We start from the raw sequence: 56476 nt of genomic DNA on the forward strand, positions 1-56476 counted from the left end.
CTCGCGGCCGCGGCCGGCTCCCGGGCGCTGGCGGCCGGCGTGACGCGGATCTCGCGGCCGGGAAGGACGGCCCAGCGCAGCCGGTCTGCCTCTGTGTCCCACCAGGGGATACGCAGTTCCGGTACCTCGTAGCGCCCCGGTGCTACCGGCACCAGGGCAGCGCTGTCTGTGCGCACGCCAATCACCCCGCCGCTGCCTTCTGCGTCTTCGATCTGCGGCTGGTCCGGGTAATACTTCAGGCCCCGGGTGGCCGGGAAGGTCACCGGCGGCAGCTGCGCGCCCTGCAGTCCCCGGCCCGTGAGAGTCACTGTGCGGGTTACCGATTCCCCGGTAGCCAGCTGATCCGGTGGCCGCGACCAGCTCTCCTCAAGGGAGAGCCCGGCTGCCGGAAGCCAGCTCTGTCCCGGAAAGCGATCCGGCCTGGGGCGCACGGTCACCGTCAGCGGCTCTGACTGCCGGGAGAGGCGCGGGCCGCTGCGCAGGTCAAACAGGCTGCGTGAGCCCTGGCGGACCCGTGCCGTGAAGGTCTGCGCCGGAATTTCCAGGGTGCCGCTCTGCTCCGGGAAGATCGCGTAGCGGATCTCGTGTACCAGCCAGCGACGCTGGCCGTCGTCGCGCTGGAAGGAGTTCTGCCCCAGCGCCTTGACGAAGGCCCCGTCGAGCTTCAGCTCTGTGACGCTGCGGTCGTCAAGGGCTATCGCCTGCTGGATGCGCAGCGTCAACAGCAGTTGCTGCTGCACGTAGCCACTGTCCTGGTCGAGCTCGGCAGTGAACAGGACCGTGGCGTCCGGATTGCCGGCGGCCGGCGCTGGCTCCACCTCGATCACCAGCGGCGCGGTCTGCTCGCCACCGGCGGCCAGCGGCGGTATGGACAGCGTACCCTCGCGGCGGGGCGTGATTTCCAGCTCCAGCGCGACCTCGCGACTGCTGCGGCCATTGATGATGCGCGTACTGGAGCTGCTCGAGCGCTGCAGGATTTCGAAGTCGCGGTTGAGGGGCGCAAGATCAGCGTCAGCCGGGTCCACGGTGCCGTCGGACCGGAGGGTCAGCCGCAGGCTGTCGCCGAGGTTCACCCGGTAGCGGTCGACGGTCGCCTCCAGCGCCGCAGCGAGGCCCGGGAGCAGTGCCGTGCTGAGGAGCAGGGCCTGCAGCCAGGCTCTACCAGATTTTGCCATTGTCTCTCTCCTCTCCCTGCCGCTGGCGCTGCCGGCTCTCGTAGCGGAACTTTTCCCGGAGCAGCCCCGAGGGATCATCAGGGACGCGCCGCAGCCACTGCTGCATCGCCTGCCGGGCCTCGATGTCGTCGGCCATGGTCTCGCCGGCGTCGAGCGCCGGGGAGGGCTGCTCGAGGGACTCCGCGGCGTTCCCGGCGTCGCCGTCGTCGTCGGCATCAGCATCGGCATCGGCACCGTCTTCGGCCTCGCCGGGGGTGTCTGCCGCGTCTCCCGGCTGCGGCGGCGCTTCGTTCTGTTGCTCGCCGCTATCGTTGCGCTGGCCCGGACCTGGGTCCTGGTTCGGGTCGGTCGTTTCCTGCTGCCCCGGGGGCTTGCCCTGCTGTTCCTGGTCGTTACCCGCCTGCGGCTGTGCCTGTTCACCGTTCTCCCCGCTCTGCTGGCGTTCCTCTTCCTGCTGCTGGTCGCGCAGGGCCTCCACCAGGGCGAGGTTCTCTGCGGCGTCCTGCCGCCCGGGAGCGAGGGCCAGCGAGCGCTCGTAGGCGTCGATGGCTTCGTCGAGGCGGCCCGCCCGGGCGAGGGCGTTGCCGCGGTTGTAGGCGGCGTCGGCATCCTCGCGCTGGCTGAAGCTGTCGATGGCTGCTGCATAGTCGCCGGCGCGATAGGCCGCGGTGCCCCGCCACGCCGGGTCCTCGAAGGCTTGCGCGGCACGCTCCGGCTCTCCCTCGGCGAGGGCCCGTGCGCCCTGCTGGTCCGCGGTGAACCACAGATCGCTCCAGAGGTCGGCGCGAGCTGTGGGTGCGGGCAGGAGGAGGGTGAGGAGCAGGGGCGCCAGGCCCACAACCACGCCTCGGCGGAAGGCAAGGGCGGCCAGGGGTACGAGCGGCAGCAGAAACCAGTGTGCCATGTCTACCCAGCCCTCCGCCCGGCGGTCTGTTTCCGCGCTGTCGCCTGCACCGGGCTCTGCGGCCGCGAGGGCGGTGAGATCGCTGTCGTCGATGGCGATGCGTTGATAACGACCGCCGCCGCGACGGGCAAGCGCCTCCAGCCGCTCTTCAGGAAGGCCTGGAATGACGATGCTGCCGTCGTTGTTTTTGAAGAAGCCGCCGTTCGGCAGCGGGATCGGCGCACCCTCCGGGGTGCCGACGCCGAGCACCGACAGGGTGACCGCGCGGCCCTCCAGCATACCGACAACAGTGGCCACCTCCTGCTCTTCGATACTGTCGGTGACCAGCAGCAGCCGTCCCTGGCCTACGGCAGCGGCATCCAGAAGCGCCAGGGCCGCCGCCACGGCGGCCGGCGCATCGGCTCCGGGGACCGGCATCATACCGGGGTCCAGGGCAGGCAGCAGATTGGCAGTGGTGGGGGTGTCATCCGTCAACGGCGTCACCACGTGGGCGTCACCGGCGTAGGCCACCAGTGCCGTCTGTCCTTCCGTCCGGCGCTCGAGTAGATCGAGGAGCTTGCGCCGGGTCCGGTCTATGCGCGAAGGCGCCAGGTCTTCGGCCCAGAGGGAGTAGCTGAGATCGAGGATGACCACCAGCGCGTCTTGCTTCTGCAGCACCGGGAGCGGTTGTCGCACCCAGCTGGGGCCGGCCGCTGCTACTGCCGCGAGAAGCCAGGCCGTAAGCAGCAGCGGGACCAGCGGGCTCCGGCGCCGGGGCCCGGCGCCGTCCTCCAGAAGATAGGGCAGCAGCGCCGGCGAGATCACGGTCTGCCAGCTTCCGCTCTGGCGTCGGGCCCGTGCGATAAAAGCGGCGAGTCCCAGCGCAGGGAGCAAAAGCAGCAACCAGGCCGGCCGCAGGAAATGAAAATCCGCCAGCAGACTCACGCGCGTGCCTCCCGGGCCATTGACCTGCCGCCTCGGGCCTCGCGAAGTGCGAGGAGGAAGCTCGCCAGGACCGCCAGGGCCAGTGGCCAGTGCTGTAAGGAACGCCGGGGTCGGAAGGTCGCCGTGTCGGTCTCCACCGGCTCCAGGCGGTCAATCTCCCGGTAGATCGTGGCGAGCTCCTGCGGATCCCTGGCACGGAAGTAGCGTCCCCCGGTGCGGCGGGCAATGGCCTCGAGCGTGGCTTCGTCGAGATCCGCCGAAGGATTTACCCGGCGGCTGCCGAAGCGTGAGCCGAGCATCCCGGGCACCGTGAGGCTGTCCGCGCCGATACCGATCGTGTGCACGCGGATCTCGAGCGATGCCGCCAGTGCCGCGGCTTCAAGCGGGTCGACGCTGCTTGCGGTGTCCTGCCCGTCGGTCAGCAGCACCAGCACCCGGCTTTCGGTCGGGCGATCCCGGAGGCGCTTTACGGCCAGCCCCAGGGCATCGCCGATCGCCGTCTCCTGGCCGGCGAAGCCGATCTGTGCCTCCTGCAGGAAGCGGTCCACGGTGCGGGTGTCATGAGACAGCGGTGATTGCACATAGGCGCGACTGCCGAAAAGGATGAGACCCACGCGGTCGCCGCGGCGGCGCTCGACGAACTGGCCACCTACGGCTTTTACTGCATCGATGCGCCGGACCAACTGCTTGTCAACGCGCATGTCTTCGACACGCATGCTTCCGGAAATGTCGACGGCGAGCATCAGGTCCCGGCCCTCGTTGGGAAGAACCACGGGCTCGCCGATCCAGGTGGGCCGCGCGAGGCCGCTGAGGAGGCCGAGCCAGACGATGGCGAGCAGGAGCAGGGGGCCGCGCCGGCCGTCGCTTCCCCCGGTAGCCCCCTCGAGGCCGCGCCAGGGCAGGCTGAAGGGAACGCGCAGGGCCGCATGCCGCTGCGCCCGGGGCGGCAGCAGGGCGCGGAGCAGCAGCGGCAGGGGGGCAAGGGCGAGGGCCCAGGGCCAGAGCAATTCGATCACGGCGCCGGCCTCCCCGGGCGCTGTGCCCGCAGCCAGTGCTCAGCGGCCTCGCAGAAGGCCATGGCATCGCCTGCGGCGGGTGAGGGCTCGTAGGGCAGCGTGTCGCGGACCGCAGCGAAGGGCTGCGCCGGTGCGGTGGCGTCGAGGAAAGCGAGCCAGCGGCGGCCGCTCAGGGCCGCGCTGTCGCGCCGGGGGTAGCACGCAAGGGCTACGCGCTTCAGCAGTGTATTGACCGCCGCGGTGAGACCGGCCGGGTCCCCGCCCAGGCGCGCACGGAGCTCCGCAAGCTCGCGCCGCGCCGCGCGCAGAAAGGCACGGCGGCGCCAGGCACGCAGGGCAAGCAGGGCAAGGATCAGGACGGCGATCAGGCCGAGCGCGGCCAACACCCACCAGCCCGGCGCTGGCGGCCAGGCCTCTACCGGCGGTGGCGTCCGCAGGGGCTTGAGCGCGGCGAGCGGGTCCTGCGGGTTCATAGTCCCCGGCCCCCGTAGAGTTCGCGCAGGAGTCCGAGGGGCGGGCGGGTGGTGCTTGCCTCAATGCAGGGGATGCCGAGTTGTCCCAGCAGGGTCTCCCGCTCCGCCCTGGCTTCCGCGAGCCTCTTGCCCAGGCGCTCGCGGAGGGTGCGGTCACCGAGGGCGAGCGTTTGGCGACGGTCACCGTCGCTGATGGTGTAGCTTCCCGGTGGCGGCAGGTCTTCCTCGAGGGGATCCGTGCAGTGCAGAAGGGTGAGTTCCGTATGACGGCGGAGTTGGAACAGATGCTCGCGGCCATTGTCGTCGAGGAGCCCGGTAAGGTCGCTGATAAGAAAGACACTGCTCCCGGGCCGCGCGATGCGTCGGAGTTTTGCCAGCAGGTCGGCGACCCCGGGGGCCGGGGCCGCCGGATCGCGCAGCGCGGCGTTGTAGTCGCAGAGCGTCGACAGCAACCCCAGCACGGAGCGCCGGCTGCGTCGCGGCCGCAGGTCGCGATGACCGTCGGCGCCGAAAACCAGGCCGCCGACGCGCTCCCCCGCATCGAGGGCGCTCCAGGCGACGAGGGCCGCCAGGTGGGCCGCGAGCACGGATTTGAAGCAGGCCACAGAGCCGAAGAACATGCCCGGGCGCTGATCCACCGCGACCAGTACCGGGCGTTCCCGGTCCTCGTGGAAGAGCTTGGTGTGGGCCTTGCCCGTGCGCGCCGTGACGCGCCAGTCGATCGCGCGGACGTCATCCCCCGGCTGGTAGCTGCGCACTTCGTCGAAGTCGATGCCGCGACCGCGGAAGTTCGCGCGGTTGCTGCCGGCGAGGTGCGAGAGGGCGCGGCGTCGGCTGGTGATAGCGATCTGCCGTGCGGCAAAGCGCAGTGCGAGCAGATCGGCGAGCTCGCAGTAGGCGCCTTCCGGTGCGCGCTCGAAGTCCACGGGCCTCAGGCCGCAGGCACCAGGGCGAGCAGTTCCTCGGTAACCCGATCCGGCGTCACGCCGTTCGCCTCTGCCTCGAAGGTGAGCAGGAGCCGGTGGCGGAGGACATCGCCGAGCACCGCCTGGACGTTGTCAGGACCGACGAAGTCAGCGCCATGGAGCCAGGCGTGGGCCCGCGCGCAGCGATCCAGGGCGATGGTGGCCCGGGGGCTGGCGCCGTAGGCTATCCAGCCGGCGAGCTCGCCGCTGTAGGCCGCCGGCTCACGGGTCGCGATCACCAGCTGCACGATGTACTGCTCCACGGCCTCGGCCATGTGGAGGTCGAGCAGCGCCTGGCGCGCCTCGAAGACCCGCTCCTGGCTCACCACCGGCGGCGCCACAGCGCCCCTCTGGCCGGCCTCGGCCCGGGTCAGGCGCAGGATTGCTGTTTCGGCGGCAGCGTCCGGGTAGTCCACGCGGACGTGAAGCAGGAAACGGTCGAGCTGTGCTTCCGGCAGCGGGTAAGTGCCCTCCTGCTCGATGGGATTCTGCGTCGCCATCACCAGGAAGAGGCGCGGCAGCGGCCAGGATTCGGCGCCGACACTTACCTGCCGTTCAGCCATGGCTTCGAGCAGGGCCGACTGTACCTTGGCCGGCGCCCGGTTGATTTCGTCGGCGAGGACGAGGTTGTTGAACACGGGGCCCTGCTGAAAATGGAAGCCACCCTCCTGGGGCCGGAATATCTCCGTACCCGTGACGTCCCCCGGAAGCAGATCCGGTGTGAACTGGATGCGGTGGAAGGAACCCTCGATACCGTCGCCAAGGCTTTTGATGGCACGGGTCTTGGCAAGGCCCGGGGCGCCCTCCACGAGCAGGTGCCCATCGGCGAGGAGGGCGATGAGCAGGCGCTCCACCAGGTGTTCCTGCCCGATAACCTGAGTCGTGAGCCACTCTTTGATGGCCAGAATGTCCGCCTTCGCCACGGTTGCTCCTTGCTTGTGATTAACGGGGGTTGCGGTCCGGCCCGGGTGCCTTTGCTGCCCCGGCGGGGCGCGCTAGTCTAGCGCAGCTTAGGCAGCGCACGCGAGGCATCGCGGACGGTGCAACGGGCGTTGGGACTGGTGTCGTCGACAAAAGTTCCCATCGACGCAATCGGCAAGGCCGGGGAGAATTCGGTAGACTGCAGGCCGGTTTTTATCGCCGCGGCGGCCCGCGCCGCGACGCCGCTGGCACGGAAGGATCTATGAACTGGGAGAACCTGAAGGCGACCCTTCTCGAGGAGCTTGCCGACCGCATCGATCATCGGGCCGAGGCGGACAAGCGCGACTCCCTGCACAACCTTGCCTCGGCTTTTTATCGACGCTTCCCGGCGGAAGATCTCCGGGGCCGCTCCCCCGAGAACCTCTACGGCTGTGTCTATGGCCTGCTGCGCTTCATGCGCCACTTCGCCGCCGGCGAGGGGCCGCGGGTGCGTATCTTCAACCCGCAGCTCGATCGCCACGGCTGGGAAAGCAGCGCGACGGTGGTGGCCATTCTGTGCCGGGACATGCCCTTCTGCACAGCGTCTGTGCGTGGCGAAATCAACCAGCGACAGATTCCCATCCATACGCTTGCCAGCTGTAACCTGGTGAGTCTTCGCGCGAAGGACGGCGCCCTCGAAACAGTCCTGCCACCGGGCGCCGTGGCGCCGGCGGACGCCTCCGCCGAGAGTCTCCTCTACTTCGAGATCGGTCGCCACTCCGATATCGGGGAGCTCGAAACGCTGCGGCTGGCCATCGAGGAAATCCTCGGCGAGGTGGCGCAGGTGGTCGATGATTTCACCCCCATGCGGGAGCGGCTCGATGTGGCCGCCGCCGACCTGAGCGCTGCCGCCTGCGTCGACGCGGAGCAGCGTGCCGAGGCGCGGGCCTTCCTCGACTGGCTCAAGCACGACCACGTGACGTTCCTCGGCTACGAGTATCTCGCCGTGTCCCGCGCCGGCGCAGGCTACGAGGTCGATAGCTGCCCGGAAACTCACCTGGGCATTCTCCGGGAGCGCGAGACCCTTGGTCCCCGGGACCTCGGCGAGGACCTTGCCAGCACGGCACCGGCGACGCTGCACGAGAGCGAGCTCACCTTCGGTAAGTCCCGCCGGCGCTCGCGGGTGCACCGCCAGGCCTACCCGGACTACGTCGAGGTCAAGGTGTTCGACGCCGCGGGCGAGTTGGTCGGCCAGCACCGTTTCCTCGGTCTCTACACGGCGGCGGTGTACACCATGGCCCCGTCGCTTATTCCGGTGCTCCGTCGCAAGGTCGAGGCCGTGCTCGCGCTTTCGGGCCTCGATACCAGTGAGCACGATGGCCGCGAGCTCATCCGCGTGCTCGAGCTTTTCCCCCGGGACGAGCTGTTCCAGTCCAGCGTCCCCAAGCTCTACGAGATAGCCAGCGCGGTCAATCGCATTCAGGAGCGTCGCCAGACGCGCCTTTTCGTGCGTCGGGACCCGCACGACAAGTTCGTGAGCTGCATGGTCTATATGCCCCGGGATCGCTATACCACAGAACGGCGCCAGCGGGTGCAGCGGATCCTCACCGGCGCCTTCGCTGCCGAAGAGTCCGAGTTCACCACGCTGTTTACCGAGTCGATCCTGGTCCGGGTGCACTTCGTGCTCCGGATCGACTCCCGGCGGCTGGACGCCTACAACGTTAATGAGATCGAGGAACAGATCGTGCAGGCGACACTGGCATGGGAAGACCGTTTGCGGCACCGGCTTGTCGAGGAATTCGGCGAGGAGCAGGGCGAGCGACATTTCCGTGCTATCGGCGTGGGTTTCCCGCCGGGCTATCAGGACGACTTTGACCCGCGGGTTGCGGTCGTCGATATGCACAAGATGCTGGCCCTGGATGCCGGCGAGCGCCTCGGCATGAGCCTCTACCGGCTTCTGGAGGAGGGCGATGATCATCTGCGCCTGCGTCTTTACAACCGCGCCGCGCCGCTGCCCCTGTCCGACGTACTGCCGATCCTGGAGAACCTCGGACTCCGCGTGGTGACGGAGCGCGCCTACCCGGTGCGTCCCGGTCAGGGCGAGGACTACTGGATCCAGGAATTCTCGCTTATCTACACGCTGGCGCAGAATATCGACCTCGATGAGGTGAAGGATGAATTCGAGGACGCGTTCCGGCGCATCTGGTTCGGCGAGGCCGAGAGCGATTCCTTCAATCGGCTGCTTCTGGGTACGCGCCTGTCCTGGCGCGAAATCGCCCTGCTGCGCGCCTACGCCTGCTATCTGCGCCAGATCAATTTCCCCTACAGCCTGGTCTATATTGCCGAGACCATGGCGGACCACCTGCACCTGTCCGCCTGCATTGTCGAGCTGTTCCTGACCCGCTTCTCCCCGGTCTTCGATGGCGACGAGGAATGGCGCGCGCAGCGCGAGGCAGCGGTGGAGGAACGCGTGCTCACCGGCCTCGATGCGGTGCAGAACCTCGGCCAGGACCGCATTATCCGCCAGTACGTGGCCGTCATTCGCGCCACGCTGCGCACGAATTTCTTCCAGCCCGACGAGCGCGGCGAGCTGAAGCCCTACTTCTCCTTCAAGCTGCAGCCCGGCGCTATTCCCGACGTGCCGCGGCCAGTGCCGCTCTACGAGGTCTTTGTCTACTCACCGCGTCTCGAGGGTGTGCATCTGCGCGGCGGCAAGGTGGCCCGGGGCGGCCTGCGCTGGTCCGACCGGCTTGAGGATTTCCGCACGGAGGTGCTCGGGCTGGTCAAGGCGCAGCAGGTCAAGAACGCGGTTATCGTCCCCGTGGGTGCCAAGGGAGGATTCGTTTGCAAACGCCTCGGTGCTGACTGGGAGCGGGATGCGGTGCAGGCGGAGGGGGTCGACTGTTACAGGACTTTTATCCGCGGTCTTCTGGACATCACCGACAACCGCACAGAGCAGGGCATCGTGCGCCCGACGCACGTTGTGGCCAAGGACGACGAGGACCCCTATCTCGTCGTTGCGGCCGACAAGGGCACGGCAACGTTCTCGGATATTGCCAACGCCCTGGCGCGGGAATACGGTTTCTGGCTCGGCGATGCCTTCGCCTCCGGCGGCAGTGTTGGCTACGATCACAAGAAAATGGGCATCACCGCCCGCGGGGCGTGGGTGTCCGTCGAGCGCCATTTCCGCGAGCTCGGCATCAACGTGGCGACCACGCCGTTCTCCGTCGTTGGCATCGGCGACATGAGCGGCGATGTCTTCGGCAACGGAATGCTCCTGTCGCCGCACATCCGCCTGGTTGCGGCCTTCAATCACCAGCACATTTTCATCGATCCGGAACCGGACGTCGCGGCGGCCTTTGCCGAGCGTCAGCGCCTGTTTGCCCTGCCGCGCTCGAGCTGGGCGGATTACGATGAGCAACTTATCTCTGCCGGGGGCGGCGTGTTCAGCCGTGCTGCCAAGTCCGTGACCGTCTCCCGGGAGATGAAGGAGCGCTTCGCTATCAGCGCGGATCACCTGACGCCCGCAGAGCTCATCAGCCACCTGCTGTGCGCCGAGGTCGACCTGCTCTGGAACGGCGGTATCGGTACCTGGGTGAAGTCCAGCCTGGAAGCTCACACCGACGTCGGCGACAAGACCAACGACAGCCTTCGCGTGGACGCGAATGAGCTTCGCTGCCGGGTCATCGGTGAGGGCGGGAACCTCGGCATGACGCAGCTTGCACGGGTGGAGTATGCGCTGCACGGCGGGCGCCTCAATACGGACTTTATCGACAACGCCGGTGGCGTCGACTGCTCTGACCACGAGGTGAACATCAAGATTCTCCTCGACGCTATCGTCGCCCGCGGTGACCTTACGGAGAAGCATCGCAACATGCTCCTGGAGGCGATGACTGACAGCGTTGCCGCCCTCGTCCTCGCCAACAACTACCGCCAGGTGCAGGCGATCAGCCTTGCCGAGTTCGAGGCCCGGGAGCGGGCCGGCGAGTACCGGCGCCTTATCGGCAGCCTGGAGGCCAGCGGCCGCCTGGATCGGGAGCTCGAGTTCCTGCCCAGCGACGAGGATCTCGCCGAGCGGGCGCTCCTCAACCGGGGGTTGACGCGACCGGAGCTGGCCGTGCTCGTCTCCTACAGCAAGGCGGTGCTCAAAGAAGCGCTCAGCGCTTCGGCCCTGGAGCAGGATCCGAGCCTCGCGCAAGCCGCGGCGACGGCGTTTCCGGCAGAGCTCGTGGCCCGCTTCCCCGAAGACGTCGCCGCACACCGGCTGCGCCGGGAGATCACCTGTACGCAGCTGGCCAATGACATGGTCAACCGCATGGGCCCGAACTTTGTCACCCGCCAGCAGCGCGCCACGGGTGCACCGGTGGCGGATGTGGCTCGCGCCTACAGCGCAGCCATGGTCGTCTATGGTGTCGGCAAGCGCTGGGACGCCATTGAGGCCCTTGACTACCGCGTGGATGCTGCGCTCCAGCACGAGATGATGCTCGATGTGGTGCGTCTGGTGAAACGTTCCACCCGTTGGCTGCTGCGCAACCGGCGGCACCAGCTGGCGCCCTCCCTGCTCATCGAGGAGTTTGCGGGGGGTATCGACGGTTTTCTGGAGCAGCTCCCCTCGCTGCTTCGCGGTAACGCACAGGCTTTTTACGAGGAGCGCCGCGACCGGTATCTGGATGCCGGGGTCGACCAGCCGCTCGCCGCGGCCGTGGCGGCGGGGCTCTATGCTGCCACCGGGTTGGCTATTATCGATGTCGCCGCGCGCGCGGAAGCGCCGCTGGCCGAGGTGGCGGAGCTCTACTTCCACCTCGGCGAGCGCCTCGAGCTCGACTGGTTCGGTGGTCAGATCCTCGGCAGCAAGGTCGATAACGAATGGCAGGCCATGGCCCGGGAGTCCTATCTGGAAGATCTGCAGGCGCAGCAGTGCACCCTGGCCATGGGCATCCTGCGCCTGCGCTGCGAAGGCCTGGACCGTGCGGCCTGCGTCGAGCGCTGGGAAGAACAGGAGGCGCCGCTGATCGCCCGCTGGCGCGAGATGCTGGCCGAACTCCATGGGACCACGGCGCCGGACTTTGCCATGTTTGCCGTGGCCAACCGGGAGCTGCTGGATCTCGCCCAGAGCAGCCGACGGTCCTGAGCCTGCGGCGGCGTCAGCCGGTGGCGGTACCGGTCACGCCCTGCCCGCGATTGCCGCGAAGGAAATCCGCTACTTCTTCCGCCGGCAGCGGACGGGCCAGGTAGTAACCCTGAGCGTGCACGCCGGGCTCGCCTTTGAGGAAGGTCGCCTGCTCGATGTTCTCTACGCCGGCCAGCACCACGTCCAGCCCCAGGGCCTGGCTCACGGCGATCATGGCCCGCGCCATGCGCTGCCCGTCCGCGCCGCTAACATCCTTCAGATAGCTGCCGTCCACCTTCAGCGTGCGTACGTGCAGGTCCTGAAGATAGCGTAGTCCCAGAGTGCTGGAGCCGAAGCCGTCCACGACCAGGCCGATCCCCAGGGCCGCGAGAGCCTCCAAGCTGCTGCGGGTGCGCTCCGGGTCCTCGAGGAGGGCGCGCTCGTGGATCTCAAGCTCGAGCTGGTCGGGCGCCAGGCCATGGAGCAGCAGCGTTGCTTCGATACGCGCCGGCGTGTCGACGTGGTTGAGCGTCTTCGGGCTCACGTTCATGCCCAGGCGCAGCGGAGCGATGTCCTGCGCCTGCCAGCTGGCGAAGTGGGCGCAGGCGGCATCGAGAGACTGGAAGTCGAGCTGGCGGACGATGCCGGCCTTTTCCGCCGCGTGAATGAACCGCTCCGGGGACACCGCGCCCAGGACCGGGTCCTGCCAGCGGGTAAGGGCTTCGATCGCAATCACAGAGCCGCTGGTAAGGTCGAATTCGGGGTGGAAAACAAGGTCGAGGCCCTTGCCATCCAGGGCTGCACGCAGGTTTTCCACCAGCGTCAGGTATTCCGCCGCCTCGGCGGTCATGGCGGCCGTGTAAAAGCGCCAGTCGTTGCGTCCCTGCTCCTTGGCCTCGTACATTGCCGTATCGGCATTGGTGAGCAGCTCATCTGCGCTTCGGGCGTCGGCCGGAAAAAGACTGATGCCGATGCTGCAGCTCAACTGGGCCTGCTCTCCACCGAGCTCGAAAGGGCGGGAGACAGCGTCCATGAGCTTGCTGGCGACCCGGGAAAGGTTCGCGGGATCCTGCACACCCGCGAGGACCGCCACAAATTCGTCGCCGCCCACGCGGGCCAGGGAGTCGCTCTCGCGGAGGGCGCCGAGAAGGCGCCGTGACGCCTGGCGCAGCACCTCGTCGCCGGCGGCGTGCCCGAGGCTGTCGTTGATCGTCTTGAAGCGGTCGAGATCGATGAACATGACCGCTACCTGCCCGCCGTCGCGGTTTGCCTGCTTCAGGCTGCGCTGCAGGATGATGTCGAGGAGGATGCGGTTGGGCAGACCCGTAAGCGGGTCGTGATGGGCGATGCGCTCCAGCTGAGCCTGGGCAGATTGCAGCGCCGTGATGTCGTGAGCGCTGACCAGCACGCCGAGTGCGCCCTCGCCGTTGTAGAGCGGTGTATAGACGACGTTGAAGCAGCGCTGATCGCCGACGGCCGGCTGGCGCCACTCCTCGAAGCTCACTGTTTCACCTGCGAGGCAGCGCGCGAGTGCCGGCGCAATCTTATTGTTAAGAGCTTCCTCCGAGAACAGCTCCTCCACGCGGTGGCCGATCAGCTCCTCCGGCTGGTAACCGAAGAAGCTGGCGTAGGCCTCGTTCGCCATCAGGTAACGGTTGTCCCGGTCGATCGCGGCAAGCTGGTCCTCGGTGCTGGCCACCGCCTGGGCGTAAAGCTCCAGCTCCTTGAGCCGGGTCCCGAGTTCCTCCCTGGCCCGCATGCGCTCGGAGATGTTCCGCACGATGCAGGCCACCCGCTGACCATCGCCGGTCTGTGCCACTCGCGCCTCGAACCAGCGTTTTTCGCCCAGGAGTTCAAGGGCATAGCTGAATTCCGTTGGCTCGTTGCTGTCAACGGCGCGCTCGAGCGCGGCGCAGAAGCCGTCGCGAACATCGGCCGGTAGCAGCGCCTTGATGGACTGCCCCACCACCCTGTCCGGCGGTGCGATAAGGTCATCGGGGCAGCCTGTGTGGACGCTCTCGATGACGCCTGCTCTGTCCAGGACGATAAACAGGTCCGGCAGCACATCGAAGAGGGAAGCCATAAGATCGCTCTGGCGAGCCCTGGCATCCTCAACGGCGCGGGTTTCCGTGAGATCGACATGGACGCCGAGCAGGCGCTGGACGGTACCGTCTGCGGCGTGCACGGGGGCGGCCCGCGCCAGGATGGGCACATAGTGACCGTCCTTGTGCCGGAGGTGGAAGGCGTGCTCCCAGTGCCCCTTGGGCGCCTGCCGGAAACGGGCCAGATGCTCCAGTACCGCGGCGCGATCCTCCTCGGCGAGGAGACCCTTGAAGCTTTCAAAGCTGTTGTCCAGTTCGTCGTCGCGGTAGCCAAGCTGCGCCTTGTAGCTGGGCGACAGATAAAGGTTGTCGTCGATCAGGTTGTAATCCCAGATGCCCTCGACAAGAGCGGAGCTGAGCAGCCGGTATCGCGTGCGCTCGGCTTCCACTTCTCCGCGAAGCTCTGCCTGTTCGGTGACGTTGCTATAGAGAGCGGCGACGTAGCCGCCGGGAAGGGCGTAGAGGTCGTTGCTGTACCAACCGGTGCGCAGGTCGTCTTCGTAGTAGCGGGAGGGTAGCGACTCGGGAATGCCGCTCTGACTGACGCGGCGCAGAGCATCGACAAGACCCATGGCCGCCGCGCCGCGCATCACCTGCGACAGGCGCTGCCCCAGGGCCGCGCCCGGCGCGACTTCGGCGATCCGGCAGGCGCTCGGGTTGAGGTAAACGAACTCGAAATCCTGTCCGCCACTGATGGGCCGGTAGATGGCGATGCCGAAGTCGACGACAGCCAGTAGCCCGACCGCAATCTCGGGGGCGGTCAGGCTGTCAGTTTGCTCCGGCAGACCAGTCACAGCCGCCCCTGCATTGCATATTAAAATGCAATAATATACTAGCAGTGGTCAGTGTCAACACCACGGCAGCATCTGCGGGCTGCGGCAAGGATCAGGGGAACCCTCAGACAGAAGGCAGACGATGGACGCCCGAGACCCCCGTCATGCCATCCCACTGGTCCGCACGACCCTCGCGCCAGCCCGAGAGCCAGTTGACCCGCTGCTGCTCGTTCTCGTGAGGGCAGCTGTCGCTGCTGCGACCGGAAACCCCGGCGAGATAACCCCGGTCATAGGCCCGGCTGGCCATGTTGCGCTTCTGTCTTTTCATCGTGGTGCCTCTCGAGCAGTGGCATTGAAGGGCGGGCATGAAACCCGCTTTCTGATCTAAGCAAAGGGGCCCCGCACTGTCGATGAACGATTTGTTACAAGGGGGTCTGTTCTAGGGTCGCCTGCTTATAAGGCCTTAAAAGTGTGGCACGCACAGTGACTCGGGGGAGTCTGCGGGCTGACGCCGGGGCAGTTAGCTAAAGCCAACCCGCGGCGCTGCTTATGCCGAGGCTGGCGCGGGGAGCGGGTCCGCAGTAAGCGGGAAGCGGTCGTCGGCGAACACCAGCTCCAGGGGTTGCTCCGGGTGCGCCACGCCGCGCAGCAGGTGCAACGCCCCGGCGTGGTCTTCCACCAGCGCCGTGCAGCTCTCCACCCAGTCACCGTCGTTGCAGTAGAGGACACCCTCGATCTCCCGCAGCAGCGGGTAGTGCAGGTGCCCGCAGATGATGCCGTCGAGGCCGCGATCGCGCACCAGGTTCACGGCCGCGTGCTGGTAGGCGCGGATCGCCGCCTCGGCCTGGGAGACGTTGACCTTCACCCACTTGGCCAGGGACCAGTACGGCTTGCCCAGGGCCTCGCGGACCTGGTTGACGCGCCGGTTGACCGCCATGAGCAGGTCGTAGGCGATATCGCCGATGAAGCGGTTCAGGCGGCTGTAGCGCACGGCAAAGTCCAGCTCGTCGCCGTGGGTGACCAGCAGGCGGTAGCCCTGGCCCGTTTCGTGAATGACTTCCTTGCGGATATGCACCGCGCCGAACTCGCTGCCGCAGAACTCGCGGAAGTTCTGGTCGTGGTTGCCGGGAATATAGATCACCTCGGTGCCGTGCCGGGAGAACTTGAGGATGCGGCGCAACACCCGCGTGTGCGCCTCGGGCCAGTGAACGCGCCGCTGCATGGCCCAGACGTCGACGATGTCGCCGACGAGATAGAGCCGCTCGCACTCCACGCGATCCAGGAACTGCAGCAGCTGCTCGGCCTTGCTGTGCACGCTGCCGAGGTGCACGTCAGAGATCCACAGCGCCTTGCAGCGCACTTTGCCATCCGGGGGTAGGGCCTGCATCGTCGGTTCACTCCTCTGGTCGTTATGACGCCAGGTACCGCTGCCGTTTGCGCGGCGTCAGCTTGTGAAGATCCGCCAGCACGAAGCTGTCCACGCAGTCGCCGAAGTCCTCGTCGACGTTGAAGGCGGTGAAGCACACCCCGTCGGGGCTGGTGGCCTGCGAGTAGTGCTTGTACAGGGTCGGTACGGGCAGGCCCCGGCCTGCGAGGGCCTGCTTGAGCGCCTTGAAGTCCTCCTCCGCATCACAGCCGTCGAACTCCGCGGCGAGCTGCTGCTGAAGGGGCGCCGCTATGACGAAGGGTGTGCGGGGTGTGACGTCCAGGTGGGCGCCGCTGTAGTGGGTGCCATAGTAGTGAACGAGCCGCGCCGTTGCATCGGTGCCATAGAAGCGGCTGATGGAGGCCGGTCCGAAGAGATAGCGCAGCTGCGGGCGGCCCTTGAGGTAGGCGCCGATGCCGTACCAGAGGTAGTCGAGGCTGCCCCGGGTCTGGTAGCGCGGCTGCACGAAGCTGCGGCCGAGTTCCAGGCCCTGGCGGAGCAGCGGCAGCATGCTCGGCCCGTAGTCGAACAGGCTGGCGGAATAGAGTCCGTCGAGACCGTGCTGGTCGATGATCGCGCCGGCATCCGCGATCCGGTAGGCGCCTGCGATTTCCATGGCGTCCCGGTCCCAGAGCACCAGCTGCCGGTAGTACTTGTCGTAGCGGTCGATGTCCCGCGGCTGCCCCGTACCTTCGCCGACGGTGCGGAAGGTGAATTCCCGCAGGCGGCCGATCTCGCGCATCACGCAGGGTGCCACGTCCATGGCGCACAGGTAGATTACCTTGCCGTCCCGGGTTTCCCCGAGGCACTCCGATGCCGCGAGTTCCCCGCGCAGGAGCTGCGGATTTTCCGCCGGCGCCACGGTCTCTACGGAGCGGAAGATGGGCCTCCCGCCGCTGCCGAGGCGATAGACCTGCTTGCGGAACATGCGGGCGAGCTGTCGCGCCGAGAAGCCGTTGGCGGTGTAGATCTCGTGCGGAACGGGCCGGCCGATGCGCGCATCGACCGTGTTGTGGCTCTGCTTGAACATCTCCCGCACCAGCCACAGCGTCGCCAGGGGTTTGGCCAACGCCGACAGGCTGTAGAAGAAGAGCGAGTTTCTGCCGGCGACGTATACCGGCAGAATCGGTGCGCGCGTCGAGGTCGCCAGTTTGACGAACCCGCTCTGCCAGTCGCAGTCGCGCACCCCGCCAGGGCTCAGCCGCGAGACTTCACCGGCGGGGAAAATGATCAGTGCACCGTCCGCAAGCAGATGCTCCTTGATGCCCTTGAGGTTATCCCGTGCTGAGCCGGCGGTGCCCATGTTGGCCACCGGCAGCAGTACCTCGTGCAGCGGTGCAATGGCCGTCAGCAGCTCGTTGGCGACCACTTTTACATCCGGGCGCACGCTGCGCACCAGCTTCAGCAGGGCGAGACCGTCGAGGGAGCCGATCGGATGGTTCGCAGCGATCACCACGCGGCCGCTCGAGGGTATCCGCGCTCGCTCTCGCTCCGTCAGTCGCAGGTCGAAGTCGAAGTAGCGCAGTACCTCCTCGACGAAGTCGAAGCCTCGCAGGTGCGGGTAGTCGCTGGCGAACTTCTGAAAACGTGACTCATAGAAAAGAAAACCCAGGAAGCGGCTTAGGGTCCGCGCGGAGCGCCCGTGGCGCTGGACGAAGGCGGGGTAGTGCGTTGCCAGCGTCTGTTCGATGTTCAGCATGCAAGCTCTATCCTGGGCGGCGGGGCAGGTCAGTCGAGAAGCTCGTCGACACCATCGCCGTCCTGCCAGGCCGTGGCGCAGTAATCCCGCCCCCCGGGGACGGGAGCGTCGAGCACCGTAATGGCGCCGCCGGCGGCGAGGAAGTGACTGACCTCCTCATTGATGGTTTCCCGCAGGCGCTGCTTTTCCACGGGGTTCACATTTGCATTGCTGTGCTGCATGGCTACCACCCTTCCTTGCTGTCGGGCTCACGGTTGCATCTAGGCTGCGCCGGGTCTGTTAAGGAAAAAGGGCGGAATTCTGAAATTTTTGTGACCATTCCCAACCGGCTCGGGAGCGTCCACTGTCATGGAAACGTCACATTTGAATAACAATTTGGTAATAAACCCTCCCTAGGATGTCCTACATCCCGGTCCGTCAGCGCAGTCAAGCCGACGGGCTAATGTTTACGTTGCGATAAGGTTGTGGATGCGCCGAGAACGCATTGTTGCGCCAAGCGAGGTCGTCCCTGATAGCAGCGGCGCCGATGTTGGCGAGCGCGCGCGTATCGATGAGGCCTTCCTGGGCTTGTTCGCCAGTTCAGCCACGCTTTTCCCGCCACAGACTCTGATGTCGAGGTTGCAATGACCCAGCCTTTTACCGGCCGCCGCATGCTGGCTCTCTTCGTTTCCGCCCTGGTATCGCAGGGCGTCATCGCGGAAAACGAGCTTCTGCTCTATGTATTTGACGAGGGCAGGCCGGTCGACGGTGCCGAGGTGCTGATCGATAACGAGTTCGTCGGTAAGACGCGGCAGGATGGGTCGTTGTTCGCTGATCTGGACGAGACGGGCCAGCGTGTGGTCACCATCACCGCGCCCGATGGAGAGGTCCAGCGGGCACGTTTTGCAGCCGGTTCTGGCCAGCTGGTGGATCTCGTCGTGGACCTTGCCGGTGAGGATGATGAGGCGATTTCCGAGGTGTACTCGCGCGCCGAGTCCGCTGCGGACCGGCGCGATGCGCCAACCGGGCAATTGCAGATTTCTGTCCGTAGAGACGGTGGGCCCGTTGCCAACCAGCTGGTCGTGATTTCCGGGGGGCAGGGGGGTATATCGACAAACGCCGAGGGTCTTGCCGTCAAGGACCTGCCCCGGGGTATCTATACCGTGTCGACGGGCGAGGTGTCGCGAGAGGTGCGTGTCGCCGGGGGTCTTCTGCGTGGGGTGCGTCTGCAGCTGCCCGGCGATGACGATGCCGTAACCGTGTCCATGCCCCAAATCGAAGAAGTACTGGTCATGGGTGTCTTCGACCCCGGTGGTTTCGAAGAATCGGAGCGTGATACCAACCTCATCGTGGATACCCTCGGCTTCGAAGAACTCGCCCGCTTCGGTGACTCGGATGTCGCCGCATCGGTGGTCCGGGTCCCCGGGGTGGCTGTGCAGGACGACAAATATGTGTTCATCCGGGGTCTGGGTGGGCGCTACGTGACCAGTACGCTGAACAACTCCACCATGCCGTCGACCAACCCCAGCAAGCGCACCGTGCCGCTGGATCTGTTTCCGTCCAACTTCGTCAACCAGCTGGATATCAAGAAGACCTTCCTGCCCTTCATGCCCGGTGAGTCCACCGGCGGCAACCTTGTGATCAATACCAAGACCTTCCCGGACGAGCGCGCGGGCAGCATCTCGGCATCGCTGGGCTACGTGACGGATCTCACAGGCCAGACCGTGGGCGTTGATCCGGCATCCGGCGGCTTTGACTGGCTCGGCTGGGACGACGGAGAACGCAAGGAAAACATTGCAGTATCCACCATTGGCGACATCGTGCAGGACGGTGGAGAATTCGTCGACGAGGCGGGCAACAGCTTCGTGCTGGATCGCGGGGTGCTGCGGGAACTACAGCGGACCGCGGGAATCCTGCTGGCGGACGACTGGGATCTGAAATTCGAAGATACAACGCCCGATGTCGGCTTCGGTATCAACTACGGTGATCTGTTCTACCTGGGCGACGGCGAGCTCGGTTTCTATGCGGCGGTGAATTATTCCAACACCTGGTCGCAGCGCGCCAACGGCGTCCGGCGCACTTTCAGCGCGGCGGGTAATATTGCCGACGATCAGCTCTACGAAGCCCACTCCAACAATATCGACCTTTCCGGCCTGCTGTCTGTGGGTTACAACGTCGGCAACCACACCTTCGAATGGAATAATGTCGCTTCCCGCTCCACAGAGAGTTTTGTCGAGCGGTCCGTAGGGCTGGAGGGCGACGAATTCCGTTCTGTCTACCAGGCCACCAGCCAGTGGGAGGAGCGGCAGTTCCTCTCTTCCCAGCTTGTGGGTTCGCATTTCCTGACCGACGACGGTTCAGTGCTTGGCGAGTGGCAGGTGACCGCGAGTCAGGCGCGGCGCTATGTGCCCGGGCGCACCGATGTGCGCTTTAACGCGGAGGCGAACCTCACGGACCCGACGGCGCTCCGCGAGGCCTATGACTTTTCGGCACCCAATGATGCGCAAGCCGACATTCTCGACGGCTTCTTCTTTTCGTCCGGTGGCAGTTCCAAGCGCTACGACGATCTGACTGATGATAATTTCGACGGGTCCTTCGATATCACCTGGGATTTGCTCGACGACGGCGCGAGTTACTCTCAGCTTCGTTTCGGCGCGCAGATGATCTACCGGGAGCGTGATGCGGAGAGCGCGACCTACGGCTTCTTCAACAACGGCGCCAACGCGCAGTTGAGCCGGTCGCCCAACGTGCTGGTGTCTGACAATATCTTCGTCTGCGGCGAGGGTCCCGGTACTGTCCCCTGTGACCCGGTGGAAGACGGTGACAGCGTGCTGCCGCCGGTGGGCGGTGTGCAGAACAACCCCACGACGGGCTTTCTGTTCCAGGTTCGTACGCAGGTGTCTGACGAATACGAAGCGACGCTGGACTACAACAGCGTCTATGCGATGTACGACCACACCTTCAACGGGGTCTGGCAGGTCATAGCCGGGGCCCGCTACGAGGAATACGAACAGGTGACCGACACCTTCGACCTCACCACCGGTGCGCCGGTGCAGGGGGTAGTGGATGAGGGCAGTCTCCTCCCTGCTCTGGGCATCAACTGGTTCTATACGGACAATCAGCAACTCAGGTTTGCCGTCTCGCAGACGGTCGCGCGGCCGGACTTCAAGGAGGCGTCCAATGCCGTCTTCTTCGACAACGAATTCAACGTGCGGGTACGGGGTAATCCCAACCTGCAGGTCTCCGACATCTTCAATGCGGACCTGCGCTGGGAGTGGTACTTCGGTGATAACGACAAGGACAGCCTGTCCGCCGCCATTTTCTACAAGGAAATGGACGACCCCATCGAGCGCGTCAATCAGGCGGCATCGGGTACCGCTGCTAATTCCCGGACCTTCCAGAACGCCGATTCCGCTGAGCTGTACGGGCTGGAGGTCGAGGGTCGCAGGGAGTTTGTGCTCACCGAGGATTACAACAACCTGTTGTTTATTGCTTTCAATGCCGCCTACATCGAATCAGAGACAACACTGCTCAATGGCGATACAAGGGCTTTGCAGGGGCAGCCTGAGTACACGGCCAACATCGTGCTCGGCTACGACAACTTCCCGGGAGGCCATCAGCTGACGCTGCTGTACAACCACAACGGCGAATCCATTGCCGATGTCGGCATCCTCGGCCTCCCTGACGTTGTACTGGAGGCCCGTGGCGAGCTGAACCTCGTCTATCGCTATGAAATCTCCGAGGCAGCAACCTTGCGCGCGCGCGTAGAAAACCTGCTGGACCAGGAGGTGGAGTACACGCAAAACAGCCAGGTTTTCCAGAGCTATGACAAGGGCGCCACCTTTCAGCTCAGTTTGACCTGGGACTTTTGATTCATGATTTGTAGTACCACAGACCCGCTGCGGTCTAAACACCACTAGGGAGTAAAGTGATGAAAAAGCCGTTACTACTGGCTCTCCTGACCTCCGGGGCCCTGGTGGGCCTCGGGGGTTGTTCCGAGGGCGATGAGGCGACGATCAACATCGACGCGCCAACCACGGTGAACCCGCCGCCGACCGAAGGGGGTGGCGATCCTGATCCTGCCCCCGAGCCCGGCCCTGAACCTGTTGATTGCCCCGAAGGCACGACGGAGTCCGCTGCCGGCGTCTGCCGTCTGAGCGGTACTTACCTGGAAGATCTGACGCTTGTCGCTGGCAACAGCTACGAGCTGGATGGACGGGTCAATATCGGTAACGGCAACTGCCTGCTGGCCGACAGCTCCACCTGCGACAATGGTGACGCTCTGGTCAATGCGACGCTCACTATTGAGCCGGGTGTTAACATCCGCGGCCTGCCCTCCGACGACCCACTGACGGCCGCTGTGCTGCACGTTACCCGCGGCAGCCGCATCAATGCGGTCGGTACCGCTGCGGCACCGATCATATTCTCTTCGTCAGACCCGGATTTTTCTGGTCCCGGCGAGTGGGGCGGCGTGCAGATCAGCGGTTTCGCCCCGCACAACGCCTGTAACACGGAGCCCTGTAACGTCGATGGCGAGGGTGAGGCCGGCTTCATCGGCGGCGACGACCCGGCTGACGACAGCGGGATCATGGAGTATGTGATCCTCGCCGAGAACGGCGTCGCCATCAACTCCGACGGTGACGAGATCAACGCGCTCAGCCTGAACGCGGTGGGTGCCGGCACGACTTTCGACTACATCCAGATCTTCGACACGACGGATGATGGCGTCGAGTTTTACGGCGGCACGGCGAACATGAAGCACCTGGTGGTCGCCAACGCCAACGACGACTCCGTCGACTGGGACGAAGGCTTCCAGGGCAGCCTGCAGTATGTGCTCGTGCGCCAGCACGGCGAAGGCAGCGGTGAAGCCTTCGAGATGGACACGGAAGGCACCCTCGAGTGGCTGTCGAAGCCCACGCTGGTGAACACGACGATCATCGCCGACAAGCAGGCTGATGACTCGCCCTTTATCATGCGCTTCAAGGACAGCTCCGGCGGCTTCTTCCACAACACGGTGGTAACCGTTGCCGGTGATGCGACCGGGTTCTTCGACGAGTGTGCGCGTATCGAGGACGGTGCCGAGGCTAACATCAACAGTTCGCTGGTGTTCAACAACTGGATCCAGGACTGCTCCAACACGTCCGGCGCCGGTGGCACGCTGTCCAACGAGCCCTCTATCGACAATGCCTCGGTTGTCGTTGCGGCGGCACAGCTTGACGACATCCTGGCGTCGCAGGCGTCGGCGGCCTCCGGCCTGGACCCGATCGACTGGTCTGCGATCGAGGCCAGCTTCGATCTGCCGAGCACGGCCAACGGCGACCCGATCGACTTCGACGCCTCGTTCTTCGACGCCACTACCTTCATGGGTGCGGTCAATCCGGACGGGTCCGACCCCTGGTGGGCCGGCTGGACGCTCGACTTCGGAGCAGGGAATGCACTTCCCGAGCCGATCGAGGGCTGTCCGGAAGGTACGGAAGAGGTCGAAGCCAACGTCTGTCGCCTGAGCGGGACCTACACCACCGACCTGACGCTGAGCGCCGGCAATGTCTACCAGCTTGACGGCCGGGTGAACATCGGTAACGGCAACTGCCTGCTGGAGTCGGCCGAAACCTGCCAGGGCGGCGATGCGCTGGTCAGGGCGACGCTCACGATCCAGCCCGGCGTGTCAGTGGTTGGCCTGCCCTCCGATGATCCGCTGACCGCATCGGTACTTCACGTAACTCGTGGCAGCAAGATCAATGCCATCGGTACGGCGGCGGCACCGATCGTCTTCTCCTCGGCGGACAGCGATCTCGTGGGTCCCGGTGAATGGGGCGGCGTGCAGATCAGCGGTTTTGCGCCGCACAATGCCTGCGATACAGAGCCGTGCAACGTTGACGGTGAAGGCGAAGCCGGCTTTATCGGCGGTGACGACGCGGCGGACGACAGCGGCGTGATGAAGTACGTGATCCTTGCCGAGAACGGCGTCGCTATCAACTCTGACGGTGACGAGATCAACGCGCTCAGCTTGAATGCGGTCGGCTCCGGCACGGAGTTCGACTTCATCCAGATCTACGAGACGACCGATGACGGTGTGGAGTTCTACGGGGGCACCGCCAACATGCGGCACCTCGTGGTGGCGAACGCCAACGATGACTCCGTCGACTGGGACGAGGGCTTCCAGGGCAACCTGCAGTACGTGCTGGTCAAGCAGAGCGGTAACGGCAGCGGCGAAGCCTTTGAGATGGACACCGAGGGCACCCTCGAGTGGCTGTCCAAGCCGACGCTCGTCAACACCACGATCATCGCTGACAAGCAGGCTGACGATTCGCCCTTCATCATGCGCTTCAAGGACAGCTCCGCTGGTTTCTTCCACAATGTGGTAATCACCGTGGCCGACGATGCGACCGGCACCTTTGACGAGTGTGCGCGGATCGAAGACGGGGCCGAAGCCAACATCAACGTTGCGCTGGTGTTCAACAACTGGGTTCAGGACTGCGCCAACGAGTCCGGCGCCGGCGGCACGCTGTCGAACGAGCCGTCGGTGGGCAACTCGTCCATCGTGGTCGAGGCGGCTCAGCTCGATGACATCCTGGCCTCTCAGGCTGCGGCCGCGACCGGGCTGGCGCCGATCGACTTCGAGGCGATCGGTAATGCCTACGCGCTGCCGAGCACGGCCAGCGGTGATCCGCAGGACTTTGACGCGAGCTTCTTTGACGACACCACGTTCAGTGGCGCTGTGAACCCCGATGGTTCCGACCCCTGGTGGGCTGGCTGGACGATCGAGGGCTCGCTCTGACCTTGTCAGGGTGAAAGGCTTGAGGCGGCCTGCGGGCCGCCTTTTTTTCTCATCACATATGCTGTTATGCGCATATGTTCAAGTCATCAGGGCGAGGGCCCGTTCCATGAACACTCACCGATTTTTCCACTGCCTGGGAGAGCCCACGAGGCTGGGCGCGATGCTGTTGCTCCACCGCTGTGGTGCCTTGTGCGTCTGCGAATTGGCGGCCGCGCTTGCCGGGTCCCAGCCCAAGGTTTCACGGCATCTTGCCCAGTTGCGCCATTGCGAACTGCTGGCCGATGAGCGCCGGGGTCAGTGGGTCTACTATCGGCTGCACCCGGCTCTGCCGGCCTGGGTCCTGGCCATCCTGAAGGCAACCGCCACAGCGGAGGCGGATGCCATCGACCGCATGCAGGAGCGCCTGACGCCGGCGCTCCCCGGAGCCACGGGAAGGGAGGTGGACGCCTGTGCCTGACACCGTGAAAACCCTGCTTTTCGTGTGCACGCACAACCGCTGCCGCAGCATTCTCTGTGAGGCGCTGACTAACCATCTCGCCGGTGGACGTTTGCGGGCTTTCAGCGCCGGCAGCCAGCCGGCGGGCGCGGTCCATCCAGAGACCCTGGCCCAGCTCGAAGCCCGGGGCATTGCCACGGCCGGCCTGAAGAGCCAGTCCTGGGAGGCCTTTGCGGACCTTGCCCCCGACGTGGTGGTGACCGTGTGCGACAGCGCCGCCGGCGAACAGTGCCCGCTGTGGATGGGCGCTACCGCGAAGGTCCATTGGGGGCTGCCGGATCCGTCGAAGGTCCCCGGCCCGGGCCCCGAGCAGGATGCCGCTTTCGCCGCAGTTATCGCCACTATCGAGGGCCGGCTCCAGCACCTGCTGACCCGTGAGCCCGAGCACCTTGACCAGGCCGGCTTCGTCGAGGCGCTGGTATCATTGACAACGGAAGAGTACTGACGCATGGGTAATTTTGAACGCTATCTGAGCCTCTGGGTGGGGCTCTGCATTGCTGCTGGCTTGGTTCTGGGCAACGTCGCGCCGGAGCTCTTCCGGTTCTTCGCCAGCCTCGAGGTGGCGCAGGTCAACCTGCCGGTCGCCGTGTTCATCTGGGTGATGATCTACCCGATGATGGTGCAGGTGGATTTCTCCTCCATCCGCGACGTGGGCCGGCGGCCCCGGGGCCTGGCGCTGACCCTGGTGGTCAACTGGCTCATCAAGCCCTTCACCATGGCGGCGCTAGGCTGGCTGTTCTTCCGGGTCATTTTTGCCGACCTGGTCGACCCGCAGACGGCGGGGGAGTACATCGCGGGCATGATCCTGCTCGGCGTCGCGCCCTGTACGGCCATGGTCTTCGTCTGGAGCCATCTCACGAAAGGCGATGCCAACTACACGCTGGTGCAGGTGTCCGTGAACGACCTCATCATGGTCTTCGCCTTTGCGCCGATCGCCGCTTTCCTCCTTGGTGTCAGCGACGTGGCCGTGCCCTGGGAGACGCTGCTCCTGTCCGTGCTGCTCTATGTGCTGCTGCCCCTGGTGGCCGGGGTGTTGACGCGCCGCTCCCTGGACTCGGCCGACAACCATGAGCGCCTCAATCACTTCCTGGCCGTGCTCAAGCCTATCTCCATCGCTGGCCTGCTCGCTACGGTCGTGCTGCTCTTCGGCTTCCAGGCGGAGACGATCCTGGCCCAGCCACTGGCCATCGTGCTGATTGCGATTCCGCTGCTGCTGCAGACCTACGGCATCTTCGCCCTGGCTTACGGGGCGGCAAAGGCCCTGCGTCTGCCGCACAACATTGCTGCGCCCGCCTGCATGATCGGCACCTCGAACTTCTTCGAGTTGGCGGTGGCCGTGGCGATCTCGCTATTCGGCCTGCAATCGGGCGCGGCGCTCGCCACGGTCGTCGGCGTGCTCGTGGAGGTGCCCGTGATGCTGTCGCTGGTGGCCATTGCCAATCGCACCCGGCACTGGTTCCCGGCGCCGGAGGCCTCATCATGAACAGCGAGCAGCCCAACATCCAGGTCGAGGCACTCCCGGCGATCGACCGGGAGCGGCTCTTCCCTGGCCCGCGCGCGGGGCATCCGCCGCGCTTTCTTCTGCTCTACGGCTCCCTGCGCGCCCGCTCTTTCAGCCGCCTTGCCCTCCTCGAAGCCGAGCGCATCCTGCGCCTGCTCGGCGCGGAGACCCGGGTCTTCAATCCGGCCGGGCTGCCCCTTCCCGATGGCGCCGGGGACGATCATCCCAAGGTGCAGGAGCTGCGCGAGCTGGCGACCTGGAGCGAGGGCATGGTCTGGAGCAGTCCGGAGCGCCACGGCGCCATGACCGGCATCATGAAGGCGCAGATCGACTGGATTCCCCTCAGCCTGGGGGCGGTGCGGCCGACCCAGGGCAAAACGCTCGCGGTGATGCAGGTCTGCGGCGGGTCGCAGTCCTTCAACGCCGTGAACCAGCTGCGCATCCTGGGGCGCTGGATGCGCATGGTGACGATCCCGAACCAGTCGTCGATCCCCAAGGCGTTTCTCGAGTTCGACGACGACGACCGGATGAAACCCTCGGCCTACTACAACCGTATCGTCGATGTCATGGAAGAGCTTATGAAGTTCACGCTGCTGACCCGCGATGCCTCGGGGTATCTGACGGACCGCTATTCGGAGCGGGTCGAGAGCGCTGAGGCACTGGCCCGGCGCGTCAATCAGCGCAGCCTCTAGGGGAGCGCGCCGACTGCGCGCCACTGGTCGTGCGCCCCTAGTCGTGCAGCCCTGGTCGTGCGCCGCTAGCCTCGCGGCACGAGCCGGATCGGCAGCTCCGTGTAGCCTTTTACGAACACGGAGGGCGTGCGCACCGGCGGGCCGACGACCTCCACGCGCTCGAAGCGCGCGAGAATCTCCTCCCAGAGAATCCGCAGCTGCAGCTCCGCCAGCCGGTTGCCCATGCAGCGGTGGATGCCGAAGCCGAAGGCGATGTGCTTGCGCACGTTCTCGCGCTCGATGCGGAAGGCGCCCGGGTCGTCGAACATACGCTCGTCCCGGTTGCCGGAGACGTACCACATGACCACCTTGTCGCCAGCACGGATGGTCTGCCCGCCGAGCTCTGTGTCCACCTTTGCCCGGCGGCGCATGTGCGCCAGGGGCGTCTGCCAGCGGATGGTTTCGGAGACCATGGACGGGATAAGCGCCTGATCCGCCGAAAGCTTCGCGAACTCCCCGGGGTTGTCATGCAGGCAGAGCACGCTGGCGCTCATGGTGCTGCGGGTGGTGTCGTTGCCGCCGACGATAAGCAGGAGCAGGTTGCCCAGGTACTCTTCGGCGGGCATGTCCCGGGTGGATTCTCCGTGGGCGAGCATGGAGATGAAATCGTTCTTCTCCGGTGCACTGGCGCGCTCCTCCCAGAGGCCCTGAAAGTAGAGCAGGCAGTCGAGCATGTGTGCGCGGCGTTCCTCCTCGCTGTTGATAAGGCCCATGCCCGGGGTCGCTACGGCCACGTCGGACCATAGGGTGAGCTTGCGGCGCTCTTCGAAGGGAAAGTCGAAGAGGGTGGCCAGCATGCGGGTGGTAAGCTCGATGGAGACGCGCTCTACCCAGTTGAAGGTGTCTCCCACGGGCAGCGACTCGAGCACATCGATGGTGCGCTTGCGGATGATGGGCTCGAAGCCGGCCAGGGCCTGCGCGCCGACCGCCGGGCTCACGGTGGCGCGCTGTTCGTCGTGCCGCGGCCGGTCCATAGCGATGAACATGGGCAGGGGGAAATCCTCCTCGGCGTCGCGGATGGTGATGGCGGGCTCGGAGGAGAAAGTGTTGTGGGCGGTATCCACCTGCATGATGTCCTCGTAGCGGGTCACGGACCAGTAGGGGCCGAAGACGCTAGTGGCGCAGTAGTGCACCGGTGCCTCGTCGCGCAGCCGCCGGAACCAGGCCTCGTGGCGGTCAGCGGCGAACAAATGCGGGTTGGCGACATCAAGGGCCTCAAGGGGGAGGCTGTAGGGGTCGACGTCGACCTGGGCAGGATCGTGCTCGGGGATCGGTGCGTTCATCGTTATTCTCCTAGCTGCAGTTCACCGGGGTCGGCCAGAGTGTAGGACAGCGTCGCGGCGCGGTCATCTGGCGGTAATTTTTGCCACGGAACTGTCACAATTCTGTCACCTTCCTGGCGTACAGTCCGCGCCATGATGATTGCCAGCTTACTCAAGGGTCGTGCCTTGGCCCCCCTCGCAGCGTTTGCACTGGGTCTGTTCCTTGCGCAGGGCGCGCGGGCCCTGTCCCTTGGCCCCGACGAATTCGTCGCGGCGCGGCAGGTCACCTGTATCCTCGCCCAGGATGCGCTTGGGTACCTGGGTGAAGACGCGTTCAACACGCTCCTCGACGGCGCTCTCGAAAACTTCGATGATGGCCAGGGTGACGTGATCTACGCCAAGGCCCTCGGCTACTTCGACGGTCTCATGTTCGGTATCCCCGCTGGCGATGACGCGCTGGTCAGCGAGCGGCTCCGGGCCTACAACCAGAGTCAGGCCTGCTCGGGTCTGGTGGTCAGCAACTACCGTCTCTGAGGGGCTGATCCGCGCTCCTCAATGGCTCGTAAGGTTTCAGGGTGGGGCTGTCCCGCCACCCCATGAACCATCATTTTCCCCGGATGGTTGCTGGCCCGGCTCTTGCAGCCGGGCTTTCTTGAGAGGCATGGTTGTGCCTGGCGCGCTGTCGGCCGATGTGGAGGACCCCTATGCGCTTTACCCTAGCTGGCCTGCTGCTGACCCTCGGGCTGCTGCTTCAGGGCTGTAGCGGCGTTTCTGTCGAAAATTACGCCGGCGAGGCACCGGCCCTGGTACCGGAGCGCTTTTTCAACGGCGATCTCGTCGCCTACGGCATCCTCAAGAACCGTAGCGGAGAGGTGACCCGCCGCTTTCGCGCTGCTATCAAGGCCTATTGGGAAGACGGGATCGGCACCCTGGAGGAGGATTTTGTTTTCGATGATGGCGAAACGGACCGCAGGGTCTGGACGCTGACGCCTTCCGGGCCCGACCGCTACCAGGGCACCGCCGGCGATGTGGTGGGCGAGGCCGACCTTGCCGTGGCCGGCAACGCCATGTTCCTCGACTACGTGCTCCGGGTGCCCCGCGGAGACGGCACCATCGACGTGCTCATCGACGATCGTATGTACCTTGTGGACGAGCACACGCTGATCAACGAGTCGGAGCTGCGCAAATTCGGTCTTCGGGTGGGCGAGCTCACCCTCGTCATCCGGCGTCTTGGGGAGGCGGACGGATGGTGAACGAACGCCTCGCGGGCGGCCTCGGCTACGCCGGCCTCATTCCCTTTATCGCCGGGGCCGGCGGGGTCTGGACCTTGCGTGACTATCCCCATGCCTTCGCCCAGCAGGGCTTCCTGCTCTACTCTCTGGCCATCCTTTGTTTCCTTGCCGGCACCCTTTGGGGCTCCGCGCCCCAGGTCGCCAGCGGCGAGCGCGTACCACGGATCCTGATCTCGAACGGGGTGGTGATCTTCGCGGTGCTCGCCTACCTCACGGCACAGCCGGTGCTCGCGGCCCTGTTGCTCCTCCTCGGGCACCTGACTCAGCTCTGGTATGAGCGCAACACGCTGCCGGCAGACTGGTACCGGCGGCTGCGCACGCGGCTGACGCTGGTCGCCGGCGCGTGCCACCTGGTTTACCTGGCCGGCCTCATCGTCGGGCGCCCCGGTTGAGCGGCGCCTGCGTTGCGCCGCCCGGCGGGGCACAATAGACTGGCGGCTTCCCCTTTTCCCTGAGGAGCGCGCGGCGCCATGCGGCTGGTAGACAGCGCGAAAGCGGCGCTGGACGAAATCAAGTCCGGCGAATTCATCTGGTGCCATTCCATGGCGGCGACGCCGACGCAGCTCCTTGCGGGCCTTGCCGATCATGCCCTGGGCTGTCGTGATCTTACCCTGATGCAGCTCCACCTGGAGCACGCTGAAGCGGTAACAGCTCCCGCCCTTGACGGCCACCTCCGGCACCGCTGTTTCTTTGCCGGCAAGCAGACCCGGGAGCTCATCAACCAGGGCAGAGCGGATTACATTCCCCTGTTTCTCTCCGAACTGCCGAAGCTGTTCCGCAAGGGCGAGCAGCGCGTCGATACGGCCCTGGTGCAGGTGTCACCGCCGGACCACCACGGCAACTGCTCCCTGGGAATCTCCGTGGAGGCCACCGCCGCGGCCTGTGAGGTGGCCGACCGGATCATCGCCCATATCAACCCGAACATGCCGCGCACGCACGGTGACAGTTTTCTCAATGTGCGGCAGATTCACACCGCCTTCGAGGCAGACGAGCCACTCATCGCTGTCGGTGACCGCAAGCCTTCGGACGTCGAGAATCGCATCGGCGCCCATGTGGCCTCACTGGTGGAGGATGGCGCCTGCCTGCAGATGGGTATCGGCGCGATCCCGGATGCGGCCCTGCGCTGCCTGGGCGACCGCCGGCAGCTCGGCATTCACACAGAGATGTTCTCCGACGGTGTGCTGCCGCTCATCGACAGCGGCGTGATCGACAACAGCCGCAAGCGGATCGGCCGGGGGCGGACCGTCACCAGCTTCGCCATGGGCAGCGGCGCACTTTACGACTTTGTTCACGACAATCCGCAGGTCGCCTTTCTCGACGTGGAGTTCGTCAACAATCCCACGGTTATCGCTAAAAACCCGCAGGTCACCTCCATCAACAGCGCCCTGCAGATCGACCTGACGGGGCAGGTCTGCGCGGACTCCATCGGGCATCGCATCTACTCCGGCGTGGGCGGGCAGGTGGATTTCGTGCTCGGCGCCACCTACTCGGAGCGGGGCAAGAGCATTATCGCCCTGCCCAGCACTGCCCGGGGCGGCGAGGCGACGCGCCTGGTCTCCAGCCTGGCGGCTGGTGCCGGCGTGGTCACCACCCGCGCCCAGGTCGACTTCGTGGTGACTGAGTACGGCGTTGCCCAGCTGCGCGGGCGGTCGCTCCGCGAGCGCGCCCTTGACCTCATCGCCATCGCCCATCCGGCGTTCCGCGAGGCCCTCGCCCGCGAGGCTCGCGACGTTCTCAAGCTCAGCCTCTGATAAAACATTAACAGGAGATAATCATGCACCTGATGCGCCTTGGTGAACCCGCTGGCCTCGACAGCCTCGCCCTCGAGTCAGCAGAGCCGCGGCCGCCCGGCCCGGGGGAAGTACAGGTGGCGGTCGCCGCCAGCTCCCTCAATTTCCACGATTATGTGGTTGTGACCGGGCTGATCCCCACGTCCCCGGGGCGTGTGCCGCTGTCCGATTGTGCCGGAACGGTGACAGCCGTGGGGGAGGGGGTCTCGCGCTTCAAGGCCGGTGACCGGGTCATCAGTCATTTCTTCCCGGGCTGGGTGGACGGCACCGCAACGATGGACAAGCTTATCGGCGTGCCCGGGGATCATGTCGACGGCTTCGCGGCCCAGATCGTAACCATGGCGGAAGCGGCTTTCGGCCCCATGCCCGCAAATCTGGATTTCGCGGAAGCGGCGACGCTGCCCTGTGCAGCGCTCACCGCCTGGCGTGCGTTGTTCGTCGAGACGCGGCTGAAGCCCGGTGACTGGGTCCTGGTGCAGGGCTCCGGCGGCGTCAGTATTTTTGCTCTGCAGTTTGCCCGCATGATCGGCTGCCGGGTGATCGCCACGTCCTCCTCGGACGAAAAACTCGAGCGCCTCGGTGCCCTCGGCGCCGAGCACCTCATCAACTACCGCAAGGAGCCGAAGTGGGGCAAGGCGGTGGAGACACTGACGGGTGGTCGCGGCGTTGATCTGGTGGTGGAAGTGGGCGGTCCTGCCACGATCGGTGAATCGGTCCGTGCTGTGGGTTTCGGCGGGTGTATTTCGATGATCGGTGTGCTGACGGGGGTCGCCGGAGAAGTGCCCCTGGCGGCGATGTTCCAGAAAAACGCACGTATTGCGGGTATTACCGTCGGCAGCCAGCAGGCCCAGGCCGACATGGTGCGTGCCATTGAGGCGGCGGACCTCCACCCGGTTATCGACAGCAGCTACCCACTCGAAGACCTTGCAGGTGCCTTCCGGCACCAGGAGGCGCAGGCGCACTTCGGCAAGATCTGCATCACCCCGGGCTAAGCCCGGGTTGCCCCGCCCCCACGCGGGGGCGGACGCTCATTTGCGGTCGATCGCGTCCAGTTCGAGGTTGATGTCGTCGAAGGCCCCGCCCTTGTTCAGGCGGATGTGCAGCGACACATTGTTCTTGGAGTCGGCGAACTCGATGGCGGTTTCAGCGCTGATCTTGCCTTTTTCGTAGAGTTCGATGAGCGCCTGGTCGAAGGTTCGCATGTGGTACTTGCTGCCCTGGGCCATGGTGTCGCGCAGTTCAGAGAAGTCCTGCTTGGTGATCAGGTCCTGAACCCGGGGCGTATTGATCAGCACTTCCATGGCTGCACACTTGCCGCCTTCCAGGGTGGGCACGAGGCGCTGGGAGATGATAGCGCGAAGGTTCTGGGCGATGCGGATGGTCTCGCTGGCCTGGTCTTCGCTTGGAAAGAAGGTCAGCATCCGTTCCAGGGCCGCTACCGAGTGGTTGGCGTGCAGGGTGGTCAGGCACAGGTGGCCGGTATTGGCGAACTTGAGGGCATACTCCATGCTCTCTGCATCGCGGATCTCACCGAGGAGGATGACGTTCGGTGCCGAGCGCATCGCGGAGCGGATGCCTGTGCTGAAGCTCTCCGTGTCTACACCGATCTCCCGCTGCGCCACCACGGAACGCTTGTGTTCATGCAGGTATTCTATGGGGTCCTCGAGGGTGATGATGTGCCCCGCTGCGTTCGAGTTCCTGTGGTCGATCATGGCGGCCAGGGAGGTCGATTTTCCCGAGCCGGTGGCGCCGACCACCACGATCAGGCCGTTTTTTTCCATCACCAGCTCATTCAGCACCAGGGGCAGGCCAAGTTCCTCCACGCTCGGGATCTCGTTATGGACGTAGCGGAAAACCAGCGAGGTTTCTCCCCGCTGGCGGAAGGCCGCGGCGCGGAAGCGCCCGAGGTTGGGCACGCCGACGCTGAAGTCGACCTCGCCATGTTCCTCGAACTCCATGATCTTGCGATCGGAGGTCAGGGACCGGAAGATGCGGTCCACCTGCCCGGGAATCAGGCGTTCTCCGATCCAGGCAAAGCCGAAGGGCCCCTTGATGAGGATCTTCGCGCCTGAGTGGAGGTACATGTCTTCGCCCTCCTTGTTCACCATGAGGGCGAGGTAGGGGGCGATTTCGAGATCCGTATCCGACATCCACTGATCCTTCTCAAGACTCTTGAAGGAGTATCGCACCGGCAGCAGGCAGGGAAAAGCGCCCTTGTACTATCCGGGCTCAGCGGAAATAATCTGCGCTTTCCGCCTGTAGCTCAGCAGGATAGAGCAGCCGCCTCCTAAGCGGCAGGTCGCCCGTTCGAATCGGGCCAGGCGGACCAATTGAGGTTTCCCGTCATGGACGCAGCGGTTTTCGATGCAATCCAGGGGTTGCGCGCCCGGGTCGGGCGCTCCGTGCTCGGCCAGGAGGCGCTGGTAGAGCGGCTGGTGATCAGCCTCCTCGCCAACGGCAACTGCCTCCTCGAGGGTCTGCCCGGCCTTGCCAAGACCCGCGCCGTGAAGGCCCTGGCCCGGGCGCTGGCGGTGGATTTTTCCCGGCTGCAGTTCACCCCTGATCTTCTCCCCGCGGACGTCACCGGCACGGAAATCCTGCACGCAGGGGAGGGCGCTACGGGCTTTCGCTTCGACCCGGGCCCGGTCTTCGCCAACATAGTACTCGTTGATGAGGTGAATCGTGCGCCTGCCAAAGTGCAGTCGGCGCTGCTTGAGGTGATGGAGGAGCGGCAGGTAACCGTGGCCGGCACCACTCACTCCCTGCCGCGGCTTTTCATGGTGCTCGCGACGCAGAATCCCATAGAACAGGAAGGCACTTATCCGTTGCCAGAGGCGCAGCTTGACCGGTTTCTCATGCATCTTTATGTCGACTACCCGGACCGCAAGGCGGAGGTCGCGATCCTTCGGCTGGTGCGCGGCGAGGAGGATCGCACGGTGGCCGAGGCAGGAGACGCGGACCCGCCGGTGGATCCGGCGGTCGTCTTCGCGGCCCGTCGCGAAATTGCCGCGGTAACTGTCAGTGAGCTGGTGGAGCGCTATATCGTGGACCTCGTCGCCGGGACCCGCGCGCCGGGGGCGCTCGACGCGGAGCTCGCCCGCTGGCTGCACGTGGGCGCGAGCCCCCGGGGCGGCCTTGCCCTTGACCGCTGCGCCCGGGTGCGGGCCTGGCTGGACCGCCGGGATCATGTGCTGCCCGAGGACGTGCGTGCTTCGGCGCACGACTGCCTGCGTCACCGGCTCATACTCAGCTACGACGCCGAGGCCGAGGGCGTTTCCGCCGACGCCATCATCGACCGTCTGCTGGCCACTGTGGCCGTGGGTTGAGAGGGCCTCGCCGGTGCCCGCGTTCACGCGCCTGCGGCCTCGGCACGGGGGGCCGGTGGCGGACCCGCGGGTTTTCCCGGACCTCGATGCGCTGGTGCGCTTGCAGGTTGCGAGCGGCTTCAGCTTCCGCGCCAGCCAGCCACGACACAGTGTTCTGCGCGGGCGCCACGGCTCCCGCTTGCGCGGCCGCGGCCTCAACTTCGAGGAGCTGCGGGGTTACCAGCCCGGCGATGATCTCCGCCATGTTGACTGGCGGGCGAGCGCCCGCCGGGGCGAGGCGCAGGTGCGGGTCTACACGGAGGAGCGGGACCGCAGTACCTGGCTGCTCGTGAATCTCGCCCAGGGCATGTTCTTCGGCAGTGCGCACTCCACCAAGGCCGTGGCCGCAGCTGAATTCGCGGCCCTGGCGGCCTGGCGCAGCCTGGCGTCCGGGGACCGGGTCGGCGCCATCCTTTTCGACGAGGAGCAACTGCAGGTATACCGGCCGCTGCGCACCCACGCTCAGGTTGTGCGTATCCTGGACGCCATCGTTGCCCTGGGCCGCAGCCTGCGCCCCGGACGCGCCCCGGGGCAGCCGCGGCTCAACGATGCCCTGGAGCGGGTGCTGCGCTTTGCCCGTCATGACGCGCTGGTGCTGCTCATCGGTGATGGCGCCGGCGTCGGCAAGGACACAGTGCCCCTGGTCAGCCGCCTGTCCCGGCACAACGACTGCATCGCCGGACTGGTCTACGACCCCATGGAGCGGGACCTGCCCGACGCGGGACCACTGCGCGCGACCGATGGCACGGCTGACTGGCACTTCGATTCCGGTGCTGGGGCACTGCGCCGAGCCTTCCGGGAGGATTTCGAGCGCCGCGAGCTGGCCCTTACGCAGCTCTCCCGGAGGCGCGAGCTTGCGCTGCTGCCGGTACATACTGCCCTGCCGGTCGCCGGGCAGCTCGCCCGCCTGCTCGGTGCACGCGCCACGGGGCCGGGCGCATGAGCGATCCGCTCGACCCCGGCAGCCTCGTCGGGCTGGTGGACATTGTCGAAGCGCCCGCACTGCCTCTCTGGTGGCCCCTGCCGCCCCTGGTCTGGATGCTTCTCGCGCTGCTGGCCGCCGCCGCCGTTGCCTGGCTGTGGCGCTTCCAGCGCTGCTGGCACGGGGATCGCTATCGTCGCGAGGCAGTGGCCGGCCTTGCCGGCGCCAGCGCGGATCCTGCCGAACGGCTGCGCCAGGCGCGGATGCAGCTCAAGCGTGCCGCCATTACCGCCTACGGCCGCGAGGGCGTGGCGCCGCTCGACGGTGCCCCTTGGTGGACTTTTCTCGACGAACGTTGCGCCGGCAGCGCCTTCGCGAAGGGTCCGGGGGCGGCGGCGGATCGTGCCCTTGCCCGAGGCTGCGCCCCGGGGGCCGGCGAGCTGGAGGCCTTCGAGGCAGCCACCGTGCACTGGTTGCGCTCGCACCGCCGTGAGGGCCCCTAGCGGTGCTTGTGCTCGACCTGCCCTGGGCCCTTCTCCTGCTGCCGCTGCCGTGGCTCCTACGCCGCCTCCTGCCGCCCACCGGCGGCGGCCCGGCTGCGCTGCAGGTGCCTTTCCTCGATCGGCTACGGCGCCTAGATCGCGGCCGGGGTGCTGTGCTGCCGGAAGAGAGCAGACGCGACGTGCTGCTGCCGGCGCTGGCCTGGATATCGCTCGTGCTCGCCGCCGCCGGTCCGGTCCGCCTCGAAGACCCGGTCACCGTAGAGGCCCCGGCGCGGGACCTGCTCCTCGCTGTCGACCTGTCGGGCTCCATGGCGACCGAGGATTTCAACGATGGTGCAGGCGCGCCGGCGAGCCGCCTCACGGTGGTCCGGGAACTTCTCGCTGCGTTTCTTGAGCGCCGTGATGGCGACCGCATCGGGTTGATCCTGTTCGGCTCGGCGCCCTTCGTGCAGCTGCCTTTCACCCGCGACCGCGCCGTCATGGAGAGTATGCTCGACGAGATGGTGGTCGGCATGGCTGGCCCGCGGACGATGCTCGGTGATGCGCTGGGGCTGGCGGCGAAGGTTTTTGAGGAGAGTGAGCTCGGGGAGCGGGTGCTTATCCTGCTCACAGACGGCAATGATACCGGGAGCCGCGTCGCACCCCGGGAAGCCGCACGGCTCTGTGCCGACCGGGACATCCGCGTGTTCACCATTGGCGCCGGTGACCCGGCTGCGGTCGGGGAGGAGTCCCTGGACGAGGCGACGCTGGCCGCGGTGGCCGAAACCACCGGCGGGGCCTATTTCCGGGCCGGGGACCGGGCGGAACTCGAGGCTGTCTACACCACCATCGATCGCCAGGTCCCGCGGGCCGTGGCCGTTACCCGCTACCGGCCCCGGCAGCCGCTATTTATCCTGCCCCTTGCGGTCGCCTGGCTGTGCATGCTGGCGCTTTATCCGTGGCGCCCTGGCCGAGGAGGGCGCCATGGCTGAGGCGCTGGCCGCGTTCCATTTTCAGCGGCCTCTGTGGCTGCTTGCGCTGCTCCTGCCGCTGCTCGGCGCCTGGTGCCTGCGCCGGCAGCGCTCCGGCTGGGCGTCCGTGGTGGCGCCCCATCTTCTGGTCGCGCTGCAGGTCTCGCGGCAGCCGCGCCGCCGTCTCCTGCGCCCGCGTGCCAGCTGGCTGCTGGCGCTGCTGCTTATGCCCCTGGCCCTGGCCGGGCCCAGCTGGCAGCGTGAGCCATTGCCGCTCGGTGCGCCCGGGGAGGTGCTGGTGGTGGCGCTGCACGTCGGCGACAGCATGCTCGCCGACGACATTGCGCCGAGCCGGCTGGACCGTGCGGTGACCAAGCTCCGGGACCTGCTTGAGGCGGTTCCGGAACAGCGCGTGGGGCTCGTTGCGTACGCGGGTTCGGCGCACACGGTCATGCCACCAACGGCGGATCACGGGCTGCTGCTGGAATACGCCGGGGCTCTGGCGCCGGAGCTCATGCCCCGGCCGGGCAACGATCCCGTTGCGGCATTGACCACCGCCGCACGGCTTGCCCGGGGTGCCGGCGGACGCGGCCGGCTGCTCCTGGTCAGTGACAGCCTGCCCGAGGTCGACGCTCCGGCGCTGTCCTTTACCGTGCTGGCGATGGTGCCCAGCGCGGCGCGCGGCGGATACCCCGGCGGCGATGGCGAGTACCGCGCTATCGGGCAAGCTGCAGACACCCTCGGGGCGCCTGTGGTCGCGGTCACCATCGATGACACTGACGTGGCGGCTCTTGCGCGCCGGCTCTACGGTAACGGCGGCGGCCCCCGGGGCGAGGGCGAACGCTGGGCCGATGGCGGGCGCTACCTGCTGCTGCCGCTCCTGCTGCTGGTGGCCGGCTGGCTGCGCCGCGGCTGGTCTCTGGAGGCGGACTGATGGCGCGCCGTGCCGGGCTTGTCGCGCTGCTGTTGGCTCTCGCTGCCAGCCTTGGCCCGGACGACCCCAGGGACTGGCTGGCCAGCCCCGCCCAGCAGGCCCAGCGGCTCTATGACGCAGATCGCTACGAGGCCGCGGCGGGGCGTTTTGCCGATCCCCTCCGCCGCGGCAACGCCTGGTACCGCGCCGGCGCCTTTGAGCGTGCGGCCGGGGCTTACGCCCTGGCTCCGGGCCCGGAGGGCCTGTTCAACCGCGGCAACGCGCTTCTGATGCAGGGCGACTATACCGGCGCCATCGCGAGCTACGACGAGGCCCTAAGCCGGGTGCCCGGCTGGGCGGCGCCGGTAACCAATCGCGCCATCGCCGCGGCCCGTCGGGCGCGGCTGGCCGCGGCGGGGCAAGAGCGGAGCGAAGTGTCTGAAATCGGCGCTGACGGAGTGGTGCTCGATGCCGAGGCCGGCGCCGAGCCTGGCGGTGAGGCGACGGTAGACGACGTCGGGTCCGATGATGAGGCGCTCCGGGCGCTCTGGTTGCGTCGGGTGAGTACCCATCCCGGGGACTTCCTGGCGCTGCGTTTCGCTGCCCAGCTGGCTGCTGCGGATGGAGTGGACGCACCGTGAACAGCCTGCGCCGTCTGCTCGCCATCGGTTGGGTCCTGACGCTTGCAACGGGCGCGTTCAGCGAACCCGCTGTCGAGGCGACGGTAAGCAGCCGCCTTGTCGCCGCGGCGCCGGTGCTGCCGGGGGAGCGGGTTACCTACGAGGTGGAGGTCCTGAGCAATGCGCTCAGCTTCGAGGGTTTACGGGTAGTGCCGCCGGCGGTGACCGGGGGGCTGCTGCTCAGTGATGCGGCAAGCACCCTCAGGGGTACCCGGCGCGTGGGCGGAAAAAGCCTCCAATACGTGAGCTACCGATTCCCGGTTTATCCCCGGCGGCCGGGAAAGTTGTGGATCGCGCCGACGACGGTGAGCTTCACCGCGTCTCTGGGCTACGGGCAGCCCAGCCGCGCTTTCCACCTGGAGACCGCCGGCCAGACGCTGGCCGTGGCGACATTGCCGGAGACGCTGCCGCTCGCTGCGGCGGGGCTCAGTGTCAGCGCGACTCTCGATCCGGCGGGGGAGGCCGTGCGGGTTGGCGATGCGCGCACGCTTACGATTACCCGGCGCCTCGAGGACGCGCCGGCGCTGCTCCTGGATCCGCTCACGCTGCCTCAGCTGTCCGGCGTTGCTGTCTATCCCGGGATTCCTGAGCTTATCGCCGAGAGCGCCCGGGGCCGGCTCACCGGCGTGCGCCGGGATCGCTTCACGCTGGTGTTCGAGGCTGCCGGGAGCGCCGAGCTACCAGCTCTTCGTTTTCCCTGGTGGGACCTTGAGACAGGCGCGTTCCGGACCGAGACGCTGCCGGCTTTCCGCTTCAAGATCAGCGGCGCCGTCCCGGCTGTGTCGGCGGAGAAGGATGGCGGTGCCCGGTGGATGCGTGGGGTGACGGTCGTTCTTGCTCTCGTCTTGCTAATGGCTGCGCTACTGGTCGCCGTGCGACGCCGGGGTGCAGGGGACGAGCCGCGGCGGCGCCTGGCAACGCTCCGGCGCGCGGCGCGGCGCAACGATCCCCGTGCTGCGCACATCGCTTTTCTTCGCTGGTGGGCGGGCGTGGGCGGGACGCCGGCCGGCGCTCTGGCGGTGGCCCTGCGGGAGCTTGAGGAGGCGCTGGTGGCGGGTCGCGCCTGGGATGGCCGGGCCCTGCGTCGGGCCCTGCGCGAGCATCGACGCCAGACCCGCCGCCGGGTGCCGGCGCTGGCGCCGCTCAATCCCGGGGATTGACTCCACGGAGGGGCCGCCGGCGGCGGGTGGTGACGAGTTGTGACAGGATGCGTCGATCGCTGCCATCGTCTTGCATTTGCCGGGGTTGCGCTGCACGATCGGGGCTCTGGTCGCCAGCGGGGCGGCCGGATGCGCCCTGGAAGCTGTATTGCCTGTGTTTCTCGCCAGCCTCGCCCTGCTGCTCGTCGCCGTAGCGGCCCCGGCGCCGGCTTCGCTGCTGCCCGATGACCCGGCCACGGAGCGCCAGCGCATCGCCTATCGGGACGCCCGGGAGGCCCTTGCGACGGGGGACCTCGCCGGCTTTGATCGCCTCCGTGGGCGCCTTGACGACTACCCGCTCGCCCTCTACCTCGATTTCTACCGCCTCACCCGGGACCGGCGTTTTGTGCCCGGGGAGCGGGCAGCACGCTTCGCCGAGCGCAGCGCCGGGTCGCCGGTGAGCCTTCGCTTTCTGGATGCCTACCTGCACCAGGCCGGCCGCGACGGTCGCTGGGAAGACTTCCTGGCAGCAACACCGGAGCGTCCCCGGGATGTCACCCTGCAGTGCTATTACCACCGGGCTCAGCTCGCCACGGGCCGGCGTGACGCGGCTTTTGCCGGGGCTGCGCGTCTATGGGTACACGGTTATTCCCGCCCCGGGGCCTGCGACGCGCTCTTTGAGCCGTGGCTGGATGCCGGCGGTGCCACTGCGGAGCACGTCTGGAAGCGGCTCGGCCTCGCCTTCTCAGCCCGGCAGCGCTCCCTGCTGCGTTTCCTCGTCAGCCTTGCGCCCCCGGGGCTTGCCGGGGACGCCGCGGCGCTGGCTGAGCTTTACCGCGAGCCACAGCACCTGGACCGTCACCTGGACGGGCTGTCCCCGGAGCGACGCAGCGATGCACTGCACTGGGGTGTCCGCCGCCTCGCGCGCTACCACCCGGCGCAGGCGCTCAGGGCCTGGGAGGATCGGGCCGCGCTGTTGCCGCCGGAGGACCCGGCCCGGGGTGAAACAGAGCGTGGCATCGCCTTCCGCGCGCTTCTTGACCGGGAGGTGGTTGTCGCGCCCTGGATCGACAGCCGGCTGGCGCACTGGCGTGATGACCAGCTCACGGCCATGCGCCTGCGCTGGCTGCTCACTGAAGCCGACTGGCCGCGCTTCCTGGTGGTGGCCGGTGCTCTTGGAGCCAGGGAAGCCGAGACGGCGTGCTGGCGCTACTGGCGAGGCGTGGCCCTGGCGGCAACCGGCGAGGCCGAAGCGGGACAGGCGCTGTTCGCCGCCGCTGCCCGGGAACGCAGCTATTACGGTTTTCTCGCGGCCGAGCGCCTCGGCGTACCCCATGCCTTCAATCACCGTCTCCTGCCGCCGCTGGCAGCGTCGCCGGCGCTCCTTGCGGAACCGGGGCTCCGACGCGTGGGTGAACTGAGCCACCATGGGGCGGCCCGCGATGCCTACGCGGAGTGGCGCGGTGTGCTGCGAGCCAAGGACCGGGATGCGCGCCTGACCCTTGCGGCCCTCGCCTCGGCCGAGGGCTGGTATCATCTGGCGATCGACGCCGCCAACGAGGCTGCCGCCCACGATGCGCTGGAGCTGCGCTTTCCGCTGGCGTACCGGGAGGTCTTTGCGGCACAGGCCCGGCAGTTCGGTCTGCCCGAAAGCGAACTCATGGCCATTGCCCGCCGGGAGAGCGCGTTTTTTCCTGCGGCGCACTCCATTGCCGGCGCCCGGGGGCTCATGCAGGTGCTGCCGGCGACCGGGCGCCAGGTCGCCAACCGCCTTGGTATGGCGACCCCTGCGGCGTCGCTCTACCGGGTGGAAGATAACGTCCTCATCGGTAGTGCCTACTATCGGCAGCTCCTCGAACGCTACGGGCGCAACCGGGTCCTCGCCCTTGCGGCCTACAATGCCGGGCCGAACCGGGTGGACAACTGGCGGGGCAAGGACGTTTCCCTGGAGGTCTGGATCGAGACGCTGCCGTTCCGCGAGACCCGTGACTATGTGAAGGCCGTGCTCGCTTACCGTGTGCTCTTCGATTACCTGCAGGGCGGCGCCCCGAGCCTGTTTCAGCCGGCCGAACGGGCGGCGCGCTACTGATCACCATGACCCCCGAGCACAGTTTTATTCTGCCGGTGCTCAACGAGGCCGGACGCCTCCCGCCGCTACTCACAGCGCTGCGCGCAGCCTTTCCCGGTGCCGAGTGCATTGTCGTCGACGGCGGCAGCGATGACGGCACGGTGCCCGAGGCCCTGGCCGTCGCGGACCTGGTGCTCCTCGGGGAGCGCGGCCGGGCGGCGCAGATGAACCTGGGCGCGGCGGCAGCGCGCGGTGAGTGGCTCTGGTTCCTGCATGCGGATACCCGCCCGCTCTTCGATGCCGGCACCGCGGCTGCAGCGCTGGCCCAGGGTGCGCCCTGGGGATTCTGCCGGGTAAGGCTGAGCGGTCGCGCGCCGGCGCTGCGTGTGATCGAGCGCGCCATGAACCTGCGTTCCCGCCTGACCGCGATCGGCACCGGGGACCAGCTTCTGTTTCTGCGCCGGTCGCTGTTCGAGGCCGAGGGCGGCTTCGCGCCTATCAAGCTGATGGAGGATGTGGAGTTCTGTGCACGGCTGCGCCGCCGGGCGCGTCCCGGCGGGGCCGGGCTGAACGTCTGTGCGTCGAGCCGGCGCTGGGAGCAGCAGGGCATCCTGCATACGGTCTTGCTGATGTGGTGGTTGCGGTTGCGCTACGCCCTGGGTGCGTCACCGGCAAAGCTGTGGGCCCGCTACTATGGCTGATATGGCTGAGCCCCGTGCGGGAGCGCGTCTCCTGCTGCAGTTTGCCCGGGAGCCGTTGCCCGGCCAGGTCAAGACGCGTATGTATCCGTTTCTGGACGCGGTGGGCGCCTGTGAGCTGCACTGTGCGCTGCTGACCCACACGGCACGGCAGCTTGCTGCCGTGTCAGGCTGCACGCGGGAGCTATGGATTGCCGGGAACCCGGCGCACCCGGTGCTCGAGCGTGCGGCGGCCCTGGGGCAGGCGACGCTGCGGCGCCAGGCAGGCGTGGACCTCGGCGAGCGTATGCAGCACGCACTGGCGTCGGCTCTGGAGCGGGCATCGCGCGCGGTGCTCGTGGGCAGTGACTGCCCTGAGTTGGATGCCGCCTATGTTGAGGCTGCTTTCGATGCGCTATCGACCGCAGACGTGGTTCTCGGCCCGGCGCTGGATGGGGGCTACGTGCTGATCGGTGTTCGCCGCTTGAATCCCGCCCTGTTCCACAGCGTATCCTGGGGGAGCGATCGGGTGCTGGCCCAGACCCGGGAGCGGATTGCCTCTCTCGGCTGGCGGTCGACGCTGCTGGAACCCCTGCGTGACATTGACCGCCCGGAAGATCTGGTCGCCTGGGAGGCGGTTGCAGGGTCGGTCAGCGCAGGCTGAAAGCGCGGCCCCGGGTCGGGGCCGCCGTCGGCACCGGTTGACTGCCGAGCCCGGCGCGCTCGTAGAGCAGCCAGGCGATCGCCGTGCTGTAGGAAAGATTGGTGCGAAGTTCGTGATCCGGATTGCTCAGGAATGCCCGCTGGCTCGCCAGGCCGCGCACACGACTGGCGATCTCCGGTCGGAAGGCCAGGTAGCGATCCCAGATATCCCGGTGCTGTGCCGCGGTAATACGGTACAGCCCGAGACCCTCGCCGCCGCGGGCGAAGAGGCCGACCTCCGGGCCATCGATGGCCGCAGCCAGCAGGCGTTCCTCGAGGGCTTCACTCCACTGGCCCAGGTAGCTGAGGGTAGGGCGTATGACCTCCTCCCTCAGGTGTTCCGCCGTGATATACATGACCGGTTCCTCGCAGTGTGCCGTGTCTGTTGTTCTGCTTCGTCCACGGTGGCGACGCCAATTTGCCGGTCCCGGTTACGGAGGGGGCGTTTTCGTTCTTTTTTCCCCTGCGCTGCCGCTTGTGCTGCGGCTTTGCGCCGTACCCCGGAGCATCCCACAGCCTTAGGTTTAGCACATGGAAAACACTAAATTCAATAAAAAAGAGGGAGTTACATCATTTTTTTTAACGTGGTACGAGGGAATGTCACGTAAGCTGTGCCCGGCGGGGCTGTTAGTGCATATAAAAATCAGAAAACGTGAAGACAAAATAACCATAAATTCGGCTAAAATCAGCAAAGTGTGCTTTATTGCCGCTTTTACCCGCCAGCCATTTTCACCATAAAGCCCTCGGCCTCCAGCAGGTCCTTGAGCAGTGCGCGCTGGTCGCCCTGGATCTCGATCACCCCGTCCTTCACCGCGCCGCCGACGCCGCAGCGCTGCTTCAGACGCTTCGCCAGGGCCTTGAGCGCCGGCGCCGGCAGCGGCACGCCGTCAACGACCGTAACCGCCTTGCCGCCGCGGCCCTTGCGCTCCCGGCGCAGGCGAACGATACCGTCGCCGGCCCCTGCGGCCGGGCTGTCGGCGCAGCGGCAGGCGCTTTGCGGTGCGCCGCAGTCCGGGCAGCTGCGGCCGCTGTCAGTCCGGTAAACGATGCGTCCGGCCATGGTGATCTCCTCTTGTGTCCCTCTCCCGGCGGTGTATGTTACGGGGCCCCCGAGGCAGGCGTACAGGACAGGCGATGGCGGAGGAAAAACAGGAAGTGGCGCTCGCGGCGCTGGAAATGGAACTGGCCTTTCAGGGCGATGCGCTGCAGGCCCTTGACCGGGCCTACGGTGAGCAGCAGCAGGCGCTTCTGGAGCTCCGGAAGCAGGTGAGCCTGCTCGCCGCCCGGCTGCGTTCCCTCGATGAGCGCGTGCCTGCCGACGAGGGCGAGGAGGCACCACCGCCGCATTATTGAGGCCTGTTGAGTGTTGCTTGCCGCTGGCCAAGCAATGCTCCACACTTTCGGCGCCCGTTCACTACAGCGCAAGGACCCCGTTCATGTCAGAAAGCGAACGCAAGGACAGCCCCGAGCAGGCCGAATTCCGCGTCCATTGTCGCGATTGGCTGCGCGAGAATCACCCGGGGGAGCCTTCAGTGCGTCTGCCCCAGTCCGCCATCGAGATCATGACCGAACCCCAGCTGCACTGGCTGCAGGCCTGGCAGAAAGCGGCCTACGATGCGGGGCTGGTCGGTTGTGACTACCCGGAGGCCGTGGGGGGCGGTGGCCGCACGGACTGCCAGCGCGTGGCCAACGAGGAAATGCAGGCGGCGCGCACGCCGTTCCTGCCCAATGTCATCGGCCTCGGCATGGCCGCGCCGACGCTTTTCTACCACGCTCAGGAACCGCTCAAGGAGCGGCTCCTGCCGCGGCTCCTCTCCGGCGAGGACATCTGGTGCCAGGGCTTTTCGGAGCCGGGCGCCGGCTCCGATCTCGCCAGTGTTCAGACCTTCGCCGAGCGGCGCGGCGATCGCTGGGTGATCAACGGCCACAAGGTTTGGACGTCCCTTGCGCACTTTGCCGAGTGGATGATCCTGCTGCTGCGCACCGACAAGAGCCACAAGTACGACGGCCTGTCCTATTTCGTCGTGCCTATCCGCTCCGCCCTTGGCAAGGGCGTCACCGTGCGTCCGCTGATCAAGATCACCGGGGAGACCGGGTTCAACGAGGTGATCTTCGAGGACCTGGAGGTCGACGACAGCTACCGCCTCGACGAGCTCGGCAAGGGCTGGCAGGTGGCCATGACGACGCTGCTCCACGAGCGCGGTGGCGGCGAACTGGTCACGCCGCGCTCCGGTGGCCTCACGGCGAAGACGAGCTTCTCGCCCACGGCGCGCAATCTGCGCACGCTGGCGCAGGAAACGCCCCGCGGGGACGGTACCGCCGCCGACGACCCTCTGCTGCGCGACCGCATTGTGCACCAGTTCATCCGCGAGGAGGCGCTGCAGCAGAACCAGCGGCGCTCCCGGGTGCCGGCGCTGCAGGACCACCCCATGCGCCTGCAGCTGCAGTACAAGCTGCTTATCAGCGAGCTCGCCCAGGATACGGCGCGCCTCGGCCTCGAAGTGGCCGGGCCCGCCTCGACGCTTTACCTCGCCGACGAGCACGCGCCCGCCGGTGGGCAATGGCCCCTGGCCTATATGAACTCCTATGGCATGACCATTGCCGCAGGGACCAGTGAGATTCAGCGCAACATCCTGGGCGAGCGTGTGCTCGGCCTGGCCAAGTCGAAGTAGGAGGATATCGTGACGCAACCGACCAATTTCGGCTTTGGCGATGAATGTGCGCTGCTGAAGGATTCGGCGCGCAAGTTCTTCGCAGAGCACCTGCCGGTGGACCGGCTGCACGCGCTGGTCGCCGCGAAGCCGGACGCGGAGGCGGTGAGCGATGCTGCCTGGCGGGAGGATCTGTGGCCGGCGATGGTCGAGCTGGGCTGGACTGCCCTCGCCATCCCCGAAAGCGCCGGTGGCCTGGGCCTGCCAGCGGTAGCGGTGGCCGGTCTCCTGGAGGAGCACGGCCGCGCCGCCTTCCCGGGGCCCCTGGCGGCGACGCTCGCCACGAGCTATGTCCTTGCGGCTGCGGATGGCGGCACCGCAGCCCTTGAGGAGATCGCTGCGGGGCGATCCGCCACCCTGGCGTTCGCCAGCGCTGCCGGTTCCTGGGATCCGGGCGACACTGCCGTGACGGCAAAAGGCGGCCGCCTGTCTGGGACGGCCTGCTACGTGCAGGAGCCTCGCAAGGCCGAGCGCCTGCTGGTTGCAGCCCGGGACGAAGCCGGCCTCGGTCTGTACTGGCTTGCGCGGGACGCTGCGGGCGTAGCCCTTGCGCCGGATACGATCGTTGATCTGACCCGTGACCAGGGTCGCATCACCTTTGACGAGGCCGTCGCGGAGCCCGTCGCGGGCAATGGCCACGCGGCTTTCCACGCCGCCATGCCCGCGCTGTGGATGCTCCTCGCTGCGGATATGGTGGGCGCGGGGGAATGGCAGCTGCAGACCACGGTCGAATATGCACAGACGCGCAAGCAGTTCGACCGGCCTCTGGGCTTCTTCCAGGCGGTGAAGCATCAGCTCGTGGACGTGATGACCCGCGTCGACGAGAGCAAGTCGCTGCTCTATAACGCCGCCTGCGCGCTGGATCACGAGCCGGAGAAGGCCCGGCAGCTGGCCCATATGGCCAAGGCCTCGGCCTCGGCCATGGCGGCTTTTGCCTCCGGGCGCTCTGTACAGTGCCACGGCGGTATCGGCTTTACCTGGGAGTGCTACCTGCATCTCTATTTCAAGCGGCAGAAGCACAGCGAGGTGCTTTGGGGGGACGGGGCCTGGCACCGGGCGCGGCTGGCGGATATGCTCCTCGGGGAGGTGGCCTGAATGAGCTGGAAAACCGTGCTCGTCGTGCTTGTGGCTCTGGTAATCGGCTTCGGGGTGCTCGCCCGCATCGCCACCCGGGGCGGGGAGCCGGCCCCGGTACCGGCGGAAGACCCGACGCGGATCACCGCCCCGGGCTGAGCTGCCGGTTCAGCGCAGGCTACGGAAGGCGTTGCGCAATTCCTCCACGAACAGTGCCGGCTGCTCGAAGGCTGCGAAGTGCCCGCCGCGGGCAGGTTCGTTCCAGTAAATCAGGTTGTGGAAGCGCCGCTCGGCCCAGCGCCGGCTGCACAGGAAGATCTCCCCGGGAAACAGGGAAACAGCCACGGGCAGCTCGATGGGCGACAGATCCGGCTCGTTGAAGCTCTCCCAGTAAAGGCGCGCTGAGCTGGCAGCGCTGTTGCTCAGCCAGTACAAGGTGATGTTGTCGAGCATGTCGTCACGCCCGAGGGCGTGTTCCGGGTGCCGCACGCCGCCCTGCTCGCAGTCGGTCCAGGCCTGAAATTTTTCCATGATCCATGCCAGCTGCCCGGTTGGAGAGTCGGCCAGGGCATAGCCAAGGGTCTGTGGTCGCGTCGCCTGCTGCTTTGAATAACCCGAATCCCAGCGATTGTAGAATTCCATGGCGGCGAAGGCCCGCTGCTCTTGCGCCGAGGGGTTGTCGAGGGTGTCCGGGTCCGGCGCGACGATGGGCAGGTTGACGTGGACGCCCGCACAGTGCGCCGTTTGCGTCTGCGCCATGCTCAGGGTGACCGCGCTGCCCCAGTCGCCGCCCTGGGCCACGTAGCGGTCGTAGCCCAGCCGGGCCATGAGTTCTCCCCAGTGGCGGCCGATGGTTTCCACGCCGGTACCCGTGCGCGCGGGCTTGCCGGAGAAGCCGTAACCCGGGAGCGACGGGACCACCACATGAAAGGCGTCCCCGGGATTGCCGCCATGGGCCGTGGGGTCGGCGAGGGGCTCGATGACCTTGAGGAATTCCAGCAGGGAGCCGGGCCAGCCGTGGGTGAGCACGAGCGGCAGGGCATCGGGGTTCGGGCTCTGCCGGTGGAGAAAGTGGATGTCGAGGCCGTCGATGGTGGTGGTGTACTGTGGCCAGCCGTTCAGCTGCCTTTCGCAGCGCCGCCAGTCGTAGGCCTCCGCCCAGTAGGCAGCCAGTTCGCGGATATAGGCCAGCGGGGCGCCCTGGTCCCAGCCCTCGCAGGTCTCCCGATCGGGCCAGCGCGTGCGCCGCAGGCGCTCGCGCAGATCCTCGAGGTCTGTTTCCGGTACGGCGACGGTGAAGGGGCGCAGCGCATCGCTCACGGTCTGTCCTCGGCGGTGGGGAAAGCCGTCAAGCTAGCGGGCGGCGGCGCTCTTTGCAACGTCCGCCGGGAAGGCCGCTTCCTGCGCCGCGAGAAACTCGCGCAGGGCCTCGCGTTCCTCGGCCGTTTCCTGCGCTGCCGTACGGGCCAGCAGGTGCGTGGTGCGTGGCTCGCGGTCGAGGAAAAGCAGGCCGCTGACCTCGCCTGCCTCCGGCGCGGCGGCGAGCCAGACTACGGTGTCAGCACCTTCTTCCGGGCTGCGCAGGATGCGCCGGGTCAGGCGATGAAAACCGGGCAGGGAACTCTCCACCCCGGGGGTATCGGCCCAGCCAGGATGCATGGCGTTGACCACGATGCCGCGCTCCGCCCAGGCGTCTGCCCACTGCTCCGTGGTCACCATGAGGGCCCGCTTGCAGCGCGCGTAGGCGACGGAGCCGGAGTAGTTCTCCTCCCGGGCCACCAGCTTGCGGACTTCCAGGGGCCGTGAGTACATGCCCCCGGAGACCACGTTGATTACCCGGGCGCCGCCGCCGGCTTCGAGCAGCGGCAGCAGGGCCCGGGTGAGGCGGTAGGGGCTGAGGAGAAGCAGGGCAAAGCTCGCCTCGAGGCCCTCGGCGGTTTCCTGCCGCGGGTTGAACAGGGCGCCGGCGTTGTTGACCAGTATGTCGATGGGCTCGCCCGAGGTTTTGAGGCGTGTGACCAGCGCGTCGACGTCGGCCATAAGGGCGAGGTCCGCCAGCTCTGCGCGGATTGCCTCGTTGCCGCTCTCGGCGCGCAGGGCTGCCACCGTGGCCTCGGCCTTGCCGGCATCACGCATCACCAGGGTCAGCGAGGCACCGAGTTCGGCAAGGCGCAGGGCCGCGGCCCTGCCGATGCCGGAGCTGGCGCCGGTGATCACCGCGTGGCGGCCGGAGAGATCGGCGGACAGCGGTTCCCAGCGCTTGCGGCCGCGGCGGTAGCCGAGGCGACTGAACAGGGCAAGGCCCGGCAGCACCATGCGGTCGGCGCGCTCGTTGCAGCTGGAGATCACCGGCGGCGGCGGGCGGTCCTCGAGGGCATGGCGCATGCCTTCGAGGGCTTTTCTGCCCATACGTTCCATACCCTCCCGCAGGGCTCCTTCAAGACTCGCCAGCGGGCCCTTGTAGGCGAAGTCTGCGACGTAGTCTATGTGCGTGCCGCCGTCATCCCGGGGTGTGAAAGTGATGCGGTCGGTCACCGTAAAAAGACGGGAGTTGCCGACCAGCTCGATGAATTCGCCGGGGCGAAGAGCGGTGACCCGATAGCGAATGCGCACGGACCCCACGGGGAGGCTGCAGTCAACGAGGTATTCTGTCCCCTCGCGGATCGGCCCGGGCGTGTCCTTGCGGGCGCGGAAGGCGGTGGCGTCCCACTCGGCGGTGGTGCGGAAGTCGCTCACGTAGCGGAATGTCTCCGCCGGTGGGCGGGTGACGTCGATGCTCTCTTCGAGGGTAATCATGCGGTCCTCCGGTCGTTGGGCTCTATACGGGCCCGACCGGGTGGTAGTTCACGGTTGCTGGTCGGTCCGGCAGGAGAACCGTTCATTCCTCCACCCAGACGTGGCGCAGTGGCTCGCCGAAATCGTCGTAGATGAGCTTTTTCCGAGGGCCCCGGACGCTGCGCTGCGGCTGGCGCTTCCCCGGCCGGCGGCGTGCATCGAGGGCAGCGAGGACCTCCGGAATCTGTGTGCGGGTTGCCTTCGGTTCGATGAACAGCTCTCGGGTGCCGCGCTGCGGTGGCGCATGGTCCTCGCGACCGCTGACGCCCTGGGGCACCTGCTCGATGGTCCCGCCGTGCTCGATAAAGCGTCCCATGGCTTCCTCGAGTTCGGCGCGCAGATCGTCTTTGCTGACCGGTTTTTTCATGCGACTCGCAGGTCTCTTGCCGGGTCGGGCCGCCAGGTCGACGACATCCAACCCTCCAATATACGGGTTTGCCGCGAGGTGTACAGCGCCCGCCCGTGCCGAAGCCTGACGCCCTTGGTGTGTCGCAGCCGGTCTGGTTTAATGCCGGTCTTTCCCCCGGGAGTGGATCCATGGTCACGGCGCTGCTTATCGTCCTCGCCCTTGCCGCCTTCAGCGTATTTTACCTGCGCGGCGAGAACCTCCGTTACCTCGATACGCCGCTACCCCCGCCGGACGCAGAGCCACCCAGTGAGGCCCACCGGGAGGTGGTGCGCTCGCTCCGCGAGCTCACAGCCGATATCGAGCAATACAGCGGTCGCGACCGTCTTGCGGCGATCCGCCGGATGATGGATGAGCTCGGGCAGCGCAAGGCACTCGAGAGCCGCATCGAGCCTGTGCACAGTGACGCGATCCGCGGCGAATGGGTGCTGGCGCCCGGGGCAGACAGCCGCCGCCGGGTGCTCTACCTCCATGGCGGCGCCTGGTTCGCCGGCAGTCCCACCAGCCATCGGCCGATTACCGACCGCCTTTCCCGTCTGCTTAATGCCGCGGTTTTTGCCGTTGATTACCGCCTTTGCCCGGAATACCGGCGCATCGACGGCATCAGGGACTGCCGCGCCGCCCTTCGCTGGATCCTCCACAACGGCCCGGAAGACATGGAGCCGCCGGATTTCCTGCTGGTGGCCGGTGATTCCGCTGGCGGCAGCCTTACGCTCGAGGTGCTTGCCTGGGCGCGCGATGCGGGGCTGCGCCAGCCCGACGCGGCCATTGCGCTGTCGCCGTCCACCGATGTGACCATGACGTCGCCCAGCCTGCACGCAAACAGGCTCACGGATCCGATGCTGGGCCCCGCCTTCGGCAAACTGCTGCGGGTGCCGACCTTCCTGCTCTGGTGGCTCTACTGGTTCAATTGGCGTATCCCGCCGAAAGATCCGCGGGTCTCGCCGCTGCGCGGCAGCCTTCGCGACCTGCCGCCGGTACTGATCCAGGCCAGTCGCGCCGAGATGCTCCTCGACGACGCCCGCCGCTATGCGGCCAAGGCCCAGGCCTCGGGTTCGCCGGTGACGCTGCAGACCTGGCCGCACGTGGTTCACGTATGGCAGTTGTTCACCCCGGAACTCCCGGAGGCCGAAGCGGCCTACGCCGCCATGGCGGAGTTCGTGGCGTCCGTGGAGCGGGGCGAGGCCGGCGCGCCGGCCGCGACCACGGGAGCGGCGCCTGCATGATGCGCGCAGTTCGTTCGTTGCTCGTGTTCTGCTGGATCGTCCTGTCGGTGATTCCTTCCGGCCTCGTGCTGCTTCTCCTGTCGCCGTTCGTCTCAGCCCAGCGCCTCTGGTGGTGGATCGCCGTCCCCTGGCTGCGAGGGTGCATCGCCGCGGCCCGCCTTGTCGGCGGTATCAACTACCGGATTCACGGTTGGGAGCACCTCCCGGCGGCGAAGGACAATCGCCGGGTGATACTCTGCGCCAAGCACCAGTCCACCTGGGAGACCTTCTTCTTTCCCAGCGTGATGCCGCACCCGCTGGCCTTCGTGTTCAAGCGCGAGCTCCTGCGCATCCCCATGTTCGGCTGGGCCCTGGGCCGCCTGGAGATGATCCACATAGACCGCAGCAAGCGCTCGGAGGCCTGGAACAAGGTGGCCCAACAAGGTGTCGAGCTTATGGACGGTGGCAAATGGGTGATCATGTTCCCGGAAGGGACCCGTACCGAGCGCGGCAAGCAGGGCGTCTACAAGAGCGGTGCTTCGCGTCTCGCCTGTGCCACGGGCGCCGAGGTGATTCCCATCGCGGTCACCTCCGGGCGCTGCTGGCCCCGGCGTTCTTTCTGGTTTATTCCCGGCGTCATCGATGTTTCCATCGGTCCTCCGATGGATCCCGCAGGCCGCAAGCCCGAGCCTTTCATGCGGGAACTCGAGGCCTGGATTGAGGGCGAGATGCGCAGGCTGGATCCAGACGCTTACGGAGCCGGCTGACCCTGCCGCTCTCACGACCTCACGATCCCACAACAGCAACGGAGGCAACACCATGGCAATCCAGGAACGACTGATCGAATACGACTGTGACGGCGCCACGCTGGAAGGCTACCTCGCCTGGGACCCGGACCGGGGTCCGGCGCCGGCGGTGGCCGTGGCGCACGCCTGGGCCGGCCGCACGCCGTTTGAGGAGAGCAAGGCCCGTGCCCTGGCCGAGCAGGGCTATGTCGGCTTTGCCCTCGATATGTACGGCAAGGGTGTGCGCGGCAACAGCACGGAAGAGAACCAGGCTCTCCTCGGGCCCTTCCTCGAGGATCGCGACCGGGTCGCGCGGCGCATGGACCGTGCCATCGAGGTGCTCCGGGAGCAGGCGGAGGTGGATGCGCAGCGCGTAGCCGCCATCGGTTTCTGCTTCGGCGGTCTCTGTGTGCTGGATCTCGCCCGCAGCGGCAGTGATGTGCTCGGGGTGGTGTCCTTCCACGGTCTGTTCACGCCGCCCGGTAACAGCGGCGGGGCGCCGCGACCGATCCGCGCCAGGGTACTCTGCCTGCACGGCTGGGATGACCCCATGGCGCAGCCGGACAGCGTCCTTGAGCTGGCAAAGGAGATGACTGCCGCCGGCGCCGACTGGCAGCTCCACGCCTACGGCAACACCTTGCACGCCTTCACCAACCCGGAGGCCAACGACCCCGATTTCGGCACCGTGTACAGCGACGATGCCGACCGGCGGTCACACCAGGCGCTGGCGAATTTCCTCGAGGAAATCTTTTAGCCGCTGCCACCAGCCCGCGGGGGATGCCGGTGTCACCGGCGCCTCCGACGCTTCCCGGTACAGTGCATTGAGCCAGGCGGCGCCGCGGGCGCCGGCCTGGGCAACACGGCGCTCGGCCGCAGGACGGAAGCGCTCGAAATAGCCCGGATCGATGCGCTGCGTCGCAGGGTAGCTCTGGCGGCTGAGGGCCAGGCTCTCAGCGATCCATACGGCCGGGTCCGCCTCCCGCCAGGCATCGTCCAGCTCTGCCGCGTAGCGGGCCTCCAGCCGGGCCTGCAGGCGCCCGTCGCTTTTTCTTGCGCTCGCCAGCAGGCCCGAATCCCAGAGCCGGTGCAGGTTGCTGCGCCGGCCGTTCACCGTTACCGCGAAACCGTTGCCGCCGCGATCGTCGCGGCCGCCGACGTGGAGTGGCTGATGCAGATCCTGGATGATATGCAGAGCGAAGCGCAGCGCCAGGGCACGGCGCGCCGGTAGCGTCGCCGGGTCCGCAAGCTCCCGGTGGAACTGTGCCAGGGCGGTGTAGGCATCACCGCCTGCCGGAGCCCGGCGCGGGTCATAGCGCGCCGCCCCTGGCGGCACGTTGACGTAGTGCCAGGCGCCGGCCTGACGCTGCCAGAACGGGACGGGATCGCTGCGCTTGCGGTCCGCCCAGGTGGACGCCACTGCCAGCGGCTCGTCGCCGAGGATCCCGCGTACCGCCGCCGTTGCTGCCGGGGAGAGGCGGGCCTCGGTGATGGCGCCGGCCACCCGGTGACCCTGCGGGCCCCAGGCGAGGGCGGGCAGGGCGAGGAGAGACAGGATGACCCCAGCCGTATAGCGCAGTCTGTTCATGGCGGGTTTCCTTTGCCGTTTCCCGGGGCGCCAGTGTAGCGGCCCCGGGGCCGTCACCGGTACACTTCGCTCGCCCGTGAATAAGTAAGGAGAATAGCGGCATGGTGCAGGATGCCACCCCCATTGTTGTGGGCGTTAGCCAGCAGACCTGGCGCGACCGGGACCCGGCGCGAACGCCCGTGGACGCCCTGGCCGAGGTCGCTGGTGCCGCGCTCGCCGACGCCGGTGTCGCCGCATCGGCGGTCGACGCGCTGGTCACCATTCCCTTTCTCGCTGAACAGGTTCCCCAGCTGGCGCCCCTGCTCACGCCGAACCCCGGCGCGGCGCTGGCTGACCGCCTGGGCATGAGCGCGGCGCTGCTCACCAGCGACTACGGGGGCAACCTGCCGCAATGGTTCATCAACCGGGGCGCTGATTGGCTTGCCCAGGGGCGTTACCGCATGCTCCTGCTTACCGGTGCCGAGCTCATGGCCACGCTACTCGGCACGCTGCGCGGTGGTGGTGACCTTCCGGCCTGGCGCGCCGGGGGCAACCGGCCCGCGGAAGACCTCGGCGCGGGCAGGCTACCCAGCCTTCCGGCGGAGCAGGCCCACGGCTTGTTTGAGCCGGTTGTCACCTACCCGCTGTTTGAAAGCGCACTGCGGCACGCCCAGGGGCTTGAGGAGGATGAGCAGCGGGCCCGGCTCGGGCGGATGATTGCCGCGATGAGCGAGGTCGCTGCAGCCAACCCCCACGCCTGGCGCCGGACGCCGCTCACCGCCGAGGCGGCGCTTGATGAGGCGAACGGTAATCGCATCATCACCTGGCCTTACAACAAATGCATGAACGCGATCGCAGCCGTTGATATGGCCGCGGCGGTGCTGCTGACTACCGTGGGGGAGGCGCGGCGCCAGGGTATCGATCCGTCGCGCTGGGTCTACCTCCACGGCGGCGCCGAGGCCAATGACGTCTGGTATGCCGCCGAGCGCGAGGACTTTCACCGCTCCCCGGCCCTCGCGGCCTCGGCGGCGGCGGCCCTGGCGCAGGCCGGTCTTGCGATCGACGCCATCGACCACTTCGATCTCTACAGCTGCTTCCCGTCGGCGGTGACCGTTGCCTGCAACAGTCTGGGTCTGGCGCCGGAGGACCCGCGGGGCGTGACGGTGACCGGTGGGCTCACGCTCTTCGGCGGCCCCGGCAACAACTACTCGACCCACGCCATCGCCGAGCTGGTCAGCCGGCTGCGTGAGGTCGGCAGCGGCCACGGCCTCGTGACTGCCAATGGCGGCTACCTGACCAAGCATGCCGTGGGCATCTACGGTATGGCGCCCCCGGCCCGGCCCTGGGGCGAGCGTGACCCGGGGGCCGCCCAGGCCGCCGTGCCCCTGGACCGGCACCCGCGGCTGCGGGACCCCGTGGGGGCGGAGACCGTGCATATCGAGGCCCACGCCGTGCGCTACGAGCAGGGTCCGGCCACGGGCGTGCTGGTCTGTCGCCTTGCCGACGGCCAGCGCTGCCTTGCCCAGGCCCGGGACGACAGTGCACTGCTCGAGCGCCTGGCCCATGACGACTGCGTGGGCGCGCCCGGTATCGTGACAGCGGGGGAGCCGGTCAATGCCTTCCGTTTCGCCTGAGGTGGCCCTTGCCGCGGGGCTCGCGGCACGCCTTGGTGGTGGCGAGGTCCACGGGCTCCGGCGCCTGAGTGGCGGGGCGAACATGGAGACCTGGGCCTTTGACTGGGTGCCCGGAGACGTGCAGAACGCCGCTGCGGCTCAGCCGATGATTCTGCGGCGCCTGCCCGCAGGGGTTGCCGGGGGCGGCGAGGATGCGCTGCTGCCTCTGGACCTGGCGGTGGAGGCGGCGCTCCTGCGCTTCGCCGCGCGCGGCGGCGTCCCCGTGCCCGCGGTGCGCGCTGAACTTGTCGCCGGAGACGGCCTTGGCGACGGCTACCTCATGGACCGGCTGCCCGGTGAGGCCCTGCCGCAGAAGCTGTTTCGCGACGAGCGCTATGCGGCAGCCCTCGGCGGCCTGGCCGCGGACTGCGGCCGGGCCCTGGCGGCGATTCATGCCCTGCCCACGGACGACCTGCCGCCGGCACTGCCCCGCAGTAGCCACGGCGAGCGGCTGGGGCGGCTGCAGGACCTTCTCGATGGTTTTGGCAACGTGTCGCCGGTGCTTGAGCTGGCCCTCCGCTGGCTGCGGGCGCAGGCGCCGCCAGCGGCGCCCCTGCGCCTTGTGCACGGCGACTTCCGCTGCGGCAATCTGCTGGTGACCCCCGCGGGTCTCGAGGCCGTGCTGGACTGGGAGCGGGCCCACCTCGGTTACCCGGCGGAGGATCTGGGTTACCTCTGCGCCAATGTGTGGCGTTTTGGCCGCAGCGATCGGCCCGTGGGAGGCTTCGGCGCCTACGGCGACCTGCTCGAGGCCTACCGTGAAGCCGCCGGCTGGGCGCCGACGGTCGGCGAACTTCACTACTGGGAAGTCTTCGCGGCCCTCGACTGGGGCCTTGTCTGCCTGACCATGCTGGATCTGCACCGCAGCGGTCGGGACCCGTCGCTGGAGCGGGCCGCCGTGGGCCGTCGTCTGTCAGAGGCGGAGATCGATCTGCTGCTTCTTCTGGAGGATCACCTGTGACCACTACCGCAACGGAACTGCTCGCCGCCGTTGGCGAGTTCATCGAG

51 protein-coding genes and 1 tRNA gene (1 of these 52 cut by a window edge) are annotated in these 56476 nt (G+C 67.0%); 33 read left to right on the forward strand and 19 right to left on the reverse strand.

The genetic code is table 11. From position 1 onward, the window contains the following. The 6 genes from HRUBRA_RS05455 to HRUBRA_RS05480 all read right to left on the reverse strand — a co-directional run. Window positions 1–1175, reverse strand: a 1175-nt coding sequence (locus HRUBRA_RS05455; protein WP_052094422.1) for a BatD family protein, incomplete at its 3' end; no start/stop codon positions are given. Continuing rightward, window positions 1159–3003 carry a VWA domain-containing protein gene (locus tag HRUBRA_RS05460; RefSeq protein ID WP_052094423.1) on the reverse strand — a complete coding sequence of 615 codons (1845 nt, stop codon included), beginning with the start codon at window positions 3001–3003 and terminating at the stop codon, window positions 1159–1161. The genes HRUBRA_RS05455 and HRUBRA_RS05460, both read right to left, overlap by 17 nt. Continuing rightward, window positions 3000–4019 carry a VWA domain-containing protein gene (locus tag HRUBRA_RS05465; RefSeq protein ID WP_035515235.1) on the reverse strand — a complete coding sequence of 340 codons (1020 nt, stop codon included), beginning with the start codon at window positions 4017–4019 and terminating at the stop codon, window positions 3000–3002. Before HRUBRA_RS05465 ends, HRUBRA_RS05460 begins: the two co-directional genes overlap by 4 nt. Next, window positions 4016–4492 carry a DUF4381 domain-containing protein gene (locus tag HRUBRA_RS05470; protein WP_035515237.1) on the reverse strand — a complete coding sequence of 159 codons (477 nt, stop codon included), beginning with the start codon at window positions 4490–4492 and terminating at the stop codon, window positions 4016–4018. The genes HRUBRA_RS05465 and HRUBRA_RS05470 overlap by 4 nt, the downstream gene beginning before the upstream one ends. After that, on the reverse strand, window positions 4489–5418 hold the full coding sequence (locus HRUBRA_RS05475) for a DUF58 domain-containing protein (RefSeq protein ID WP_236629794.1): 930 nt from the start codon (window positions 5416–5418) through the stop codon (window positions 4489–4491). The genes HRUBRA_RS05470 and HRUBRA_RS05475 overlap by 4 nt, the downstream gene beginning before the upstream one ends. Before the next feature lie 5 nt (window positions 5419–5423). After that, window positions 5424–6380, reverse strand: a complete 957-nt coding sequence (locus tag HRUBRA_RS05480; RefSeq protein WP_035515241.1) for an AAA family ATPase — start codon at window positions 6378–6380, stop codon at window positions 5424–5426. Window positions 6381–6640: 260 nt separating this feature from the next. Here HRUBRA_RS05480 and HRUBRA_RS05485 point away from each other — a divergent pair, with 260 nt between their 5' ends. Then, window positions 6641–11488 (forward strand): NAD-glutamate dehydrogenase, encoded by a 4848-nt coding sequence (locus tag HRUBRA_RS05485; RefSeq protein ID WP_035515244.1) that lies wholly within the window; start codon window positions 6641–6643, stop codon window positions 11486–11488. A 13-nt stretch (window positions 11489–11501) separates the two neighbouring features. Here the strand turns inward: HRUBRA_RS05485 and HRUBRA_RS14625 are convergent, their stop codons facing one another. The 5 genes from HRUBRA_RS14625 to HRUBRA_RS05510 form a co-directional block, all read right to left on the reverse strand. Then, window positions 11502–14363, reverse strand: a complete 2862-nt coding sequence (locus tag HRUBRA_RS14625) for a sensor domain-containing protein (protein WP_052094424.1) — start codon at window positions 14361–14363, stop codon at window positions 11502–11504. A 103-nt stretch (window positions 14364–14466) separates the two neighbouring features. Beyond that, window positions 14467–14670, reverse strand: a complete 204-nt coding sequence (gene rmf, locus HRUBRA_RS05495) for a ribosome modulation factor (RefSeq protein ID WP_035515247.1) — start codon at window positions 14668–14670, stop codon at window positions 14467–14469. Between the two features lie 219 nt (window positions 14671–14889). Further along, a complete protein-coding gene (locus tag HRUBRA_RS05500) occupies window positions 14890–15729 on the reverse strand; it encodes a UDP-2,3-diacylglucosamine diphosphatase (RefSeq protein ID WP_052094425.1) in 840 nt (279 codons plus the stop codon). A gap of 22 nt (window positions 15730–15751) precedes the next feature. Then, the gene (locus HRUBRA_RS05505; protein ID WP_035515249.1) at window positions 15752–17467 is read right to left on the reverse strand and encodes a bifunctional ornithine lipid synthase OlsF; all 1716 of its coding nucleotides are present in this window, start codon (window positions 17465–17467) and stop codon (window positions 15752–15754) included. A gap of 29 nt (window positions 17468–17496) precedes the next feature. Next, window positions 17497–17688: a hypothetical protein gene (locus HRUBRA_RS05510; RefSeq protein ID WP_035515251.1), complete on the reverse strand. Its 192-nt coding sequence runs from the start codon at window positions 17686–17688 to the stop codon at window positions 17497–17499. 402 nt (window positions 17689–18090) lie between these two features. Between HRUBRA_RS05510 and HRUBRA_RS05515 the strand changes: the two genes are divergently transcribed. The 6 genes from HRUBRA_RS05515 to arsH all read left to right on the forward strand — a co-directional run bounded on the left by HRUBRA_RS05515 (window position 18091) and on the right by arsH (window position 26913). After that, window positions 18091–21318 carry a TonB-dependent receptor domain-containing protein gene (locus HRUBRA_RS05515; RefSeq protein WP_035515253.1) on the forward strand — a complete coding sequence of 1076 codons (3228 nt, stop codon included), beginning with the start codon at window positions 18091–18093 and terminating at the stop codon, window positions 21316–21318. A gap of 59 nt (window positions 21319–21377) precedes the next feature. Further along, on the forward strand, window positions 21378–24224 hold the full coding sequence (locus HRUBRA_RS05520; RefSeq protein WP_035515254.1) for a hypothetical protein: 2847 nt from the start codon (window positions 21378–21380) through the stop codon (window positions 24222–24224). A 106-nt stretch (window positions 24225–24330) separates the two neighbouring features. Continuing rightward, window positions 24331–24681 carry a metalloregulator ArsR/SmtB family transcription factor gene (locus HRUBRA_RS05525; protein ID WP_052094443.1) on the forward strand — a complete coding sequence of 117 codons (351 nt, stop codon included), beginning with the start codon at window positions 24331–24333 and terminating at the stop codon, window positions 24679–24681. Continuing rightward, the gene (locus HRUBRA_RS05530; protein WP_035515255.1) at window positions 24674–25165 is read left to right on the forward strand and encodes an arsenate reductase ArsC; all 492 of its coding nucleotides are present in this window, start codon (window positions 24674–24676) and stop codon (window positions 25163–25165) included. The genes HRUBRA_RS05525 and HRUBRA_RS05530 overlap by 8 nt, the downstream gene beginning before the upstream one ends. A gap of 3 nt (window positions 25166–25168) precedes the next feature. After that, a complete protein-coding gene (arsB, locus tag HRUBRA_RS05535; protein WP_035515256.1) occupies window positions 25169–26203 on the forward strand; it encodes an ACR3 family arsenite efflux transporter in 1035 nt (344 codons plus the stop codon). After that, window positions 26200–26913 (forward strand): arsenical resistance protein ArsH, encoded by a 714-nt coding sequence (arsH, locus tag HRUBRA_RS05540; protein WP_035515257.1) that lies wholly within the window; start codon window positions 26200–26202, stop codon window positions 26911–26913. The genes arsB and arsH overlap by 4 nt, the downstream gene beginning before the upstream one ends. Before the next feature lie 65 nt (window positions 26914–26978). On the opposite strand, the gene HRUBRA_RS05545 is transcribed toward arsH, so the two are convergent. Then, window positions 26979–28235 carry a cytochrome P450 gene (locus tag HRUBRA_RS05545; protein ID WP_035515258.1) on the reverse strand — a complete coding sequence of 419 codons (1257 nt, stop codon included), beginning with the start codon at window positions 28233–28235 and terminating at the stop codon, window positions 26979–26981. A gap of 165 nt (window positions 28236–28400) precedes the next feature. Between HRUBRA_RS05545 and HRUBRA_RS05550 the strand changes: the two genes are divergently transcribed. From HRUBRA_RS05550 to HRUBRA_RS05570, 5 genes are all read left to right on the forward strand, one after another. Then, window positions 28401–28748 carry a hypothetical protein gene (locus HRUBRA_RS05550; RefSeq protein WP_144244403.1) on the forward strand — a complete coding sequence of 116 codons (348 nt, stop codon included), beginning with the start codon at window positions 28401–28403 and terminating at the stop codon, window positions 28746–28748. 170 nt (window positions 28749–28918) lie between these two features. Next, window positions 28919–29467 carry a DUF3833 domain-containing protein gene (locus HRUBRA_RS05555; protein ID WP_035515259.1) on the forward strand — a complete coding sequence of 183 codons (549 nt, stop codon included), beginning with the start codon at window positions 28919–28921 and terminating at the stop codon, window positions 29465–29467. Next, the gene (locus HRUBRA_RS05560) at window positions 29461–29898 is read left to right on the forward strand and encodes a DUF3429 domain-containing protein (protein WP_035515262.1); all 438 of its coding nucleotides are present in this window, start codon (window positions 29461–29463) and stop codon (window positions 29896–29898) included. The genes HRUBRA_RS05555 and HRUBRA_RS05560 overlap by 7 nt, the downstream gene beginning before the upstream one ends. A 78-nt stretch (window positions 29899–29976) precedes the next feature. Beyond that, window positions 29977–31257 (forward strand): acetyl-CoA hydrolase/transferase family protein, encoded by a 1281-nt coding sequence (locus tag HRUBRA_RS05565; protein WP_035515264.1) that lies wholly within the window; start codon window positions 29977–29979, stop codon window positions 31255–31257. A 23-nt stretch (window positions 31258–31280) separates the two neighbouring features. Continuing rightward, entirely contained in the window at window positions 31281–32288 is a 1008-nt protein-coding gene (locus tag HRUBRA_RS05570; protein ID WP_035515265.1) for a zinc-dependent alcohol dehydrogenase family protein, read from the forward strand. Between the two features lie 36 nt (window positions 32289–32324). Here HRUBRA_RS05570 and HRUBRA_RS05575 read toward each other — a convergent pair whose 3' ends face one another. Next, window positions 32325–33446, reverse strand: a complete 1122-nt coding sequence (locus HRUBRA_RS05575) for a PilT/PilU family type 4a pilus ATPase (protein ID WP_035515267.1) — start codon at window positions 33444–33446, stop codon at window positions 32325–32327. 102 nt (window positions 33447–33548) lie between these two features. On the opposite strand from HRUBRA_RS05575, the gene HRUBRA_RS05580 reads away from it, so the two are divergent. The 11 genes from HRUBRA_RS05580 (at window position 33549) to HRUBRA_RS05630 (ending at window position 43177) form a co-directional block, all read left to right on the forward strand. Then, window positions 33549–33625 (forward strand) — tRNA-Arg (locus tag HRUBRA_RS05580). 16 nt (window positions 33626–33641) lie between these two features. Beyond that, window positions 33642–34622 carry an AAA family ATPase gene (locus HRUBRA_RS05585; RefSeq protein ID WP_035515271.1) on the forward strand — a complete coding sequence of 327 codons (981 nt, stop codon included), beginning with the start codon at window positions 33642–33644 and terminating at the stop codon, window positions 34620–34622. Window positions 34623–34635: 13 nt separating this feature from the next. Beyond that, on the forward strand, window positions 34636–35604 hold the full coding sequence (locus tag HRUBRA_RS05590) for a DUF58 domain-containing protein (protein WP_161787601.1): 969 nt from the start codon (window positions 34636–34638) through the stop codon (window positions 35602–35604). Beyond that, complete coding sequence (locus HRUBRA_RS05595; protein ID WP_052094427.1) at window positions 35601–36086, forward strand: DUF4381 domain-containing protein; 486 nt, start codon at window positions 35601–35603, stop codon at window positions 36084–36086. Before HRUBRA_RS05590 ends, HRUBRA_RS05595 begins: the two co-directional genes overlap by 4 nt. A 2-nt stretch (window positions 36087–36088) precedes the next feature. Then, window positions 36089–37057: a VWA domain-containing protein gene (locus HRUBRA_RS05600; RefSeq protein WP_035515277.1), complete on the forward strand. Its 969-nt coding sequence runs from the start codon at window positions 36089–36091 to the stop codon at window positions 37055–37057. Beyond that, window positions 37050–37970 carry a vWA domain-containing protein gene (locus tag HRUBRA_RS05605; protein ID WP_035515279.1) on the forward strand — a complete coding sequence of 307 codons (921 nt, stop codon included), beginning with the start codon at window positions 37050–37052 and terminating at the stop codon, window positions 37968–37970. The genes HRUBRA_RS05600 and HRUBRA_RS05605 overlap by 8 nt, the downstream gene beginning before the upstream one ends. Further along, window positions 37970–38590, forward strand: coding sequence for a tetratricopeptide repeat protein (locus HRUBRA_RS05610; protein ID WP_035515282.1), 621 nt, complete (start codon window positions 37970–37972; stop codon window positions 38588–38590). Before HRUBRA_RS05605 ends, HRUBRA_RS05610 begins: the two co-directional genes overlap by 1 nt. Further along, a complete protein-coding gene (locus tag HRUBRA_RS05615; protein ID WP_035515283.1) occupies window positions 38587–39789 on the forward strand; it encodes a BatD family protein in 1203 nt (400 codons plus the stop codon). The genes HRUBRA_RS05610 and HRUBRA_RS05615 overlap by 4 nt, the downstream gene beginning before the upstream one ends. Window positions 39790–39943: 154 nt before the next feature. Then, window positions 39944–41857 (forward strand): transglycosylase SLT domain-containing protein, encoded by a 1914-nt coding sequence (locus HRUBRA_RS05620; protein WP_052094428.1) that lies wholly within the window; start codon window positions 39944–39946, stop codon window positions 41855–41857. A gap of 5 nt (window positions 41858–41862) precedes the next feature. Beyond that, the gene (locus HRUBRA_RS05625) at window positions 41863–42537 is read left to right on the forward strand and encodes a TIGR04283 family arsenosugar biosynthesis glycosyltransferase (protein ID WP_035515284.1); all 675 of its coding nucleotides are present in this window, start codon (window positions 41863–41865) and stop codon (window positions 42535–42537) included. A 1-nt stretch (window position 42538) separates the two neighbouring features. Next, window positions 42539–43177, forward strand: a complete 639-nt coding sequence (locus HRUBRA_RS05630; RefSeq protein ID WP_035515354.1) for a TIGR04282 family arsenosugar biosynthesis glycosyltransferase — start codon at window positions 42539–42541, stop codon at window positions 43175–43177. On the opposite strand, the gene HRUBRA_RS05635 is transcribed toward HRUBRA_RS05630, so the two are convergent. Together HRUBRA_RS05635 and HRUBRA_RS05640 are read right to left on the reverse strand one after the other, a co-directional pair. Further along, the gene (locus HRUBRA_RS05635; protein ID WP_052094429.1) at window positions 43164–43571 is read right to left on the reverse strand and encodes a hypothetical protein; all 408 of its coding nucleotides are present in this window, start codon (window positions 43569–43571) and stop codon (window positions 43164–43166) included. The two genes, HRUBRA_RS05630 and HRUBRA_RS05635, sit on opposite strands and share 14 nt — an antisense overlap. 356 nt (window positions 43572–43927) lie before the next feature. Then, window positions 43928–44275 carry a translation initiation factor Sui1 gene (locus tag HRUBRA_RS05640; RefSeq protein WP_035515285.1) on the reverse strand — a complete coding sequence of 116 codons (348 nt, stop codon included), beginning with the start codon at window positions 44273–44275 and terminating at the stop codon, window positions 43928–43930. 74 nt (window positions 44276–44349) lie between these two features. Between HRUBRA_RS05640 and HRUBRA_RS05645 the strand changes: the two genes are divergently transcribed. The 4 genes from HRUBRA_RS05645 to HRUBRA_RS15265 all read left to right on the forward strand — a co-directional run bounded on the left by HRUBRA_RS05645 (window position 44350) and on the right by HRUBRA_RS15265 (window position 47159). Further along, entirely contained in the window at window positions 44350–44568 is a 219-nt protein-coding gene (locus HRUBRA_RS05645) for a SlyX family protein (RefSeq protein ID WP_035515286.1), read from the forward strand. Window positions 44569–44651: 83 nt separating this feature from the next. Further along, window positions 44652–45887: an acyl-CoA dehydrogenase family protein gene (locus tag HRUBRA_RS05650; RefSeq protein ID WP_035515289.1), complete on the forward strand. Its 1236-nt coding sequence runs from the start codon at window positions 44652–44654 to the stop codon at window positions 45885–45887. 9 nt (window positions 45888–45896) lie between these two features. Further along, complete coding sequence (locus HRUBRA_RS05655; protein ID WP_035515290.1) at window positions 45897–47021, forward strand: acyl-CoA dehydrogenase family protein; 1125 nt, start codon at window positions 45897–45899, stop codon at window positions 47019–47021. Further along, window positions 47022–47159 carry a hypothetical protein gene (locus HRUBRA_RS15265; RefSeq protein ID WP_154664293.1) on the forward strand — a complete coding sequence of 46 codons (138 nt, stop codon included), beginning with the start codon at window positions 47022–47024 and terminating at the stop codon, window positions 47157–47159. 9 nt (window positions 47160–47168) lie between these two features. Here HRUBRA_RS15265 and HRUBRA_RS05660 read toward each other — a convergent pair whose 3' ends face one another. The 3 genes from HRUBRA_RS05660 to HRUBRA_RS05670 all read right to left on the reverse strand — a co-directional run bounded on the left by HRUBRA_RS05660 (window position 47169) and on the right by HRUBRA_RS05670 (window position 50202). Further along, complete coding sequence (locus tag HRUBRA_RS05660) at window positions 47169–48320, reverse strand: epoxide hydrolase family protein (RefSeq protein WP_035515293.1); 1152 nt, start codon at window positions 48318–48320, stop codon at window positions 47169–47171. 33 nt (window positions 48321–48353) lie between these two features. Beyond that, on the reverse strand, window positions 48354–49796 hold the full coding sequence (locus tag HRUBRA_RS05665; protein ID WP_052094430.1) for an SDR family NAD(P)-dependent oxidoreductase: 1443 nt from the start codon (window positions 49794–49796) through the stop codon (window positions 48354–48356). 82 nt (window positions 49797–49878) lie between these two features. Continuing rightward, the gene (locus HRUBRA_RS05670; protein ID WP_035515295.1) at window positions 49879–50202 is read right to left on the reverse strand and encodes a hypothetical protein; all 324 of its coding nucleotides are present in this window, start codon (window positions 50200–50202) and stop codon (window positions 49879–49881) included. 170 nt (window positions 50203–50372) lie between these two features. Here HRUBRA_RS05670 and HRUBRA_RS05675 point away from each other — a divergent pair, with 170 nt between their 5' ends. Genes HRUBRA_RS05675 through HRUBRA_RS05685 form a run of 3 tightly spaced genes read left to right on the forward strand, consistent with a single transcriptional unit; the run spans window position 50373 to window position 52985 of the window. Continuing rightward, entirely contained in the window at window positions 50373–51467 is a 1095-nt protein-coding gene (locus HRUBRA_RS05675; protein ID WP_035515296.1) for an alpha/beta hydrolase, read from the forward strand. Continuing rightward, entirely contained in the window at window positions 51464–52213 is a 750-nt protein-coding gene (locus HRUBRA_RS05680; protein WP_322786720.1) for a lysophospholipid acyltransferase family protein, read from the forward strand. The genes HRUBRA_RS05675 and HRUBRA_RS05680 overlap by 4 nt, the downstream gene beginning before the upstream one ends. Window positions 52214–52265: 52 nt before the next feature. After that, a complete protein-coding gene (locus HRUBRA_RS05685; protein ID WP_035515298.1) occupies window positions 52266–52985 on the forward strand; it encodes a dienelactone hydrolase family protein in 720 nt (239 codons plus the stop codon). On the opposite strand, the gene HRUBRA_RS05690 is transcribed toward HRUBRA_RS05685, so the two are convergent. Continuing rightward, complete coding sequence (locus tag HRUBRA_RS05690; RefSeq protein ID WP_052094431.1) at window positions 52944–53816, reverse strand: S1/P1 nuclease; 873 nt, start codon at window positions 53814–53816, stop codon at window positions 52944–52946. The genes HRUBRA_RS05685 and HRUBRA_RS05690 overlap by 42 nt on opposite strands. Before the next feature lie 101 nt (window positions 53817–53917). On the opposite strand from HRUBRA_RS05690, the gene HRUBRA_RS05695 reads away from it, so the two are divergent. The 3 genes in view from HRUBRA_RS05695 to HRUBRA_RS05705 are tightly spaced (each overlapping or abutting the next) and all read left to right on the forward strand, a layout consistent with a single transcriptional unit that may run on beyond the window. Next, entirely contained in the window at window positions 53918–55429 is a 1512-nt protein-coding gene (locus tag HRUBRA_RS05695) for a thiolase C-terminal domain-containing protein (RefSeq protein ID WP_035515301.1), read from the forward strand. Continuing rightward, complete coding sequence (locus tag HRUBRA_RS05700) at window positions 55410–56429, forward strand: phosphotransferase family protein (protein ID WP_035515303.1); 1020 nt, start codon at window positions 55410–55412, stop codon at window positions 56427–56429. The genes HRUBRA_RS05695 and HRUBRA_RS05700 overlap by 20 nt, the downstream gene beginning before the upstream one ends. Beyond that, window positions 56426–56476 carry the 5' end (the start) of a DUF6285 domain-containing protein gene (locus HRUBRA_RS05705; RefSeq protein ID WP_052094433.1) on the forward strand. The gene runs 339 nt beyond the window's last position, so the window shows 51 of its 390 coding nt (coding positions 1–51); the start codon lies at window positions 56426–56428; the stop codon falls past the right edge of the window. Before HRUBRA_RS05700 ends, HRUBRA_RS05705 begins: the two co-directional genes overlap by 4 nt.

The organism is Pseudohaliea rubra DSM 19751, assembly GCF_000764025.1.
GTDB classification, from domain to species: Bacteria; Pseudomonadota; Gammaproteobacteria; order Pseudomonadales; family Halieaceae; genus Pseudohaliea; species Pseudohaliea rubra.

Excerpts from the sequence above, each read along its gene's own strand:
- HRUBRA_RS05665 (WP_052094430.1), bottom strand. The coding sequence starts at position 49,796 with ATGATTACCCTCGAAGAGAGCATCGACGTCACCCGCCCACCGGCGGAG.
- HRUBRA_RS05525 (WP_052094443.1), top strand. The coding sequence starts at position 24,331 with ATGAACACTCACCGATTTTTCCACTGCCTGGGAGAGCCCACGAGGCTG.
- HRUBRA_RS05685 (WP_035515298.1), top strand. The coding sequence starts at position 52,266 with ATGGCAATCCAGGAACGACTGATCGAATACGACTGTGACGGCGCCACG.
- HRUBRA_RS05575 (WP_035515267.1), bottom strand. The coding sequence starts at position 33,446 with ATGTCGGATACGGATCTCGAAATCGCCCCCTACCTCGCCCTCATGGTG.
- HRUBRA_RS05625 (WP_035515284.1), top strand. The coding sequence starts at position 41,863 with ATGACCCCCGAGCACAGTTTTATTCTGCCGGTGCTCAACGAGGCCGGA.
- HRUBRA_RS05690 (WP_052094431.1), bottom strand. The coding sequence starts at position 53,816 with ATGAACAGACTGCGCTATACGGCTGGGGTCATCCTGTCTCTCCTCGCC.
- HRUBRA_RS05670 (WP_035515295.1), bottom strand. The coding sequence starts at position 50,202 with ATGAAAAAACCGGTCAGCAAAGACGATCTGCGCGCCGAACTCGAGGAA.
- HRUBRA_RS05695 (WP_035515301.1), top strand. The coding sequence starts at position 53,918 with ATGGTGCAGGATGCCACCCCCATTGTTGTGGGCGTTAGCCAGCAGACC.
- HRUBRA_RS05505 (WP_035515249.1), bottom strand. The coding sequence starts at position 17,467 with ATGCTGAACATCGAACAGACGCTGGCAACGCACTACCCCGCCTTCGTC.
- rmf (WP_035515247.1), bottom strand. The coding sequence starts at position 14,670 with ATGAAAAGACAGAAGCGCAACATGGCCAGCCGGGCCTATGACCGGGGT.
- arsB (WP_035515256.1), top strand. The coding sequence starts at position 25,169 with ATGGGTAATTTTGAACGCTATCTGAGCCTCTGGGTGGGGCTCTGCATT.
- HRUBRA_RS05515 (WP_035515253.1), top strand. The coding sequence starts at position 18,091 with ATGACCCAGCCTTTTACCGGCCGCCGCATGCTGGCTCTCTTCGTTTCC.
- HRUBRA_RS05675 (WP_035515296.1), top strand. The coding sequence starts at position 50,373 with ATGGTCACGGCGCTGCTTATCGTCCTCGCCCTTGCCGCCTTCAGCGTA.
- HRUBRA_RS05485 (WP_035515244.1), top strand. The coding sequence starts at position 6,641 with ATGAACTGGGAGAACCTGAAGGCGACCCTTCTCGAGGAGCTTGCCGAC.
- HRUBRA_RS05605 (WP_035515279.1), top strand. The coding sequence starts at position 37,050 with ATGGCTGAGGCGCTGGCCGCGTTCCATTTTCAGCGGCCTCTGTGGCTG.
- arsH (WP_035515257.1), top strand. The coding sequence starts at position 26,200 with ATGAACAGCGAGCAGCCCAACATCCAGGTCGAGGCACTCCCGGCGATC.
- HRUBRA_RS05570 (WP_035515265.1), top strand. The coding sequence starts at position 31,281 with ATGCACCTGATGCGCCTTGGTGAACCCGCTGGCCTCGACAGCCTCGCC.
- HRUBRA_RS05545 (WP_035515258.1), bottom strand. The coding sequence starts at position 28,235 with ATGAACGCACCGATCCCCGAGCACGATCCTGCCCAGGTCGACGTCGAC.
- HRUBRA_RS05500 (WP_052094425.1), bottom strand. The coding sequence starts at position 15,729 with ATGCAGGCCCTACCCCCGGATGGCAAAGTGCGCTGCAAGGCGCTGTGG.
- HRUBRA_RS05650 (WP_035515289.1), top strand. The coding sequence starts at position 44,652 with ATGTCAGAAAGCGAACGCAAGGACAGCCCCGAGCAGGCCGAATTCCGC.
- HRUBRA_RS05560 (WP_035515262.1), top strand. The coding sequence starts at position 29,461 with ATGGTGAACGAACGCCTCGCGGGCGGCCTCGGCTACGCCGGCCTCATT.
- HRUBRA_RS05700 (WP_035515303.1), top strand. The coding sequence starts at position 55,410 with ATGCCTTCCGTTTCGCCTGAGGTGGCCCTTGCCGCGGGGCTCGCGGCA.
- HRUBRA_RS05520 (WP_035515254.1), top strand. The coding sequence starts at position 21,378 with ATGAAAAAGCCGTTACTACTGGCTCTCCTGACCTCCGGGGCCCTGGTG.
- HRUBRA_RS05470 (WP_035515237.1), bottom strand. The coding sequence starts at position 4,492 with ATGAACCCGCAGGACCCGCTCGCCGCGCTCAAGCCCCTGCGGACGCCA.
- HRUBRA_RS05630 (WP_035515354.1), top strand. The coding sequence starts at position 42,539 with ATGGCTGAGCCCCGTGCGGGAGCGCGTCTCCTGCTGCAGTTTGCCCGG.
- HRUBRA_RS05635 (WP_052094429.1), bottom strand. The coding sequence starts at position 43,571 with ATGTATATCACGGCGGAACACCTGAGGGAGGAGGTCATACGCCCTACC.
- HRUBRA_RS05680 (WP_322786720.1), top strand. The coding sequence starts at position 51,464 with ATGATGCGCGCAGTTCGTTCGTTGCTCGTGTTCTGCTGGATCGTCCTG.
- HRUBRA_RS05610 (WP_035515282.1), top strand. The coding sequence starts at position 37,970 with ATGGCGCGCCGTGCCGGGCTTGTCGCGCTGCTGTTGGCTCTCGCTGCC.
- HRUBRA_RS15265 (WP_154664293.1), top strand. The coding sequence starts at position 47,022 with ATGAGCTGGAAAACCGTGCTCGTCGTGCTTGTGGCTCTGGTAATCGGC.
- HRUBRA_RS05645 (WP_035515286.1), top strand. The coding sequence starts at position 44,350 with ATGGCGGAGGAAAAACAGGAAGTGGCGCTCGCGGCGCTGGAAATGGAA.
- HRUBRA_RS05585 (WP_035515271.1), top strand. The coding sequence starts at position 33,642 with ATGGACGCAGCGGTTTTCGATGCAATCCAGGGGTTGCGCGCCCGGGTC.
- HRUBRA_RS05640 (WP_035515285.1), bottom strand. The coding sequence starts at position 44,275 with ATGGCCGGACGCATCGTTTACCGGACTGACAGCGGCCGCAGCTGCCCG.
- HRUBRA_RS05555 (WP_035515259.1), top strand. The coding sequence starts at position 28,919 with ATGCGCTTTACCCTAGCTGGCCTGCTGCTGACCCTCGGGCTGCTGCTT.
- HRUBRA_RS05595 (WP_052094427.1), top strand. The coding sequence starts at position 35,601 with ATGAGCGATCCGCTCGACCCCGGCAGCCTCGTCGGGCTGGTGGACATT.
- HRUBRA_RS05510 (WP_035515251.1), bottom strand. The coding sequence starts at position 17,688 with ATGCAGCACAGCAATGCAAATGTGAACCCCGTGGAAAAGCAGCGCCTG.
- HRUBRA_RS05565 (WP_035515264.1), top strand. The coding sequence starts at position 29,977 with ATGCGGCTGGTAGACAGCGCGAAAGCGGCGCTGGACGAAATCAAGTCC.